Genomic DNA, 49,662 nt, shown 5'->3' with positions numbered 1-49,662 from the left:
ACGTAGAACGTCGTGAAGCCGTGCTCGTCGGCGAGCTTCGCGGCCGCCGCCGGAGCGATACCACGATCAGAGGTGAACAGTACGAGCCCGAAGTCCATGACGAGAATTAGAACGTGTTTCAGTCCGTGACCGCAAGGTAGGCGGTTCCGGTGCCGCCGGAAGCTGACCTTCTCAGCACGCGCGACCTCGGCAGCCAGCCGGTACGCGGGTACCGACAGGCCGGTGCGCTAGCGTGGATCATCGAATCGATCAGGCGGTCCGTCGTCGTCGCAGCCGGGCCACATCGTTGAGGTCGGCATCGTTGAGGTCGGCTACGTCGATGTCACCGGCGATTCGAGCCCGCACAGCACAGGAGAAGTCATGTCGTACCCCCAAGGCGCGCCCGGAGGCCCCGGATACCCGCCCGCGCAGCAGCCGAACGCTCAGTTCTCGGCGCCCACGCAGCAGTTCGCCAAACTCCCTGAGTCGGCCCCGGCCGGCGCAGGAGCCACCAAGCTGCCGGTCTACCTCGCCGCGGCGATCGCCGTCCTCGGCGGCCTGGTGTTCCTGTCGAGCTTCGGTGAGCAGTTCATCGTCGGCACCGAGGTCTTCCTGGCCCCGCTGCGGATCGACCTAGGACTGGTGGCGTCGCTTGTGGCCGCACTCATCGCCGGATTCAGCCTGCTCCCGAAGCAGACGCCCCGACCGGCGCTGGTCGCGATGCTCTCGCTGTTGGGCTTCCTGCTCGTCATCTCGATCGTGCTCACCGCTCCGAGCGCCGTGACCATCGGCTGGGGCTTGTACCTGGTCGTCGCGTTCACCGCGATCCAGGCCATCGTTGCCGTCGGGGCTCTGCTTCTGGACGCGGGGATCATCAGCGCGCCCGTGCCACGGCCCAAGTACGACCAGCACCAGCAGTACGGTCAGTACCCCGGCGGATACTACGGACAGCCCCAGGGGCAGCCGCAGCACGCTGCCCCCAACCATCACCAGGCGTCGCAGCAGCGGCCCGGGTACCCGTCGCCCTACGGCGGCGGTTACCCCAGCGGTCCGTCCACCGGAGGGTTTCCCGCGACTTCCCCTTCGGGACAGCCCGACCAGTCGGGTCCGCCGACCCCGCCCACCGGGTTCCCGACCTACGGCCAGCCGCCGGCGAGCAACACGCCGACGAGCCAGGTGCCCACGCAACACCAGTCGCCATCCTCGCAGTCGGATCAGTCGTCGTCGTAGTCTGAGCCGCGCGTGCGCGTACCGCGCGCGCCGAGCGCGTGCGAGGAGCGGCCCAACCCGTGCATAATCCCCCGCAACCGGGCGGTACCCCCAGGCCAGTCGGGACACGTCAGGCGCGTGACCTGCTCCGGGTGGCGTTCGGACCGTCCCTGGTGGCGGTGGTCGTCATCGCCGCGGTGGTGCTGCTGCAGCTGTTGATCGCGAACAGCGACATGACCGGCGCACCCGGCGCCATCGCGAGCATGTGGCTGGGCGTGCACCTGGTCCCGGTGTCCATCGCCGGCAGCGCGCTCGGGGTGATGCCGCTACTGCCGGTGCTGATCATGATCTACGGCACCGCACGCACCACCGCGTCGGCGACCGTCAGCTCGTCGTGGTTCGTCACCCGCTGGGTCGTGGCCTCCGCGTTGGGTGGTCCGGTTCTGGTCGCCGCGATCTGCCTGGCGGTCATCCACGACGCGGCGTCGGTGCTGACCGACCTGCAGACGCCCGATGCGCTGCTCGCGTTCGGGAGCGTGTTCACCGTGCATCTGATCGGGGCGTTGCTCGGGGTGGGCTCCAGGGTGGGTCGGCGGCTGCTGGTCGCCTCCCCGCTGCCGAAATGGTTGCCGGACGCGTTCCGAGCGGCTGCCGCCGGGGTGATCGCCTTGATGGGGCTTTCCGGAGCGATCGTCGCCGGGTCGCTGGTCGTGCACTGGTCGACGATGCACGAGCTGTATTCGATCACCGATTCGATGTTCGGGCACTTGAGTCTGACGGTGCTCTCTGTGCTCTATCTGCCCAATGTCATGGTCGGTGCGGCCGCTGTCGCGGTGGGATCCAGTGCTCATGTGGGGCTGGCCACGTTCAGTTCGTTCACCGTCTTCGGCGGTGACATCCCGGCGCTGCCGGTGTTGGCCGCGGTGCCGACCCCGCCCCTCGGGCCGGCGTGGGTGGCGCTGATGATCGTGGCGGCGGCGTCCGCCGTCGCGCTCGGCCAGCAGTGTGCGCGGCACCGCCTGCCGCTGTGGTCCGCGCTGGCCAAGGTGGCGGTCGCAGCGTTGATCGCGGCCGCGGTCATGGTTCTGCTGGGCGTCGCCGGTGGGGGAGAGCTGGGCAACTTCGGCGACGTCGGCGTGGACCAGGCGACGTTCGGGCCCGCGGTCTTCCTGTGGTTCGCGGGGATCGGCGCGCTGACGGTGGTGATGTCGGGCGGTGTGCAACCACGGGTGCGCCGGCCCAAGGTCGTCGCCACCGCCGACCTCCCGGGGGAGGAGGACCCTGACACCGACGGCGTGGTCCCGCCTGGCGAGGAACAGGCCGAGTCGTTCGACAGCGTCGAGGTCCCGGCAGACACACCGGCAGACACAGTGGTCGTCGAACCGGAGCCCGAACCCGCACCCGTGGTCGACGAACCCGTGGTCGACGAACCCGTCGCCGACGAACCCGTCGTCGACACCGGCAGCGAGCCTGCGCCACCGGTCGACGATCTCGACCCCGAGGACCACTTCATCGTGGACCCCGATGGGGGCGACCACCGCGGAGGTAGTGCCGGGTAGCCACCCATTAGGCTCTCAGGCGTGCAGCCAGCGGTCCGTGTGCCCCCGAGTGCGCCGGCGCGGGTGGTGGTGCTCGCATCCGGCACCGGTTCTCTTCTGGCATCGCTGCTGGACTCCGCGGTCGGCGACTATCCCGCCAGGGTGGTCGCGGTGGGCACCGACCGGGTCTGTGCCGCGCTCGACATCGCCGCGGCCGAGTCGATACCGGCGTTCACGGTCCCACTCGGCGACTATCCGCGCCGCGACCTCTGGGATGCCGCTGTCACCGAGGCGACCGCGGCTCACGACCCCGACCTGGTCGTATCGGCAGGGTTCATGAAGATCCTTGGCCCGCAGTTTCTTTCGAGGTTCCCCGGGCGGGTGGTCAACACCCACCCCGCGCTGCTCCCCGCGTTTCCCGGCGCCCACGCGGTCGCGGATGCGCTGGCCTACGGGGTCAGGGTGACCGGATGCACCGTGCACCTCGTCGACGCAGGGACCGACACCGGGCCGATACTGGCACAGCGGCCCGTACCCGTGCTCGACGACGACGACGAAGCCGTTCTGCACGAACGCATCAAGGTGATCGAACGACAACTGCTGGTGGAGGTGCTGGAAGCGGTGGCCACCCACGGCGTGACCTGGACAGGACGAAAGGCGACCATAGGATGAGCGAGAACGAGGGCCTGTTCCGGCGGCCGATCCGTCGTGCGTTGATCAGCGTGTACGACAAGACCGGTCTGGTGCCGCTGGCGCAGGGTCTGCACGCCGCCGGTGTCGACATCGTGTCCACCGGATCCACCGCGAAAACCATTGCAGATGCCGGTATTCCGGTCACGCCAGTCGAGGATGTCACGGGGTTCCCCGAGGTGCTCGATGGTCGGGTCAAGACGCTGCACCCGCATGTGCACGCCGGGCTGCTGGCCGATCAGCGCAAACCCGAGCACGTCTCGGCGCTCGCCGAACTCGGGGTCGCGGCATTCGAACTCGTCGTGGTGAACCTGTACCCGTTCACCCAGACGGTCAACTCCGGCGCCCGGGTCGACGAGTGTGTGGAACAGATCGACATCGGTGGTCCGTCCATGGTGCGCGCCGCGGCGAAGAACCACCCGAGTGTCGCGGTGGTCGTCGAGCCGCTGGGCTACGACGGGGTGCTGGCCGCTGTGCGGGCGGGCGGGTTCACCCTTGCCGAGCGAAAGAAGCTGGCATCGCTGGCGTTCCGGCACACCGCCGAGTACGACGTGGCGGTCGCCTCCTGGATGGAGTCGGTACTGGCCCCTGAGGACGGAGAGGCTGCGGCGTCCCTGCCGCCCTGGCTCGGCGCGACGTTCCGCCGTGCCACCGTGCTGCGCTATGGCGAGAACCCCCATCAGCAGGCCGCGTTGTACAGCGACGACGGCGCGTGGCCGGGACTGGCGCAGGCCGAGCAACTGCACGGAAAAGAGATGTCCTACAACAACTACACCGACGCCGATGCCGCGTGGCGTGCGGCGTTCGACCACGAGGACACATGCGTGGCGATCATCAAGCACGCCAACCCGTGCGGCATCGCGGTGTCGTCGGTCTCGGTTGCCGACGCCCACCGCAAGGCCCACGAGTGTGATCCGCTGTCGGCGTTCGGCGGCGTCATCGCGGCGAACACTGAGGTCAGCGTCGAGATGGCCGAGACCGTCGCCGGCATCTTCACCGAGGTGATCATCGCGCCGGCCTACGAAACCGGTGCGGTGGAAGTGCTCAAAGGCAAGAAGAACATCCGCGTGCTGCTCGCCTCCGAGCCTGCGATCGGGGGCACCGAGTTCCGTCAGGTCAGCGGAGGCCTGTTGCTCCAGCAGCGCGATGCACTCGACGCCGCGGGCGATGACCCTGTGAACTGGGCGCTGGCCACCGGATCACCCGCGGACCCGCAGACGCTGGCCGACCTGGTGTTCGCCTGGCGCACCTGTCGCGCGGTCAAGTCCAACGCGATCGTCGTCGCCAAGGACGGGGCCACCGTCGGCGTCGGCATGGGTCAGGTCAACCGGGTGGACGCCGCCCGGCTGGCGGTCGAACGGGCCGGGGACCGCACCCAGGGTGCGGTCGGGGCGTCGGACGCGTTCTTCCCGTTCCCGGACGGCCTGGAGACCCTGGCCCGGGCCGGGGTGAAGGCGATCGTGCACCCCGGCGGTTCGGTGCGCGACGACGAAGTATCTGCAGCGGCCGCTGCCGCAGGCATCACGCTGTACCTGACCGGCGCGCGGCACTTCGCGCACTGAGTTCTTCGGTTCTCGGCGCCGAGCGCGCGCAAAATGCCAGCGTGTACCGGTATGTCGGGGCCAGACACGCGCGCTCGCTCGACAGGAGTCGTAGCGTGGAGTGGTGACTTCACCCAACGACCTTCCCCGCACTGTCGGCGAGCTGCGGGCATCCGGGCATCAGGAACGCAGCGTCAAGGCCGAGATGCGGGAGAATCTGCTGGCCGCGCTGTCCGAAGATCGCGACGTGTGGACCGGCATCCTCGGCTTCGACGACACCGTGATCCCGCAACTGGAGCGCGCCATCATCGCCGGTCACGACCTGGTGCTGCTCGGCGAACGTGGTCAGGGTAAGACGCGGCTGCTGCGCGCGCTGACCGCTCTGCTCGACGAGTGGACCCCGGTCATCGCCGGCGCCGAACTCGGCGAGCATCCGTACAGCCCCATCACGCCCGAGTCGGTGCGGCGGGCCGCCGATTCCGGAGACGACCTGCCGGTGACCTGGCGGCACCGCAGCGAGCGCTACACCGAGAAGCTGGCCACCCCGGACACCAGCGTCGCCGACCTGGTGGGCGACATCGATCCGATCAAGGTCGCCGAGGGGCGCAGCCTGGGTGATCCGGAAACGATCGCCTACGGGCTGATCCCGCGGGCGCACCGCGGCATCGTCGCCGTCAACGAACTGCCCGACCTCGCCGAGCGCATCCAGGTCGCGATGCTCAACGTGATGGAGGAACGCGACATCCAGGTGCGTGGCTACACGCTGCGGCTGCCGCTGGACGTTCTCGTGGTGGCCAGCGCCAACCCCGAGGACTACACGAATCGTGGGCGGATCATCACCCCACTCAAGGACCGGTTCGGCGCCGAGATCCGCACCCACTACCCGCTCGAACTGGACGCCGAGGTCGGCGTCATCACCCAGGAAGCTCACCTGGCCGCCGAAGTCCCCGACCATCTGCTGCAGATCCTCGCCAGGTTCGCGCGCAGCCTGCGGGAATCCAGCTCCATCGACCAGCGGTCCGGGGTGTCCGCGCGGTTCGCGATCGCCGCCGCCGAGACCGTCGCGGCCTCGGCACGGCACCGGGCCGCCGTCCTCGGCGAACAGGATCCGGTGGCGCGCGTGGTCGACCTCGGGTCGGTCATCGACGTGCTGCGCGGCAAACTGGAGTTCGAATCCGGCGAGGAAGGCCGCGAACAGGCCATCCTCGAGCATCTGCTGCGCCGGGCCACCGCCGAGACCGCGCAGCGGCTGCTGGGCGGGATCGACGTGGGTCCGATCGTGACGGCAGTCGAGAACGGCTCGCCGGTCACCACGGGAGACCGGGTGTCGGCACGTGAGGTGCTCGCCGCGGTTCCCGAGGTGTCCGCGGTCGCGGAGATCCAACAGCGGCTGCACGCACAGAGCGACGGCCAGCGGGCCGCCGCGATCGAGTTGGCGCTCGAGGCGCTGTATCTCGCCAAGCGCATCGACAAGGTCTCAGATGAGGGCGAAACCGTCTATGGCTAACCGGTTGTCACGCTATTCGCGCTACACGGGCGGTCCGGATCCGCTCGCCCCGCCGGTGGACCTGCGCGAGGCGCTCGAGGCGATCGGGCAGGACGTCATGGAGGGCACCTCCCCTCGGCGCGCCCTGTCCGAATTGCTCAGGCGCGGGTCGGCGAACATGCGAGGCGCCGACAAGCTGGCGGCCGAAGCCAACCGGCGTCGCCGGGAACTGTTGCAGCGCAATAATCTCGACGGCACACTCGCCGACATCAAGAAGCTGCTCGACGAGGCGGTGTTGGCCGAGCGCAAGGAACTGGCACGCGCGCTCGACGACGACGCCCGGTTCGGGGAATTGCAGCTGGAATCGCTTTCGCCGTCGCCCGCCAAAGCGGTGCAGGAGCTCGCCGAGTACGACTGGCGTTCGGCGGAGGCACGCGAGAAGTACGAGCAGATCAGGGATCTGCTCGGACGCGAGATGCTCGACCAGCGCTTCGCTGGAATGAAGCAGGCGCTGGAGAACGCCACCGACGAGGACCGCCAGCGCGTCAACGACATGCTCGACGACCTCAACGACCTGCTGGACAAGCACGCCAAGGGGGAGGACACCCCAGCCGATTTCCAGGACTTCATGGCCAAGCACGGCGAGTTCTTCCCGGAGAATCCGAAGAACATCGACGAGCTGCTGGACTCGCTGGCCCAGCGGGCCGCGGCCGCGCAGCGGTTCCGCAACAGCCTGTCCGACCAGCAGCGGGCCGAGCTGGATTCGTTGGCGCAGCAGGCGTTCGGGTCGCCTTCGCTGATGAATGCGCTCAACCGCCTCGACGGCCACCTGCAGGCCGCGCGACCGGGGGAGGACTGGACAGGCTCGCAGCGGTTCTCCGGCGGTGACCCTCTGGGCATGGGAGAAGGCGCCCAGGCCCTGGCCGACATCGCCGAGCTCGAACAGCTCGCCGAGCAGCTCTCGCAGAGCTACGCCGGGGCGACGATGGACGACGTCGACCTCGACATGCTCGCCCGCCAGCTCGGGGACGATGCCGCGGTGGATGCTCGTACGCTGGCCGATCTCGAACGCGCGCTGATGAACCAGGGCTTCTTGGACCGCGGATCCGACGGGCAGTGGCGGTTGTCGCCCAAGGCGATGCGCCAATTGGGCCAGGCGGCGTTGAGAGATGTGGCGCAACAACTCTCGGGTCGGCACGGGGAACGTGACACCCGTCGGGCCGGGGCGGCCGGCGAACTGACCGGCGCGACCCGACCGTGGCAGTTCGGCGACACCGAGCCGTGGAACGTCACCCGTACCCTGACCAACGCGGTGCTGCGTGAAGCGGGCACTTCCGCGGACCCGTCGGGCTCGCGTATCCAGATCACCGTCGAGGACGTGGAGATCTCCGAGACCGAGACCCGCACCCAGGCGGCGGTGGCGCTGCTGGTCGACACGTCGTTCTCGATGGTGATGGAGAACCGGTGGCTGCCGATGAAGCGCACGGCGCTGGCGCTCAATCACCTGGTCAGTACCCGGTTCCGCTCGGACGATCTGCAGATCGTCGCGTTCGGCCGGTACGCCCGCACCGTGACCGCGACCGAGCTCACCGGGCTCGAGGGCGTCTACGAGCAGGGCACCAACCTGCACCACGCGCTCGCGCTGGCCGCCCGGCACCTGCGGCGGCACCCCAACGCCCAACCCGTGGTCCTTGTGGTCACCGACGGCGAACCGACCGCGCACCTCGAGAACTTCGACGGATCCTCGGAGGTGTTCTTTGACTACCCGCCGCACCCGCGCACAATCGCGCACACGGTGCGTGGGTTCGACGAGATCTCCCGGTTGGGGGCGCAGGTGACGATCTTCCGGCTCGGCAGCGACCCGGGGCTGGCAAGGTTCATCGACCAGGTGGCTCGCCGGGTCGGCGGTCGGGTGGTGGAACCGGACCTCGACGGGTTGGGCGCTGCGGTGGTCAGCGACTACCTGAGCGCGAAGCGGCGCCGCTGAACGTCAGGCGGCGGCGCTGCGCTTCTTGCGCTTGACCGCGACTTTGCCCCACAACGAGAAGCCGCGGACCCTGACGCATGGCGCGCCAGGGGATCCTTCTCCGCTGACCCGCTGGTCGAAACTTCCCATCACGGCGACGCCGCGCAGGTCGACGTTGACCTCGGGTGGCACCAGGATCGTCTGCCCGCCCATGATCGAGTAGGAGTGGATCTCGACGTCGTGGGAGGTGAAGTCGGCGTAGCGCATGTCCACCACGCCGCCGCCCCAGAAGGCGAAGGTGGTCAGCCGGCTGGGGACGTTCCACCGGCCGCGGCGTTCATAACCGCTGAGGATCGCCAGCAGCAGAGTCGAGGGTGCAGGTCGGCACGGCCCGGAGCGACCCTGCGTCACCGACCCCGGCAGGTCGTCCGACAGGCGGGCGAGTTCGTCGTAGGTCTGGGCGGCGTACGCCTTGTTCAGCCGGTCTTCGTACTCGGTCAGCTCGAGGGTGCCGGATGCCGCGGCATCGGTGAGCAGTTGCGCAACCTGAATCCGGTCGGTGTCTGCAGCGCGCATCGACCCGTGCCGCGACGCGGGGGTGCTCATCGGGTGCTTCTGGTGTTCGTGCGGGCGCACATCGCCCACGAGCCTACGACGAACACCAGCAAAGGCAAGGGCCTTGGCCAAACTGTAAGCGTTTAGCCGGCCCAATCGGGTCGGCGCTTCTGGAGAAAGGCCAACATCCCCTCGCGCGCTTCCTCGGAAACGAACAGCGCCGCCGACCGCTGTGTCAATTCTTCTGCGTGCTGATCGAAGCCGGCGAGGACGGCCGCGGTCGTCAACCGCTTCGATTCGGCCAGGCCCTGGGGCGACCCGAGCGCGATCGCGGAAGCCAACTCGCTGACGGTCGCTGTCACGTCATCGGTGGCGACGGTGATCAGCCCGGCCTCGGCGGCGGCCTGTGCACCGAACTTCTCTCCGGTGACGAAATACCGGCCGGCGGCGCGGGCTGTCATCTTCGGCAGCAGCGTCAGCGAGATGATCGAGGGTGCGACGCCGATGCGTGCCTCGGTGAGCGCGAAGGTGCTGGAGGTTCCCGCGACCGCGATGTCACACGCCCCGACCAGCCCCAGCCCGCCGGCTCTGACGTGCCCGTCGATCGCCGCGATGACCGGTAGCGGCGACTCCAGGATCCTGCGGAGCAGCCGGGTCAGTTCCCGTGCCCGCTCGACTGCCACATCGCCGGGAGCCCGCCCGGAAACCTCGCCCAGATCGGCTCCCGCGCAGAAGGTTCCACCGGTGTGGCCGAGCACCACCACCCGCACCCCCCGTTCGGCCGACGCGCGCGTCAGAGCGTCGTGCAGTTGTTCGACCAGTGCGGTGGACAGAGCGTTGCGGTTGTTCGGGGAATCCAGGGTGAGCCGCGCGACCGGGCCTTCGGCGTGATAGCGAACCAGGGTGTCCATCAGTACGACTCCATCAGTACGAGCGGGGCAGTCCGAGGGAGGTCTGGGCCACGAAGTTGAGGATCATCTCACGGCTGACCGGCGCGATGCGGGCCAGCCTGGATGCGGTCAGCACCGAGGCGATGCCGTACTCCTTGGTCAGGCCGTTGCCGCCGAGGGACTGCACGGCCTGGTCGACGGCGCGCACCGATGCCTCGCCGGCTGCGTACTTGGCCATGTTCGCGGCTTCGGCGGCGCCCACGTCGTCGCCGCTGTCGTAGAGGGCGGCGGCCTTCTGCATCATCAGCTTGGCCAGCTCGATCTCGATGTGATTCTGCGCCAGCGGATGTGAGAGACCCTGGTGCGCACCGATGGGTGTCTTCCACACCTGGCGGGTCTTGACGTAGTCGACGGCCTTGTCGATCGCGAAGCGGCCCATGCCGACCGCGCTGGCGGCGCCCATGATGCGCTCTGGGTTCAACCCGGCGAACAGTTGCGCGATCGCCGCGTCCTCCGATCCGACGAGCGCGTCGGCGGGCAGGCGTACCTCGTCGAGGAAGACCTGGAACTGGAACTCGGGACTGACGATCTCCATCGGGATCTTCGTGTAGGTGAAACCGGGTGTGTCGGTGGGCACCACGAACAGAGCCGGTTTCAAGTTGCCCGTCTTCGCCTCTTCAGTGCGGCCGACGACCAGCACCGCCTGGGCCTGGTCGACGCCGGAGATGTAGACCTTCGCACCCGAAAGGATCCAGTCGCTGCCGTCACGTCGGGCGGTGGTGGTGATCTTGTGCGAGTTCGATCCGGCGTCGGGCTCGGTGATGGCAAACGCCATGGTGAGGGTTCCGTCGGCGATTCCGGGGATCCAGCGCTGCTTCTGCTCGTCGGTGCCGAACTTCGAGATGATGGTGCCGTTGATGGCCGGCGAGACCACCATCATCAGCAGGGCCGCGCCGGCGGCGGCCATCTCCTCCATCACCAGGCTCAACTCGTACATCCCGGCGCCGCCGCCGCCGTACTCCTCGGGCAGGTTCACCCCGATGAAACCGAGTTTGCCTGCTTCGGACCACAATTCATCGGTGTGTTGTCCTGCGCGGGCCTTCTCCAGGTAGTAGTCCTGCCCGTAGTTGGCGGCCATCGCGGCCACCGCCTTGCGCAGCGCCTGCTGTTCCTGGGTTTCAACGAAGCTGGTCATGGGGCCCCTCCTGGGTTGTCCGCCTGACCCGGGTTGTCCACCCGGGCGAGGATGGCGCCGACCTCGACCTGCCGGCCGGGTTCGACGTTCAGTTCGACGAGCACGCCGTCCGCGGGCGCGGTGATGGTGTGTTCCATCTTCATCGCCTCCAGCCAGATCAGCGGCTGGCCGGCCACCACGGTGTCGCCGACCGCGGCGCCGACCCGCAGCACCGACCCCGGCATCGGGGCCAGCAGTGAACCGTGGGCGAGCGCATCGTCGGGGTCCGGGAAGCGGGGCTTCGCGACCAGCGCCACCGAACCGAGCGGCGAGTCCACGAAGACGTCATCGCCGTAGCGGGTGACATCGAATGGGTGGTCCACGCGGAGTCCCTGTGTGCCGGCCGTCAGCACCACCCGGTGCGGTGCGGCCGACACCAGCGCAATGTCCTTAACGTCAGCGTGTTCCGCGATCTGCAGACCCGCTCGCGTGAAGCGGTAGCGAATGTCGTGCGGGTGTCCTTCGAGGTCCTCGTAGCTCTTGGTCTGATATCCCGACGCCAGGTTGCGCCAGCCGCTGGGCGCGGCGCCCAAGACCGTTGCGGTGCTGCGGTTGTGCGCGGCGTCGGCCAGCGCCGCGGCGACCGCGGACATCGCGGTGGCGCGACTGTCCGCGATCGGGGCGGCCAGTGTCGCCAGGTCGTGGGTGTCGAAGAATGCGGTGTCGGTCGCTCCGTCGACGAAAGCCGAATGACGCAGCACGTTGACGAGCAGGTCGCGGTTGGTGCGGACGCCGTGTATCCGGGCGCGGGCCAGCGCGTCGGCGAGCAGCTTCGCGGCCTGGTGGCGGGTAGGCGCGTAGGAGATGACCTTCGCCATCATCGGGTCGTAGAAGACCGAGATCACCGTTCCGTCGGTGAGGCCGGAGTCGAGGCGCACGCCGATCCTGTCGAGAAGGCCGAAGTGGGTCGTGGTGCCGGGCACGGCGAAGTGATGCACCGTGCCGGCCTGCGGCTGCCAGTTCTTCGCCGGATCCTCGGCGTACAGCCTCGCCTCGATGGCCGAACCCCGAGGCGTCGGCGGCGCGGGGTCGAGCGCCGCACCGTCGGCGATGAGCAGTTGCAACTCGACGAGGTCGAGGCCGGTGGTGAGCTCGGTGACCGGATGCTCGACCTGCAACCGGGTGTTCATCTCCAGGAAGAAGAACTCGCCAGCCGAATCGCCACCGTCGGAGGCCATGAACTCGACGGTGCCTGCACCGGTGTAACCGATCGCCGTCGCCGCCAGCCTGGCGGCTTCGAACAGCTTGTCCCGCATGCCCGCCACGCGTTCCACCAGAGGGGAGGGTGCTTCCTCGATGATCTTCTGGTGGCGGCGCTGGATCGAACATTCCCGCTCACCGACCGCCCACACGGTGCCGTGCGCGTCGGCCATCACCTGCACCTCGACGTGATGGCCGGAGTCGAGATAGCGCTCGCAGAACACCGTCGGGTCGCCGAAGGCCGACTGCGCCTCGCGGCGTGCGGCCTGCACCTGCTCGGGCAGCCCGGACAGGTCGCGTACCACCCGCATGCCGCGCCCGCCGCCGCCGGCGGAGGCCTTGATCAGCACCGGCAGCATGTCGGTGGTCACGGTGTCCGGATCGAGTTCGTCGAGCACCGGAACCCCCGCGGCGGCCATCATCTTCTTGGCCTCGATCTTGGATCCCATCGCCGCCACCGCGGCCGCCGGCGGCCCGATCCAGACCAGGCCCGCGTCCTGCACCGCGGCCGCGAACTCCGCGTTCTCGGAGAGAAATCCGTAGCCGGGATGGACCGCGTCGGCGCCGGAGGCGTGGGCGGCGGCGATCAGCTGGGCAGGGTCCAGGTAGCCGCGGGTGCCCTCGAGTCGAACCCGGGCGTCGGCGTCGGCGACGTGGGCGGCGTCGGCGTCGGGGTCGGTGTAGACCGCCACGGTGCCGATACCCAGGCGCCGGCAGGTGGCGAACACCCGGCGGGCGATCTCACCGCGGTTGGCCACCAGGACTCGTGTGATCACGTGCTCCTCCCAGCCATTTCGGCGTGATTTCGGTCGCTCAGCGGTGAAAAGCACGCCGAATTCGCGGACACGACGGCGCTCACATCCGGAAGACGCCGAAGTTCGACGTCCCCTCGATCGGTCCGTTGGCGATGGCGGACAGGCACATCCCCAGCACGGTGCGGGTATCCCGCGGGTCGATCACCCCGTCGTCGTAGAGCATGCCGGACAACACCATCGGAAGTGATTCGGCCTCGATCTGCCCTTCGATCGCGGCCCGCATCGACGCATCCGCCTCTTCGTCGACCTGCTGGCCGCGGGCCTCGGTGGCGGCGCGGTTGACGATCGACAACACCCCGGCCAACTGTGCGCCCCCCATGACCGCAGACTTGGCGCTCGGCCATGCGAACAGGAACCGGGGGTCGTAGGCGCGCCCGCACATGCCGTAGTGACCGGCGCCGTAGGACGCTCCGATCAGCAGTGACAGGTGCGGCACGGTCGAGTTCGACACCGCGTTGATCATCATCGAGCCGTGCTTGATCATCCCGCCCTCCTCGTAGTCCTTGCCCACCATGTATCCGGTGGTGTTGTGCAGGAACAACAATGGCGTGTCAGAACGGTTGGCCAGCTGGATGAACTGGGTGGCCTTCTGGGACTCCTCGCTGAACAGCACCCCGCGGGCGTTGGCCAGGATGCCCAGCGGGTAGCCGTGAAGGGTGGCCCAGCCGGTCACCAGCGACCCTCCGTAGAGCGGTTTGAACTCGTCGAACTCCGAACCGTCGACAACGCGGGCGATCACCTCGCGCGGGTCGAACGGAATGCGCAGATCCGGTGGGACGACGCCGATCAACTCGTTCTCATCGAACAGCGGGGGGCGCACCTGCTGCGGCTGCGGGCCGTGCTTGCGCCAGTTCAACCGGGCCACGATCCTGCGTCCGATGCGGATGGCGTCGAGTTCGTCGACCGCGAAGTAGTCGGCCAGACCCGAGGTGCGGGAGTGCATCTCGGCCCCGCCGAGCGACTCGTCGTCGGATTCCTCGCCGGTGGCCATCTTCACCAGGGGAGGACCGGCCAGGAAGACCTTGGACCGTTCCTTGATCATCACCACGTGGTCCGACATGCCCGGGATGTAGGCCCCGCCCGCTGTCGAGTTGCCGAAGACCAGGGCGATGGTCGGTATCCCCGCTGCCGACAACCGGGTCAGATCTCGGAACATCTGCCCGCCGGGAATGAAGATCTCCTTCTGGGTGGGCAGATCAGCACCGCCGGACTCCACCAGGGAGATCACCGGCAGCCGGTTCTGGCGTGCGATCTGGTTGGCCCGCAGAATCTTTCGTAGGGTCCACGGATTGCTGGTGCCGCCCTTGACCGTGGGATCGTTGGCGACCACCAGGCACTCCACACCGCTGACCACCCCGATGCCGACGACGACGCTCGCGCCCACGGTGAAGGCGGTGCCCCAGGCGGCCAGTGGGCTCAACTCCAGAAAGGGCGAATCGGGGTCGAGCAGCGCCTCGACACGTTCGCGGGCGGTCATCTTGCCGCGACTGTGGTGACGGTCCACGTACTTCTCACCACCACCGGCGAGTGCCTTGGTGTGTTCGGCCTCCAGTTCGGCAAGCTTCGCCGCCATCGCTTCCGCGGCCTCGGTGTAGCCGGGTGAGCGGGTGTCGAGAACGGACTTGAGGCTCATGGCTGGAAGCCCAGCGTCTTGGCGGCAAGCGAGGTGAGGATTTCGGTGGTGCCGCCGCCGATGCCGAGGATCCGCATGTCGCGGTACTGGCGCTCGATCTCCGACTCGGCCATGTAGCCCATCCCGCCGAACAATTGCACCCCCTGGTTGGCCACCCATTCGCCGGCCTCGACGGCGGTGTTCTTGGCGAAACACACCTCGGTGATGAGGTTGCTCTCGCCCTCGAGTTGGCGTTGCACCACATACCGGGTGTAGATCCGGGCGACGTCGATGCGGCGGGCCATCTCCGCCAGCGTGTTCTGTACCGACTGGCGGGCGATCAGTGGTTTGCCGAAGGTCTCCCGGTTCCGGCACCAGTCGACGGTGAGGTCCAGGCAGCGCTGCGCACTCGAATACGCCTGTGCTGCAAGGCCGACACGTTCGGAGACGAAGGCGGCGGCGATCTGCATGAAGCCCGAGTTCTCGGGGCCGATCAGGTTCGCTGCGGGCACCCGCACATCGGTGTAGGACAGTTCCGCGGTGTCCGAGGAACGCCACCCCATCTTGTCCAGCTTGCGGCTCACCTCAAAACCCGGGGTGCCCTTGTCGACGACGATGAGTGAGACGCCGGCGGCGCCGCTCCCGCCGGNGCGCGCCGCGGTGACGACGTAGTCGGCGCGCACCCCCGACGTGATGTAGGTCTTGGCACCGTTGAGGATGTATTCGTCGCCCTCCCGGCGCGCCGTCGTCGTGAGGTGTCCGACGTCGGAACCGCCACCGGGCTCGGTGATCGCCAGCGCGCCGATCTTCTCGCCGCGCAGGGTCGGCCGCACATAGGCGTCGATGAGCCGCCGGTCTCCCGACGCGATCATGTGGGGGACCGCGATGCCGCAGGTGAACAGCGAGGCGAACACCCCGCCGGGGGACCCCGACTGGTGCATCTCCTCGCAGATGACGACGGCGTCCGCGCCGTCTCCGCCTTCACCGCCGGCCGCCTCGGGGAAGCCGGCGCCGAGAAGTCCTGCGGCGGCAGCCTTGCGGTGCAGGTCGCGGGGCAGCTCACCCACCCGCTCCCACTCGTCGACGTGGGGGAGTACTTCACGTTCGGTGAACGCGCGCACGGTCTTTCGCAGATCCTCGCGTTCAGGGGTGCTCCAGATGTTCACGACAGGTGTTCCTCCGTTGTGTCGGAAAGTAGCTCGAGGGGTATGTCGACGTAGCGGCTGCGCAGCCACTCGCCCAGGCCCTTCGCCTGCGGATCGAACCTCGCTTGAGACGCCACGCCCTCGCCGAGGATTCCGTCGATCACGAAGTTCACGGCGCGCAGGTTCGCGAACACATGTCGTGCGACCGGCAGATCGGCTGTCTCAGGCAATAATTCGCGCAACTTCTCCACCGTCAGAGTGTGGGCCAACCAACGCCACTGGTCGTCACCCTGCTTGCCCGTCACCCAGACCCCGATGTTCGCGCTGCCCCCCTTGTCGCCGCTGCGCGCCCCCGCGACGGCGCCCAGTGGTATCCGTCGTGTCGGACCGCTGGGCAGCGGTGAAGGCAGCGCGCCCGGTGCAGCGGGCTGCAGTTCCAGTGTCTGAGTGGCCGGCGGGATGACAGTGCGGGAGCCGTCGGGATGCACGGCGACGTGCTCGACCTCGTCGGCGGGCAGATAGGCCGCGGTGAACACGCCGTACACCTGACCGTCGCCCGGCGGGGCGGTGGTGGTGAAACCCGGATAGCTGGCCAGTGCCAGCTCGACTGCCGCCGAGGAGAACTGGCGTCCGACGGCGGCCGGATCGGGGTCGCGCGCCACGCACCGCAACAGTGCGCTCGCCGCCTGTTGAGTGTCGGCGTCGGGATGGTCGGTGCGCGCCATTGTCCATTCCAGCTCCGCGGGGATCACCGACAAACTGCTCTCCAGCTGCCGGCGCACCAGTTCGGCCTTGGCCTCGATATCGAGCCCGGTGAGGATGAACGTCATCTCGTTGCGGAAGCCGCCGATGCTGTTGAGGGAGACCTTCAGCGTGGGAGGCGGCGGCTCGCCGACCACCCCGCTGACCCGGACGCGATCGGTGCCCCCGTCGGACAACTTGATGGAATCCACGCGCAGGGTCGCGTCGGGGTTCGCGTAGCGCGCCCCCGAGATCTCGTAGAGCAGCTGCGCGGTGACCGTGTCCACGGTCACCGCCCCGCCGGTCCCCGGATGCTTGGTGATGACCGAGGATCCGTCGGCGTCGATCTCGGCGATCGGGAAGCCGGGGCGTGTCAACGCCGTCAGATCGGGAAAATCCCGGGTGAAGAAGGAGTAGTTGCCGCCGGTGGCCTGGGTGCCGCATTCGATGATGTGGCCCGCTGCGATCGCACCGGCGATGGCGGCATGATCGTCGCGGCTCCATCCGAAGTGCGCCGCGGCGGGTCCGACGATGACGGACGCGTCCGTCACCCGTCCCGTGACGACGACGTCGGCTCCGGCCTCGAGGCAGTCGACGATGCCCCACGCACCGAGGTATGCGTTGGCGGTCAGGGGGTTGCCCAGTCCCAGCTCGGCGGCCCGCGGCAGCAGGTCGTCGCCTTCGACATGACCCACCGAAACCGCGATGCCCAGCTCGTCGGCCAGCGTGCGGACCGCCGTTGCCAGACCGGCGGGATTGAGACCTCCGGCGTTGGTGACGATGCGGACGCCGCGGTCGTGGGCCAGGCCCAGGCATTGCTCGAGTTGGCGCAGGAACGTCTTGGCGTAGCCCTTGTCCGGGCTTTTCATCCGATCGCGACCCAGGATCAGCATCGTCAGTTCAGCCAGGTAGTCCCCGGTCAGGTAGTCGAGCTCACCATCGGTGAGCATCTCCTGCATGGCCGAGATCCGGTCGCCGTAGAAACCCGAGCAGTTGCCGATCCGAACCGGGGTGCGGACCCGATCACCACCCGTTGATGTCACCCGCGCTCCCGTCGTCGATGACCAACCAACCGGTAGGTTACTGCGTACCGCCGGTACCGAGTCAAGCCCCGGTCGGCTGTGCCGGCTGTTGCCGACGGTCAGTGCCCTCCGTGCCCGGCGGGCGGAGTTTGGAGCCCGTCCAGCTCACCGGCTATCCTTGTCGGCAATTGCCGGTGCCCGGTAGTGCCTGTCATGGGCAGAGCCGCGCCGGATGCCACCCCGATAGATGGAGAGCTCGATCATGGCTGTGCCCAAGCGCAGGATGTCGCGCGCGAACACCCGTAGCCGGCGCGCGCAGTGGAAGGCCACCCGTACCGAACTCGTCGGCGTGACCGTGGCCGGGCAGCAGCACAAGGTCCCCCGCCGCCTGCTCAAGGCCGCGCGTCTGGGACTGATCGACCTCGACCGCCGCTAGGCGATTCGATTCACCGCCTGAGCGGCGCGCCTCTCAGGCGACTCTCAGCCGCGGGGTCGACACTGTTCGAGTGCGCATACTTGTCGTTGACGACGATCGCGCGGTGCGCGAATCCCTGCGACGATCTCTTTCCTTCAACGGGTATTCGGTCGAGCTGGCGCAAGACGGTCGGGAAGCGCTGGAACTGATCTCCAGCCATCGGCCCGACGCAGTGGTGCTCGACGTGATGATGCCACGACTGGACGGGCTGGAGGTGTGTCGGCAGCTCCGCAGCACCGGCGACGACCTCCCGATCCTGGTGCTCACCGCCCGCGACTCCGTGTCCGAACGGGTGGCCGGTCTGGACGCCGGAGCCGACGACTACCTCCCCAAGCCGTTCGCGCTGGAGGAGTTGCTGGCCCGGATGCGTGCGCTGCTGCGCCGCACCAACCCCGAAGAGGGCAGTGAATCTGCGGCGATGACCTTTTCGGACCTGTCGCTTGATCCGGTGACGCGGGAGGTCACCCGGGGAGATCGGCAGATCAGCCTCACCCGCACCGAGTTCTCCCTGCTCGAGATGCTGATCGCCAACCCGCGCCGCGTCCTGACCCGCAGCCGGATACTCGAGGAGGTGTGGGGCTTCGACTTCCCGACCTCGGGCAACGCACTCGAGGTCTACGTCGGCTACCTGCGTCGCAAGACCGAGGCCGAAGGCGAACCGCGGCTGATCCACACCGTCCGCGGCGTCGGATACGTGCTGCGCGAGACACCTCCCTGATGACCGACCGCACGTTCAGCCCCTGGTCCGGGACACCCGCGCCGGTGCCGCCGCCCACCAGCTCGGTGTCCCTGCGGTGGCGGGTGATGCTGCTGGCCATGTCGATGGTGGCCATGGTGGTGGTGCTGATGGCGGTCGCCGTCTACGCGGTCGTGTCCCACGCGCTCTACGACGACATCGACACCCAACTGCGCAGCCGCGCCGACCTGCTGATCGAGAGCGGAACGCTGACCGCCGATCCCGCCAGCGCCATCCAAGGCACCGCGTACTCGGAGATGAACGCGATGCTGTTCACCGCCCGGGCCATCTATACCGCCAACCAGCAGGGCCAGACGCTGCCGTTGGGCGGGCCCGAGAAGGACGTGATCCAGGGCAAGCTGCTGATGTCGTTGCGCACGGTCAACCATCAGCGGGTGCTTGCGAGGCACCTTCCCGATAGTGGTGATTCGCTGCTGATCTCGATGAGCCTGGAGCCGACCGGCAAGGTGCTCCGGCGTCTGGGCACCGTGCTGCTGATCGTCGGCGGGATCGGCGTGGCCGTCGCGGCCATCGTGGGCGGCATGGTGGCACGCACCGGCCTGCGCCCGGTGGCCCGGCTCACGCAGGCGGCCGAACGGGTGGCCCGCACCGATGATCTGCGGCCGATACCGGTCTACGGCACCGACGAGCTCGCCCGGCTCACCGAGGCCTTCAACATGATGCTGCGGGCGCTCGCCGAATCCCGGGAGCGACAGGCGCGGTTGGTCACCGATGCCGGTCACGAGCTGCGCACTCCCTTGACCTCGTTGCGCACCAACGTCGAGCTGCTGATGGCATCGATGGCGCCGGGTGCACCGCGGCTGCCGGAAGAGGAAATGGTCGGGCTGCGCACCGACGTCCTCGCCCAGATCGAGGAACTGTCGACGTTGGTCGGCGATCTCGTCGATCTGACCCGGGAGGACGCCGGCGGCGTCATCCACGAGACGGTGGAGCTTGCCGAGGTGATCGACCGGTCGCTCGAGCGGGTTCGCAGGCGCCGCAACGACATCGAGTTCGACATCTCCGTCATTCCGTGGCAGGTGTACGGCGATGGGGCCGGCCTGGCACGTGCGGTGCTCAACCTGTTGGACAACGCCGCCAAGTGGAGTCCGCCCGATGGCCGGGTGTCCGTCAGGCTCGCCCAGGTCGATCCCCAGCACGCAGAGCTGGTGGTCTCCGATCACGGCCCCGGAATCCCCCCGCAGGAACGCAGTCTCGTCTTCGAGCGGTTCTTCAGGTCGACCGCGGCCCGGGCGATGCCGGGGTCCGGTCTCGGCTTGGCGATCGTCAAACAGGTGGTGCTCAAACACGGCGGCACCTTGCTCGTCCGGGAGACTGCCCCGGGCAGGCAGCCGCCGGGTACCTCGATGCACGTGGTGCTGCCCGGCAGACCGTCTGTCGTGCAGGAGGACCAGCAGGCCTCGGCTTCGACACGCGGGAACTGATCACCCCGGTGAGCACCATCACGCGGGGAGATGTTGGGCAGGAGCTCGACGGGGTAGACCGAATCGTTATCGCTGTGGCAATTGATCTCTAAGGGGATTCTCAGCACGTTTGGGCACCCTTAGGGGGCATCGTTCGTTGTCCCAGTCGAGAAGCAACTACTTCAGGAAGAGCATCGCAGCGACATGACAAACCATCCGAGGTACTCGCCGACCCCGCCGCCGGTTCGTCAACCCGGTGTTCACGGGCAGGTGCCCCCCGGCTCCGTCGGCGCGCCGCCCTCCTATGGAGAGCAGCACTATGACTGGCGTTATGCGACTGAGCAACAGCGACAGGCGTTTCGGACGCATTACGACCCGTACCGCGGGGCCCCGATGCCGGGCGGCCCGGGCCAGCGTCAGCGGCCCGCGATGCCGACGGCGCCCCATTCTCAACCCCGAAAGCGTTCCCGCGCAGCGGCTTTGACAGCAGGCGCGGCCGCCCTCGCGATCGTATCCGCGGGCATCGGGGGCGGTGTCGCGGTGCTGGCCCACCCTGATCACAACTCCGCGGGCACAAGCGCGTCCGGTGCTGCGCCCAGCATGCCGGCCGCCAGCGTCCCGGACGGGACGGTCGAGCAGGTGGCCGCCAAGGTTGTTCCCAGTGTGGTGAAGCTCGAAGTGAACGTCGGCCGGCAGTCCGAGGAGGGCTCCGGGGTGATCTTGTCGAGCGACGGGCTGATCCTCACCAACAACCATGTGGTCGCCGGGGCCGAGAATTCCTCGGCCGGCGCGGAGACCAAGGTGGTGTTCTCCAACGGCCGCACGACCACGTTCAGCGTGATCGGTACCGACCCCGGCAGCGACATCGCCGTGGTGCGGGCCGAGAAGGTTTCCGGCCTGACGCCCATCGAGGTCGGTTCGTCGGCGGACCTGCGCGTCGGTCAGGACGTCGTGGCCATCGGATCCCCGCTGGGACTGGACGGCACCGTCACCACAGGCATCATCAGCGCGCTGAACCGTCCGGTGGCCGCCGGTGGTGACGCGCAGAACCAGAACACCGTTCTCGACGCCATCCAGACCGATGCGGCGATCAACCCGGGCAACTCGGGAGGCGCCCTGGTGAACATGAGCGGTGAACTCGTCGGCATCAACTCGGCGATCGCCACGATGGGTGCCGACGCCGGCGGTCCGCGGGGCGGGTCCATCGGACTGGGCTTCGCGATCCCGGTGGACCAGGCCAAGCGGATCGCCGACGAGCTGATCCAGACTGGAAGCGCGTCCCGGGCGTCACTGGGCGTCCAGGTCGGCAACGATGCCACCGCCGAGGGCGCGAAGATCGTCGAGGTCACCTCGGGGGGCGCCGCCGCGGCAGCAGGCCTGCCGTCCGGCGTGCTGATCACCAAGCTCAACGACCGGGTGATCGGTAGCGCTGACGCGCTGGTGGCAGCCGTGCGTTCCAAGGCTCCCGGTGACAAGGTCACGCTGACGTTCGTGGATCCGGCCGGTCAGACGCAGACGGTCGACGTCACCCTCGGCAAGGCCGACCAGTGAGGGTCGTCGACGGTCGCTCGCGTCCGGACCTCAGTGTCGCTGCAGCGATGTCCGTGCCGAGATATACGGTTGAGCTCATGGAACAGCCTCATGCGTTGGTCGGCCGCGCGCTCGTTGTCGTCGTCGACGACCGCACCGCCCACGGCGACGAACAGGATCACAGCGGCCCGTTGGTGACCGAACTGCTCGGCGAAGCGGGATTCGTCGTCGACGGTGTGGTGGTGGTGTCCTCTGACGAGGTCGAGATCCGCAACGCGCTGAACACCGCGGTCATCGGAGGCGTCGATCTCGTGGTCTCGGTCGGAGGAACCGGGGTGACACCGCGCGACGTCACACCGGAGTCCACCCTCGAGTTGCTCGACCGGGAGTTGCTGGGCATCGCTGAGGCGCTGCGGGCGTCGGGACTGTCGGCGGGCATCGCCGATGCGGGGTTGTCACGTGGGCTGGCCGGCATCTCCGGCAGCACCCTCGTCGTGAATCTGGCCGGATCCCGCGCTGCGGTGCGGGACGGGATGGCCACGCTGGGGCCGCTGGCGACACAGATCATCGCGCAGCTATCCAGCTTGGAGATCTAACGAGTTGCTCTTGCAGGATTTTCCTCGTCGCGGCGCCGATCCGGTGCGCGGCCGCTGGTTGTTGCACGCACCGGCCCGCGACACCGGCCGCCTGTGTTAAGCGCAGGTGAACGCTCGCCCACCGTTCAGTGTGAGCTTTCTCACACTAGGTTTCGGCTGTGACTCACCGTTCACGGCGCTCCGCGGACGCAGTTAACAAGATTTTCGGGGATGCCTTGCCGGAGATACCTTTTGACGAACGCGATAATTTGTCGCCGGACGACGAGGCCGAGCACGACCGCTGGCTGCGGGACAATGTGCCACCGCATCACGACTAAAAGCCCATTTTCTCAATAACCGCAGAGAGCGCACCCGTAACAGTGTGAGCCCGCAGAGCGAACACCTTGATGCGGGGCTAGAAACTGCGACGTCGCCCACAATGGAACGCCCCGCCGTCGCGGACAGGGGGTCGGAGGCTGACGGGGAATCCTCAGCAAACTGCGGCCCGCTGCGCGTCCGGAGCGACTGCGTCGAGCGTCCGCGTTGCCGGTCTGATTCCTCCCCGTTATGTTCCTCGTGTCAACGATGAGCGAATCGTAAGAACGACATGTGGGGTTTTTAATTCCACTCACATGAAGCTCTTGCGAGGTGTGTGGTGTAGCGGTAGGCCAGGCACGAACAACTCGGTGCCCCCGCCCGGGGTTCCGTCTACATATCAAGGGAGAACATGAAGGCAATCAGTCGGGTGCTGATCGCGATGGTCGCGTCCATCGCGGCGTTGTTCGTGAGCACTGGCACCTCTCACGCAGGGCTGGACAATGAGCTGAGCTTGGTCGACGGCCAGGGGCGGACTCTGACGATCCAGCAGTGGGACACATTCCTCAACGGTGTGTTTCCGCTCGACCGGAACCGGCTGACCCGCGAGTGGTTCCACTCGGGCAAGGCTTCCTACATCGTGGCCGGCGAGGATGCCGACGACTTCGAGGGCACGCTGGAGCTCGGTTATCAGGTGGGCTTCCCGTGGTCGCTGGGTGTGGGTATCAACTTCAGCTACACCACCCCGAACATCGCGTTCGACGGCTTCGAGGGTGACTTCGGTCCGATCCCGCTCGACGGTGGGTTCTCCGGCATCGTGACTCCGCCGCTGTTCCCCGGGGTGTCGATCTCGGCTGACCTCGGTAACGGCCCGGGTATCCAGGAAGTCGCGACCTTCAGTGTCGACGTGGAGGGTCCCGGCGGTTCGGTGGCCGTGTCCAACGCGCACGGCACGGTGACCGGTGCGGCCGGCGGTGTGCTGCTGCGTCCGTTCGCTCGGTTGGTCTCGTCGACCGGTGACAGTGTCACCACCTACGGCGAACCGTGGAACATGAACTGACATTGCATTGACGACAATCGGCCCCCGGCACTGCCGGGGGCCGATTTCGTATGTCGCTGGCGCTTTTTCGGGTGGGTTCGAGGTGGGTCGCCCGGGGGCACGGATGGTGAACAGTGGGTTAATTTCGTCGCGATCTCCTGGTCGGGGCGGCCGTTCGTGTTGCCGGTCTGATTCCTCCCCGTTATGTTCCTCGTGTTCAACATGAGCGAATCGTGAGAACGGAACGTGGGATTTTTAATTCCACTCACATGAAGCTCTTGCGGTAGGCCAGGCACGAACAACTCGGTGCCCCCGCCCGGGGTTCCGTCTACATATCAAGGGAGAACATGAAGGCAATCAGTCGGGTGCTGATCGCGATGGTCGCGTCCATCGCGGCGTTGTTCGTGAGCACTGGCACCTCTCACGCAGGGCTGGACAATGAGCTGAGCTTGGTCGACGGCCAGGGGCGGACTCTGACGATCCAGCAGTGGGACACATTCCTCAACGGTGTGTTTCCGCTCGACCGGAACCGGCTGACCCGCGAGTGGTTCCACTCGGGCAAGGCTTCCTACATCGTGGCCGGCGAGGATGCCGACGACTTCGAGGGCACGCTGGAGCTCGGTTATCAGGTGGGCTTCCCGTGGTCGCTGGGTGTGGGTATCAACTTCAGCTACACCACCCCGAACATCGCGTTCGACGGCTTCGAGGGTGACTTCGGTCCGATCCCGCTCGACGGTGGGTTCTCCGGCATCGTGACTCCGCCGCTGTTCCCCGGGGTGTCGATCTCGGCTGACCTCGGTAACGGCCCGGGTATCCAGGAAGTCGCGACCTTCAGTGTCGACGTGGAGGGTCCCGGCGGTTCGGTGGCCGTGTCCAACGCGCACGGCACGGTGACCGGTGCGGCCGGCGGTGTGCTGCTGCGTCCGTTCGCTCGGTTGGTCTCGTCGACCGGTGACAGTGTCACCACCTACGGCGAACCGTGGAACATGAACTGACATTGCATTGACGACAATCGGCCCCCGGCACTGCCGGGGGCCGATTTCGTATGTCGGGCTCGATTCGTCGCGACGGTCATTCCGAATGGTCGGCCGGCGCGGTCGCGTCGCCGCGCTTATCTGCCGGTCCAGCGGTTTCGTTCGCGCGCAGCAGGTCTCGGATCTCCGTGAGCAGGGTCAGCTCTGTCTCGGTCGAGTCGACCTTCTTGTCGCGCTCCTTGAGCTTCTTGAACGGGACGACGATCACGAAGTAGATCACCGCAGCCACGATGAGGAAGTTGATGCCGGCCGACAGAACGGCGTTGAGGTCGACGAACTGGTCGCCTCCGAGTGGGATGCGCAGGATGCCGTACTCCGCATCGGGTCCTGCGCCGATGCGGTCGATGAGAGGCTGGATGACGTTCTGTGTGAACGCGGTGACCAGGCCGGTGAACGCGGCCCCGATCACGACCGCGACAGCGAGGTCGATCACATTGCCCCGAGATATGAAGTCCTTGAACCCTTTCAGCATCGGCTGTCCTTTCGTGTCCGACTGATTCCGAGATCAGACGAACCGTAGCGCTGCGGCTGCATTCTCGGGGTTCGTTGGCAGACCCGACCGGCTGACGCTCGCAGACATCCGCTCGCCCGGGCACGCGACCCGGCGGAAACGGGTCGCCTACACCTTTGCCGCAGCGAGTTGCGTCGACTTCTGCGGGCGGGTGGCCACAGCCTGGTTCGGTAGCCGGCGATTTTCAGCAGATTCCCAGGTGCAACAGGACAAATCAGGGACGGCGTCCTGCGGCGACCTACGCTGCCGAAGCTAAAATGATCCTAAGGATCTCGCTTTGCTCTACGACGCCATGCACGGTCGGGTCCGGCCTGCTAATGTTCTGGTTGGACTTGAGTGTTTTTCGACTCGCAACGTACGCGTTCCCGTCACAGAAAGGGGCAGGCCGATGGCCGCTCTCACCCACAATTCCAAGAAGCTGGGCGTTCTCGGCTTTGGTGCGCTCGCCTTCGGCGCAGCGGCCCTGACGTTCGGTGTAGGAACGGCGGGCGCGGACCCCAACGATCCTTCTCACCCCACCATCGGTGGCGACGGCGTGGTGAGTTCGCGCCAGGCGGCCTCGACTTCTGGCGCGGACTACTGCGCCGCAAACCCCGGCACGCTCAGCACGGCATCGGTCATCGCCAGCGACATTGGGGTGCCGACGCAGAAGGCGCAAGAGGCCGGGCCGGAATGGGTCGGATCAGACGGCTGGCAGGCCTCAGGGCTCAGCCGGTCGAACCCGTGGGGTGGCGCGTTCGATCCCAGCTCCACGAGCACCGGGCCTCAGTGCGGGCCGGGCAGCGCCAACGCGTTCTGATCTCACTTTTCACAATTCGCCCCCGGTGGATCACACCGGGGGCGAATTGTCTTTCGGTGCGGTCAATGCAGCGTCAGGGTGATCGCCTCCACCAGGGCGGCGCCGGCGACGGTCTTGGCAGCGGCTGCGGGTAGGGCTACGAGCACCACCCGCCCGCCACTGCCGGCGGTGGGACCGTTCTGTTTGGCCGAGACCAGCACCACCACCGCGTCGGTGGCGACCAGCCGGGCCTCGGTGGCGGGAGCGGCTGATGCCGGCGCGGCCACGATATCGACGACGTCGCCGGGACGGACGAGGTCGACGAGTGCCGCATCGGCCAATGGCAGCGGCACGATACGCGCGCCCGGACCCGCAGCCGCCTCGGCCAACCGCGGACCCAGCACCCGCACGTCGGTGACCACTTCGCCACGTCGCACCGGCCCCGCGAGCGTGCTACCCACCACGGCGTCGAGATCGGTGCGCGCGCCGTCGGGAATGCTTGCCGCCGTACGGGATTCGAGTCGCACATGCTCGGCGGTGAGCTCCGAACCCGGCGACAGATCGCCGGTGGTGACCACCACCTCCGCGTGGTCGGCGCGGGGATCGTCACGCCACGCGGCGACAGCAGCCAGCACGACCAGGGCGCCGGCGAGAACTCGCCGGGCGGCCACCGTGCGCGACCAGTCCGGTCGCAGAACATGCGTCAGCCGACTCAGCGGCGACGGGTCGAGCGAATCCCCCATGCGGCCACGCTAGCCAGCGCGGCTTCGCCCGGTAAGCCGCTGATCACGCGGCTGTGGATAACCGTCTAACTGGAGGCTGCAGCGGCCGGTGCCGAGGACTTGCTCGACGAATCGCTCGACGAGCTGGATTTGTCCGAGGACCCGGAGGTTGTCTTCTCCGATGTCGACGAAGACGTGGACGACGACGAAGAGGACTCAGAACTGCTGTCAGAGCCGCCCGAGCTCTTGGCCGAACTCTTGGCGGCTTCGCGGCTGTCGGTGCGATAGAAACCGCTGCCCTTGAAGACCACGCCGACCTTGCCGAACAGCTTGCGCAGCCGTCCGTCGCACTTCGGGCACTCCGTCATCGAGTCATCGGTGAACGACTGCACCACGTCGAACTTGTTGTCGCATTCGGTGCATGCATAGGAATAGGTAGGCACGAAAACCCTCCGAGGTGGTCAAACTTGTTTAGCACTCTACCGGCTCAAGTGCTAGAACCGCCAGCCGGGCCGGGCCATTCCCGGAGTCGGACGCGTCAACGGCCGAGCGTGACCAGGCCTTGACGCGGCGTCAGCGCATGGGTCACCCGGACGTCGTGCGGTTCCGAGGGCAGGTGGTCGACGAGTTCGTCGTCGCGCACCACGGCCACCAGCGCCGCACCGTCATCGGCCAGGGGCAGCGTCCGGTCGTAGAAGCCGGCACCGCGACCCAGGCGGGTGCCCCGCCGGTCGACGGCCAGGGCGGGTATCAGCACCACCGCCGCCTCGGCCACCGCACCGGCAGGCAACCACGGCTGCGGGGGCTCCCGAAGCCCGAACGGGGCATCGACCAGCTCGCCCGGTCGGTAGCGCCCCCACCGCAGTGGCAACGCCGCGCCGCCGGAAGCGCGGCGTGCGACGGGAAGTAGCACCGTGACCTGGTGGCGCGCCAGCCCGTCGATCAGCTCCGCCGAGCCCGGTTCGGAGCCCACCGGTACGTAGCCGCACACCGTCTGACCAGCTTCGACGAACTCCAGCACGTGCGAAGCCAGGGCCGCCGCCTCGGCGGCGTGTGTCGGCGGGGGCACCGACCGGCGGGCGGCCAGGATCTCGCCTCTAACCTGTGCCTTTGTCGACTGCACCGCTGAGTCCTCCGGAGCCGGGTAGGAAGGGAACATCCAACGCAGAGAGGTTAATGTGTGAACGATGAATCGGCCTGAAGTTCCGATCCCGTACACCGCGGTGGTGCCCGCGGCGGGATTGGGAACACGTTTTCTCCCCGCCACCAAGACGGTGCCCAAGGAGTTGCTGCCTGTCGTCGACACCCCGGGCATCGAGTTGGTCGCCGCGGAGGCCGCCGAAGCCGGTGCCGAGCGGCTGATCATCATCACCTCCGAGGGCAAGGACAGTGTGGTCGCGCACTTCGTCGAGGATCTGGTCCTCGAGGGGACGCTGGAGGCGCGTGGCAAGAAGTCGATGCTCGAGAAGGTCCGGCGGGCGTCCGCGTTGATCAAGGTGGAGTCCGTGGTCCAGGCCGAACCCCTCGGCCTGGGACATGCCGTGGGTTGTGTCGAAGCCAGCCTGGGCCCCGACGAGGACGCGATCGCGGTGTTGCTGCCCGACGATCTGGTACTGCCGACCGGCGTACTGGAGACGATGTCGAAGGTTCGGGCCAAGCGCGGCGGCTCGGTGCTGTGCGCCATCGAGGTGGACAAGGAACACATCAGTGCCTACGGCGTATTCGATGTCGAGACCGTTCCCGATGCCACCAACCCCAACGTGCTCAAGGTCAAGGGCATGGTCGAGAAGCCCAAGGCCGAGGACGCGCCGTCGCCGTATGCCGCGGCCGGCCGTTACGTGCTGGACCGGGCGATTTTCGACGCACTCCGGCGGATTCCGAGAGGTGCCGGAGGTGAACTGCAGCTCACCGACGCGATCGCCCTGCTGATCGAGGAAGGACATCCCGTCCACGTGGTGGTGCACCGGGGATCTCGACACGACCTGGGAAATCCCGGCGGCTACCTCAAGGCTGCGGTTGACTTTGCGTTGGAGCGAGACGACTACGGACCCGAACTGCGGCAGTGGTTGGTCGAGCGGTTGGGGCTCGCTCACGCGACGACCGAGCACTGACGGCTACACCGCCGAGCGCATCAACTGCGCGAATCGACGTCGGCCGGAGGTTCTTCAACGGGAGAAAGGCGTGATTTGCGTTCGGTGGAGGAGCAGCAGGCTCGAGTAGCTTCCGCCGCGGTGGCCCCACGGCCGGTGCGGGTGGCGATTGCGGAAGCCCAGGGTTTGATGTGCGCCGAAGAGGTGGTGACCGAGCGTCCGCTGCCCGGGTTCGACCAGGCGGCGATCGACGGATATGCCGTCCGCAGCGTCGACGTCCTCGGGATCAACGAAGCCGACGGTGGCGGCGACGATGGCGATGTCGATGACCACACGAATGCCGACCGTGAGATCAGCCTGCCGGTGATGGGGTCCATCGAGGCAGGTGCGCGTACCCCGAGCAGATTGCAGCCACGCCAGGCGGCACGCGTGCAGACGGGCGCTCCGATGCCCACCCTCGCCGACGCGGTGTTGCCGTTGCGCTGGACCGATGGCGGCGACTCCCGGGTCAGGGTGCTGCGGGGGGTCAGATCCGGCGCCTACGTCCGGCGCACCGGTGACGATGTCCAGCCGGGCGACGTCGCCGTTCGTGCCGGCACCATCATCGGGGCCGCCCAAGTCGGGCTCCTCGCCGCAGTCGGGCGTGAGCGGGTGCTGGTGCACCCGCGGCCACGACTTTCGGTGATGTGTGTGGGCGGTGAGCTCGTCGACATCTCCCGCACCCCCGGCAACGGTCAGGTCTACGACGTCAACTCCTATGCGCTGGCGGCCGCCGGCCGGGATGCGGGCGCCGAGGTGAACCGGGTCGGCATCGTGCCTACCGACGCCAAGCAGTTGCGCGAAGTCGTCGAAGGTCAACTCAACCGTGCCGAAGTCGTGGTGATCGCGGGCGCCGTGGGCGGCGCGGCCGCCGAAGGGGTGCGGTCGGTGCTGTCGCAGCTCGGCGACATGGAGGTCACGCGCATTGCGATGCATCCCGGGTCGGTGCAGGGCTTCGGCCAGCTGGGGCCCGAGCGGGTGCCGGTGTTCCTGTTGCCCGCCAACCCGGTCAGCGCGCTGGTGGTCTTCGAGGTGATGGTGCGCCCGCTCATCCGACTCTCGCTCGGCAAACGTCAGCCGATGCGGCGTGTCGTGCAGGCCCGGGCACTGTCGCCGATCAGCTCGGTGGCGGGACGCACGGGCTTTCTTCGTGGGCAGTTGATGAGAGACCAGGACACGGGCGAGTATCTGGTGCAGGCTCTCGGCGGAGCTCCCGGCGCGTCGTCGCACCTGCTGGCGACCCTAGCCGAAGCAAACTGTCTGGTTGTCGTGCCCACCGAGGCCGAACAGATTCGCACCGGTGAGGTCGTCGACGTCGCCTTCCTGGCCCAGCGCGGCTGAACGCTGGATGGCGGCGGTCATGAATTTCCTGAGTTCCCGCTCGCAGCATCCTGGCTGGCCACTGCCGGTGGGTCCGTTGCGGGTCTCCACCGGGGTGGTGCAACTTCGTCCTGTCCGGATCCGGGATGCCGCGCAATGGAGCCGGGCCCGGCTGGCGGACCGCAGGCACCTCGAACCCTGGGAGCCGTCGACTGAGCTCAGTTGGGAAGTGCGACATGCTGTTTCAACCTGGCCTTCGGTGTGCTCGGGCCTTCGGGCTGAAGCCCGTCGGGGCCGGATGTTGCCGTATGTGATCGAGGTCGACGGGCATTTCGCCGGTCAACTCACGATCGGCAACGTGACTCACGGCGCGTTGCGCTCTGCCTGGATCGGGTACTGGGTCGCCAGTGGATTCACCGGTGGCGGAGTGGCGACTGCTGCCCTGGCGATGGGCCTGGACCACTGCTTCGGTCCGGTCATGCTGCATCGGGTGGAAGCGACGGTGAGGCCGGAGAACGCCCCGAGTCGGGCGGTGCTGGCAAAGGCCGGCTTCCGGGAAGAGGGCATGCTGAAACGTTATCTCGACGTCGATGGCGGCTGGCGCGATCACCTGCTGGTGGCGATCACGATCGAGGAATTGAACGGTTCGGTGAGCTCTGCGCTGGTCCGCGCGGGCCGCGCCTCCTGGGCCTGAATGTTCTTGCGCAAAACGGCCCGGTGTTACTGATGTGACACAAGTGACGTTTGGTGCTTGCTACCAGCGAATTACAGGTGTGTAATTGACCTCGGCGCGCCGCCCTTGGATGCGCTGGTCACAGACCTAGCCTGATGGGGAAAGGAGCAGGCGCCATGCCAAGCATCCCCCAATCTCTCCTCTGGATCTCCCTCGTCGTCCTCTGGCTGTTCGTGCTGGTTCCGATGTTGATCAACAAGCGCGACGCGGTTCGTCGCACCAGCGACGTCGCGTTGGCGACCCGGGTGCTCAACAGCAGCCGCACCGCCCGGTTGCGCCGACGGGGTGGACCGGCATCGGGGCATCGCAGCGATCCGGACTGGCAGCACTCCGACGTCGACGATGAGCCGGACGACGTCGAAGAGGACGCGCCGGGCCGGTCGGTGGTCATGGTCGCCACCCAAGCCCGAGACGTCGAAGCCGAATCCGACTACCTCGATGTCGACGTCGTGGAGGACTCCGGCGCGCTGCCGGTCGGTGCCGTGACGGCCGAGCGCGAGCCCGTGGTGGCAGCCGAAATCGACGAGCTCACTTTGGAATACGACGACGACGTGGATGACGCGGGGGATGTGGATGATGGCGCGCCCGAGCCCCAGTACGACGCCGACGATGCCGATGATGCCGATGCCGATGCCGATGCCGATGCCGACGATGATGAGTATGAGTACGTCGCCGATTCGTCGGGGCTGGAAGCGCCCTCGGACACCGATCTGAGGATCGCCGACTCGATGAGTGCTGCGCGACGGCGTCGTCACGAGTCCAGCACCGCCGAGGCGGTCACGGCCCGCAAATACCGGTTCCGCGCGCGCACCCTGACGGTGATGGCCGTGTTGCTGCTCGCCAGCGGCGTGGCGGCCTTCACGTGGTCGTCGACCATGTGGTGGGCGTGCGCGTCAGTGGGCACGGTCGCGGTTCTCTACCTGGCGTACCTGCGTCGGCAGACCCGGATCGAGGAACGGGTCCGTCGTCGTCGTGCCCAGCGGGTGGCCAGGGCGCGACTGGGCGTCGAGAACACCGCTGACCAGGAGTTCGACGTCGTGCCGGCGCGGTTGCGCAGGCCCGGTGCGGCGGTGCTGGAGATCGATGACGAGGACCCCGAGTTCGAGCACCTCGACTATGTCCCGTTCGCCCGCCATTACGACCTGCCGCGCGCGGCCGGGCAGTAGCGCTTCGATTTCAACCGGTGTCCGGCGACTGGTAGCCTGCTACCGGTATCAGGGGCTATGGCGCAGTTGGTAGCGCGTCTCGTTCGCATCGAGAAGGTCAGGGGTTCGAATCCCCTTAGCTCCACAACTCTGAGCTCTCCGTGCCACTCTGCAATCCAAGATCGAACACCCCGGACGCTGTGGGCGGTCAGGATGTCGGCCTACCTATACTCCGTCGGTGAGTTCGGACGCCGTAGAGCGCGACACCGCCGCTTCACGGCGGTTGCGCAAGCTCGCCCTCGACGACGAGATCAACAGTTGTAGGCGCTGCGACGGGTTGAACATCGACGGCGTGACCGCGTCCGCTCCCGGCTATGGCTGCTTGACGTCACCGGTGGTGCTGGTGGGGCAGAGCTTGTGCGAGAAGTGCATGGAGACCCAGATTCCGTTCACCGAGGGCAGCGGCGACCTGATCGATGATGGCATCAAGCGCGCGGGCCGGCAGAAGGAGAATCTGTTCATCAGCAACGCGGTGCACTGCCACCCGCTGAAGAACCGCGCGTCTCACCAGCACGAGATCGTCAACTGCTCGCCATTCCTGCACCGTGAACTCGAGATCGTCCGGCCGCGGCTGGTGATCACGCTGGGTCGCGACGCCGAACGTGTGCTGAGGTTCTTCTACCCGCGGGCCCGCATCTCGGCGCTGCCCTTCGAGGCTCCTCGCGGACGGCTTCCCAAGGGTGTGCCGTACATCGTCAATGCGAAGCACCCGTCGTGGATCCAGCGCCAGCACGACGACGCGCTCGAGGACGAGTACGCGTCGAGTCTGGCCGCGGCCATCCGATGGAGCTTCGGTGACGCTCCCGAGGAAGCCGAATAGGCGCCGTGGAATTCCCCGCTGACGATGAAGTTCTCGCTCACGGCTGCCGTTTCCGGCCGAGATGGTGGGTACCGAGAGTCACGGAGGGGTGGGGCTCCTCGAACAACTGCCCGCCTGCCCCCCGCCGGAACGGTATTCCAGCAGCCCCTCATTCGAAGAAAATCTGCTGGAATACCGTTCCGGCGGGGGGTGCCGTCAGCGTGATTGTCGGCGGGCGCGGGCGCGTCGCTTTCCCTCGTGCATCGCCGCCACCCGGGCCACCGGGATGGTGTGCCCGAACTCGATCAACTCGGCCGGCAGGGGCTGGGGCGGCGGCATCGATTCCTCCCACGACGGCCTGCCGTCGAGAGCGGCCAGCGCGCTGTGGACGGTGAAGTCGGACGGCGTGATCCGTTCGAGCTCAGACCATTCCAGCGGGAACGACACCGGGGTTCCCGGCCGCAGGCGTGGGCTGTAGGCGGCGGCCACGGTGGCTCCACCGGCTCTGGTGGAGTCGACGAACACCTTGCCTTCGCGGTCCTCCACGATGAACGCCGTCGTCGCGATCGACGGGTCGATCGCCGCCGCCCGCGCGGCAAGGGCGCGTGTTGCGGCGGCCACGTCCTCGACGGGCAGGCCGCTCTCGATCGGCACGAATACGTGAACCCCCTTGGCCCCACTGGTTTTCACCGCGCCGGACAACCCGTTGTCGTGCAGCGCGCGGCGCACCAGGTGGGCGACGGCCACCACCTTCGGGAAGTCGTCGTCGGGCGGATCCAGATCCAGCACCAGATGTGTGGGCCGGTAGACATCGTCGGCCAGGCCGAGGGTCGGGTGGTACTCGACGGCACGCTGATTCGCCAGCCACAGCAGCGTGCGCCGGTCGTCGCACAGCGCGTAACGCACATCGCGCTGGGATGCCTCCGCCCACATCGACACGGTGCGCACCCAGTCCGGTGTGTACTTCGGGACGTTCTTCTGCATGAACGGTTTCTGACCGCGCAACACCCGCAGCACCGTCAGCGGTCGCCCCGCGAGTCCGGGCAGCATCCGCTCGGCCACCCCGTCGAGATAGTCGACGAGGTCACGCTTGGTGGCCCCGGCGTCCGGGCTCAACTCCTCGTCGAGGTTGGTCAGGTCGACGCCGGCACGCTGCTCGCTGACGCCCATGGTCAGCCCGCGGTCGTCGAGATGCCGCCGTCGACCGGGATGATGGCTCCCGTCAGGTAGGCGCCTGCCCGGCTGGCCAGAAACACCGCGATGCCCGCCATGTCGTCGTCACGGCCGATTCGACGCAGTGGCGCCGACGCCGCGATCTCGTCGCCGAAGGATTCCAGCGTGGCCGCCATCATCTTCGACGGAAACGGTCCCGGGGCAACGGCGTTCACGGTGATGTGTTGCGGACCGAGTTCGCGGGCGAGTGCTCGGGTCAGCTGATGCAGCGCCGCTTTGCTGCTGGCGTAGGAGTAGACGGGCAGCGGACTGACGCGCAGGCCGTCGATGCTGCCCACGTTGATGATCCGGGCCGGATCGGAAGCGCTGCCAGCGGCCCGCAACGCCGGCAACAGCGATTGCACCATCCAGAACGGCGATTTGACGTTGAGATCGAGCACCTTGTCCCACGCCGCGTCGGGGAAACTCTCGAGGGGTTCACCCCACGTCGCACCGGCGTTGTTGACCAGGACGTCCAGCCCGCCCTCGGAGGTGACGAGTTCGGCGAGCCGGGAGCACTCGTCGTGCCGCGACAGGTCGGCCGCCACCGCCCGGACGTCGCCGAACGCGGACAACTCGACGCGGGCGGCCTCGCAGGCGTCGGCCTTGCGCGAGCTGATCACGACCTGTGCGCCGGCCTGCAGCAACCCCCGCGCCATCATCAGCCCGATCCCGCGGGTACCGCCGGTGACCAGCGCGCGCTTCCCAGCGAGGGTGAAAAGCTCTGCGTGCGAACTGAATCCGGAGACGCTCATCGTGGCGCTGCTTCGGTCTCGGGTGGGGGAGTGCCGATCAGAACCGCGCTGAGGCGGCACCCGTCGGGACCGCCCCGCCAGGCGTGGTCGACACCGGTCAACACCACCAGGTCTCCCTGGGTGAGCCGGTGGGCACCGTCGTCGAGCATTAGATCGACGCTCCCTGAGAGCACAGTCTGCAGGTCGAGCGTGTCGGTGTGGTGCATCGGTGTCTCGGAGTCGGGCCCGAGTTCGACGACCATCCACCTCGCCAGACCCGGGTCGATCCCCTGGTCGATCAGCGGCGCCGCGCCGAGGGGACGCTGCGGCGGTGGGCTGGTCGACGTGGCGAACGGAATGCCCATCGCGAAGCCGGGCGCCAACCGGTCCAGCGTCAGCTTGTCCTGGCTGAGGACACATGACTTGCCATCAGCATCTACTCCGGTGATCAACGTCCTCACTACCGTCGCTCCTGTTCAGGTCACTTCTACGTCACTGGCTTCTGTCCACTTCGCATCATGCGCCAACACCGCCTCCAATCGTGACGTCTGGCCGTGATGTCTTCTGACCGATGCGGGGGGCGGGCTTTGATGCGTACGATCTCCAGCGGGCGCTCCAGGAGGCGGGTGCTCAGCCGTCCGGCGTCGGCCTCCGTGTGCGGAAGGACGACATGACCGCAGCGCAGCACCCAGACTCCATCCGTCGCGACATCCTGCCGATCCCGGATGTGGCCCACGTGGGCTTGACGACATACGACGCGAAGGATCCAGAGACCAGCTACCCGCCGATCAGGGACGTGCGGCCGCCGGCCACCGCGCCGAACGTCGTCGTCATCCTGATCGACGATGTGGGTTTCGGCGCCAGCAGCGCCTTCGGCGGGCCGTGCCAGACACCGAACTTCGAGAAACTCGCGTCAGGCGGGTTGAGGTACAACCGGTTCCACACGACGGCGCTGTGCTCGCCGACCCGGCAGGCGCTGCTGACCGGCCGTAACCACCACTCGGTGGGTATGGGCAACATCACCGAGGCCGCCACCGCTGCGCCGGGCTACACGTCGGTGTTACCCAACACCAAGGCGCCATTGGCGTTGGCGTTGAAGCTCAACGGCTACTCGACCGCGCAGTTCGGCAAGTGCCATGAGGTGCCGGCCTGGCAGACCAGCCCGGCCGGGCCGTTCACCGCATGGCCGACCGGCGGGGGCGGATTCGAGTACTTCTACGGCTTCATTGGGGGCGAGAACAACCAGTGGGATCCCGCGCTCTACGAAGGGACCACCCCGATCGAGCCACCGAAGACGCCGGCCGAGGGGTACCACCTGACCGAGGATCTTGCCGACAAGGCGATCAACTGGGTGCGCCAGCAGAAGGCGCTTCTGCCGGACAAACCGTTCTTCATGTACTTCGCCCCGGGTGCCACCCACGCACCGCACCAGGTGCCCCAGGAATGGATCGACAAGTACAAGGGCAAGTTCGCCCACGGCTGGGACAGCCAGCGCGAGATCACCTTCGAGCGGCAGAAAAAACTGGGAGTCATCCCGCCGGACGCCGTGCTGACCCCGCGGGACCCTGAGATCCCGGCCTGGGACGACATGGATCCGGCTCTCAAGCCCGCCCTGGAACGCGAGATGGAGGTGTACGCCGCCTTCATGGAGCACACCGACCATCACGTAGGCCGGCTGCTAGACGCGATCGAACCGGTTCTCGACGACACGCTGGTCTATCTGATCGTCGGCGACAACGGTGCGTCGGCAGAGGGCACCCTGCAGGGTGCGTACAACGAGATGGCCAATTTCAACGGCATGGCCGACATCGAGACCCCAGAGTTCCTGATGTCCAAGCTCGACGAGTTCGGCGGCGAAGGTTCATACGGGCACTACGCAGTTGGGTGGGCCTGGGCGATGGACGCCCCGTACCAATGGACCAAACAGGTGGCGTCGCACTGGGGCGGCACCCGCAACGGCACCATCGTGCACTGGCCCAACGGGATCGCGGACAAGGGTGGCCACCGCAATCAGTTCAGCCACGTGATCGACTTCGCGCCGACCGTGCTTGAGGCCGCGGGCATCCCGGCGCCCACGTTCGTCAACGGTGTGATGCAGAGTCCCATCGAGGGCACCAGCATGTTGTACAGCTTCAATGACGCCGACGCGCCGGAGCGGCACGAGACCCAGTACTTCGAAATGTTCTGCAATCGCGGGATCTACCACAAGGGCTGGAGCGCGGTCACCAAGCACCGCACACCGTGGGCGATGGGCGGCCAGGAGATGCCTGCCTTCGACGACGACGTGTGGGAACTCTACGACGGAAACACCGACTGGACGCAGGCCGTGGACCTTTCCAAGAAGTATCCCGACAAACTGCATGAGCTGCAACGGCTCTGGCTGATCGAAGCCGTCAAGCACAACGTGCTTCCGCTCGACGACCGACAGATCGAACGCTTCAACCCCACCCTCGCCGGGCGGCCGTCGTTGATCAAAGGCAACAGCCAGTTGCTGTTCGGAGGGATGGGCCGGCTGTCGGAGAACAGTGTGCTCGACATCAAGAACAAGTCGTTTGCGGTCACCGCCCAGGTGGAGGTTCCGAGCAGCGGCGCCGAAGGCGTGATCATCGCCCAGGGTGGCAGGTTCGGTGGTTGGAGCCTGTACACCAAGGACGGCTGTGCCAAGTTCCATTACAACGTGCTGGGCATCAAGTCCTTTGATATCGAAGCGAGCGAACCCATCCCAGCGGGTGCGGCTCAGGTGCGGATGGAGTTCGATTACGACGGCGGGGGAATGGGCCGGGGCGGCACCCTCACGCTCTATTACGACGGCACAGAGGTGGGCAGCGGTCGCGTCGACCAGACGCAGGGTGTCGTCTTCTCTGCCGACGAGACGACCGACGTCGGCTACGAGTCCGGTACCACCGTCAGCCCCGACTACACCGCCCACACCAGCCGGTTCACCGGCAAGATCGACTGGGTCCGTATCGACCTCGGCGAAGACGCCGAGGACGCCGATCACTACATCGAGCCAGATGAGAGATTCCGGATCGCGATGGCGCGGCAGTAGCCGATCGCTCTGCCTATTGGCGTATCCCTCAACATTGGGGATAGGCCCGTCGAATTTACTGGTAGTGTTACTGGCCAGTAATTAAGTTCAATGAGGAGCTGTCATGGCCGAGGTAATTGTCCGCCAACTGATCGACGATATTGACGGGTCTGAAATAGGCGATGGTGATGGTGAACGAGTTGAATTCTCGTTTCGCGGTGCCGACTATCAAATTGACCTTTCGGCGACCAATATCGCCAAATTCGAGAAGGCGCTGAAGCCTTACGTCGAGGCGGCGGAAAGAGTTCGCGGTGGCGGTCGCTCGCGCCGGGTCAAGACCAACGGCAACGGCAAGTCTTCGCCGGAGCAGCTGGCGGCGATTCGCGAGTGGGCCCGCAAGAATGGTCACGAGGTGGCCGATCGCGGTCGGATCAAAGCCGAGATTGTCGAAGCTTTCGACGCTGCACACTAGCCGATCCGAAAGTCTGTTTCGCGGGGGTTGAGATTGTGATCACGGCGGTCGCCACTTCGCCAGACGACACAGCGCGCGGGTGGCTTAGCTCTTTTATGGTTCTTGCCCCGTCTTCCCCACCCGCCGTAACCTCGTGAGGTGCCCGGCCTGACGGTTGTCCGAGCCGATGATCTGGTCGGCTTGGCAGTATTCGCGGGAACTCCCGTCGAGGCGCTCATCCCATTGGCTGCACAACTGCGACCGTTGACGGCCGCCGCCGGCCAGGTGCTGATGCAACAGGGTGAACTCGCGGTGTCGTTCCTGCTGATCGGTTCCGGTCGCGCCGAAGTCACCCACAGCGGCGCCGACGGCCACGACACCGTCGTCGAGGTGACCCCCGGCCTGATCATCGGCGAGATCGCGCTGTTGCGGGACGCGCCGCGGACCGCCACCGTGGTGGCGACCGACCCGTTGACCGGCTGGGTCGGTGGTCGCGAAGCCTTCGCCACCATGCTCGAGGTGCCGGGGCTGATGGACAAGCTGGTGCGGACCGCCCGCCAGCGGCTCGCCGCGTTCGTCACCCCCATCCCGGTCGAGGTCCGGGACGGCTCGACGCTGTACCTGCGCCCGGTGTTGCCCGGCGACATCGAACGCACCACCAATGGGCCGGTCGAGTTCTCCGGAGAGACGCTCTACCGTCGCTTCCAATCGATCAGGGTTCCGTCGAAGGCGCTGATGGCCTACCTGTTCGAGGTGGACTACCTGGAACACTTCGTGTTCGTGCTGACCGACGGGCCCGACGGCCCGGTGGTCGCCGACGTGCGCTTCGTCCGCGACGCGGCCAACCCGGCGGCGGCCGAGATCGCGTTCATCGTCGGCGACGCGTACCAGGGCCGGGGTATCGGCACCCTGCTGATGGGTGCCATCTCGGTCGCGGCCTGGTGTGACGGCGTGCAGCGATTCACCGCGCGGGTGCTCAGCGACAACCAGCCCATGCGCGCGATACTCGACCGCTTCGGTGCGACATGGCACCGCGACGATCTCGGCGTGGTCACCACCGAGATCGCGGTTCCCCATCCGAAGGATCTGCCCTTCTCGCCCGAGCTGACCCGGCAGATCCGGGACGTGGCCCGCCAGGTCATCCGGGCGGTCGGATGAGGTGGCCGAGGTGACCGCGGGCAGCCGGCGGCCGCCGCTGAGCAAGGACACCCGGCTGTGCATCTCCCTGGCGGGACGGCCCAGCAACATCGGCACCCGCTTCCATAACCACCTCTACGACGTGCTGGGGCTGGATTTCATCTACAAAGCCTTCACCACCGACGACATCAGCGCGGCGATCGCCGGGGTTCGGGCGTTGGGGATTCGCGGGTGTTCGGTGTCGATGCCGTTCAAGGAGACCGTCCTGAGCCTCGTCGACGATGTGGAGCCCTCGGCGAAGTCGATTCGGTCGGTCAACACGATCGTCAACGATGATGGCCGGCTCACCGCGTCCAACACCGATTACCTTGCCGTGCAACAGCTCATCGACGAACACGGCCTGGCTCCGCAGCAGTCGGTGTTGATCCGCGGGAGCGGTGGAATGGCCGGCGCTGTCGGGGCGGCGTTCGCCGACGGCGGATTCGGGGTCGGCGTCGTCGTCGCCCGCAATCCGGTCGCCGGACCCGCGCTGGCCGACCGGCTCGGCTGGGAGTACACCGCCGAGGTCGGCGCACGCACGGCCGACATCGTCGTCAATGTCACACCGATCGGGATGGCCGGCGGGCCGGAGGAGAACGACGCGGCGTTCCAAGACGCGACGATTCGCGCCGCGCACACGGTCTTCGACGTGGTGGCGTTGCCGTCCGAGACGCCGCTGATCGCCGCGGCGCGCGCAGCGGGGGTCGACGTCATCACCGGTGCGCAGGTGATCGCCCTCCAGGCGGCCGAGCAGTTCGCGCGCTACACCGGGGTGCGCCCGAACCCGGAGCAGATCGCCGAGGCCTCCGCTGTATCGAGGGCCTGACGCCTGCCTCAGGGCGTGATCGCCTCAGGGAGTGATCGTGGTCTCTTCGTCGATGGCCGCTGTGGCGTCCATCAGCGGCATGGCCTGATCCTCGGTGCCGTCGGCGTTGAGCTGCAGCACGTAGAGGCCGTCCTGGCCGGGGATCACGACGGTCTTCTGGGCGATCATCCGGGTCACACCGTCTCTGACGTACATGCCGCCGATCTGCGTAGCGTCGAACCCGCCAAGGGTGCCGGGCTTGCCGGTGTCAGGCCCATCGAACTCCGGCAGGTTCTGGATCTCGCCCGGTGCGTACTCGAGGATCTTCGCCGGGTCGACGTTGCCGGTCAGCTTGGACAGAATCGCGATGATCGTCGGCGGATCCTGGGCCATTGCCGGGTCGCCGGTGAACACGATTGCGCCGTACGCCCATTCCGGGGTGTTGGGTCCGGCGTCCTCCCATCCCGGGGGGAAGGGCAGGTCGATGGCCGGGGCGCCGGGGTCGCCTCGCTTCACCGGGGCCTCGGTGATGTTGTTCTCCTGGATGTAGTCGACGATGGTCTTGGCGGGTCCTGCGGCCTCGGCCGTCGTGGTGGGGGCCTCACTGGTGGTGGTCTCCGCCTCGGCCGACGTGGTGGTTGTCTCCTCGGGCTGGGTATCCGAGCCGCAGCCCGAGAGGCCGATTCCGAGTGCGACGGCGGCGATGGTGATGACGCCGGCCCGCATATGGATGGTCATGTCGTCTCCTGGTTCATCGGCCCCGTGGCGTGGACGCGGTCTGCGCTCGACGAAAGCCGGATCGCAGCGCAGCATAGCCGTCCTCGGCCGACTTCTCAGGGATAAAGGAGGCAATTATGGCCGGAGAGGAGCCGGTTATCCGTCGTTCTGCTCCGCGGATGCCGCGCCGGCGCGCATGATCACTTTGCTGCTTCTGCGAAAGTTGGTCGGGAATGCAATCGATGGTTCGTGCGTGCATGGTGTTTTTCTTGGCGCTGGGCACTGTCGTGACGGTGTCGGCGGCGTGGGTGACGGCCACCGCCGTGCCGTTGCTGGTCGCTCAGACAACCGCCTTGATCATGGGTGGCACCTTCCACCCGTTGCTAGGGCCGAAGGACAAGCCCGACTTCGTGACGGCCTACCTCGACAACGCGGTGATCGATCAGCTCGATCTAGCCTTCGAGGGGCCGGTGACCAACGCCGTCGCGGTGTTCACGCCCGAAGAGTTCTTCCCTATCGGGCGCCTCACCCTCGACAAGTCGGTGGCCGAGGGGCGGGCGAACCTTCACCGGTGCCTGGCGGCCGGTGTGGACTGCGTGTACAACGACGACGCGGCGGTGACTCCCGGAGTCGGGTCGGAGGCGCCCCAGATCGGCGACGATTTCCAGATTTTCGGATACTCGCAGAGCGCAATGATCGCCTCGCTGATCAAGCGGGACCTGATCGCCGACTATGTCCCCGGCGATGCGTCCGTGCCAATCATGCTCCTGGCCAACCCGATGCGGCCCAACGGTGGGGTACTGATGCGCGGCGCCGGCCTGCCGACCATTCCGATCCTGGGCATCTCGTTTGCCGGTGCGTCGCCCACGGACAGCCCGGCACTACCCGACGGTACGTTCGCCTATCCGACGGTGGATGTCGCCCGGCAGTACGACGGGCTCGGTGGCGACTTTCCGGTCCGCCCGCTCAACCTTCTCGCAACGGTGAACGCCTTGATGGGCTACGGGCTTTTGCACGGCGAAACCGTCGACGTGCCGTTCGGCGACGCGCGCTATCAGGGGAGTGAGGGTGATACGACCTACTACCTCATCGAGACCGACATCATCCCGATACTGCAGCCGCTCGCATTTTTTGTGCCCAAACCCATCCTTCGGGCGCTCGATGTGCCACTGCGGGTGATCATCGAGGACGCCTACGACCGCGAGATCAGCCCCGGCATACCGACTCCTGCCGGCTGGTGGCCGACCAAGGATCTGTTCGGGGTGGCGCTGAACCTCCTGAAGTCCCTGCCGGTGGCTGTCGACAACCTGGTCGAGGGTTTCGGCTTGCCGCGGGTGCTCGGCACCGACGCGCCGGGGGCATATGGCGTCGGAGGCCCGGCGCTGCCGGTCAACCCTGCGACGGAGTCCCTGGGGTTGTCCTCGGACCGATCGGGCTCCGAGGACGTTGAACCACAGGAGCCCACCGACGTCGGACGTCCCGACGGGTCGGCGCCGGACCCCGCGCCCGAGATCGAGCCCGGCGAACCCAACCTCGACGAGCAGGCGCCCGCGCCCCGGAAGTCGGTCTCACCTGTCCCCGAGCCCGAGCCCGAGCCCGAGCCCGAGTCCGAGCCCGAGTCCGAGTCCGAGTCCGAGCCCGAACCCGAACCCGAACCGGAACCGGAACCGGAACCGGAACCCGAACCCGAACCCCGGCGTCAGCTCGATGACGGAGACGACGCCGTGCTCGATCATCGCGTGGTGTCTCCGGTGGACGCCGACGAGGAGACCCCCAGGTCGGCACCGGATCCGGTTGCCGCCAAAAGTGAACCGGCTGATAGCCCGGCGGCCTGAGCGTCGCGAGCTGCACACCCGGCCGAGCGTGGTATCAACGGGCCGTGAGGCTGTTCGCGGTGTGCGCGCCGGTGCTGGTTGCGGTGGCGTGCGGTCCGCCGACGCCACCGACGCCGTTGCCGTCGTCGCCGGCCTCGACAGACATGGAGATCACTCCGGCGAGAATCGACCGGACCCGCGCTGAGTTGCCGGACGGATACGAGGTCGCCGGGTTCACAGCCGCGCCGGCGCCGATCGCCTTGTGGGGCTTCGGGCAGGCGCCGGTCTCCGAGCCGCCGCAGTGCGCGGGGTTGGCGGCACCGGCCGTCGACCCCACGACGACGCGAGGCTGGTCGGCGTCGGGGCCGGGCGGGATCGTGCACACCGTGGTGGCCCGAGCCGCGGGCCCGCAGATTCCCGATTCCGGCCTGCTCGCCGACTGCGTCCGGTGGACGGTGGCATCCGGGCACGCCACCGGAACCGTCACCACGCAGCCAGGGCCGGGCATCGACGCGGCGACGACCGTGGTGATGAGTACCGCTGTCACCACCGTGGTCGAGGGCGGGACGCAAACACGCTCACGCGCAGACACATTGGTCGCGTACCTCGACGGTCACGTCTGCTTCGTCACGCTGATCACCGACCCTGGGTCACCCCATCCGGCGCTCGCCCCCGGCTTCGCGGGCGACGTGCTGACCGCCGCGGTGTCCGCGCTGCGCGGCTGACTCGGACCACCCGGGTACATTGGCGGCGATGTCGAACCTGAAGGTGGCGCTGGCCGTCGCTTGTGCCGGGCTGCTGGCGGCTTGCAGTTCGGGACAGCCCGAGGATCTCTCACAAGCCGATATCGCCAATGTCGCCGACCTCGAGTCCGAATTCGGTCCGTCATTCACGGTCAGCACCGTCGGCCCGGCCGCCATCGAGCCGGGAGTGCTCGGCCCGCAGAAGTTGCCCGAGGGGCTGGTCTTCGACCCGCCCGACTGTGCCGAGGGGGCCGGCAAGCTGGCCGTCCCATCGGGGGTCCAGGGCAACATGGCGGCGACCACGGCAGAGGGTGATGGTGTCCGCTACATCGTGATCGCGGTCGAGACCTCCGAACCGGTGCCGGTGAACACGCCCACCGAGCAGTGCCGCGAAGTGGCCTTCGGCGGACGTGGGGTTCGCGGCCTGATCAAGGTGGTCGAGGCCCCGCAGATCGACAACACCCACGTCGTCGGCACCCAGCGCGTGCTGCAGACCACCGCGGGTGGGTCGCCGCGCACCGGTGCGATCTTCAACTACGTCGCGTACTTCGGCAATTTCATCGTGATCGTCACCGCGAACTCGCTGGTGATCCCCGGCCAACCGCTCGTCCCGGTCGACACGGCGCGCGCCCGCGAGCTGGTCACTCAAGCGGTCAGCCTGGTGCGCGGCTGAGCTCAGCGCACGTCGTGCGGCCGGAACTGGATGCTGATGCGCGGCCCGACGGGGCGGGCGGTCTTCGGAACGCAGTGTTCCCAGGTGCGTTGGCACGATCCGCCCATCACCAGTAGGTCGCCGTGGCCGTGACGCAACCGCAGCGACGGGCCGCCACCGCGGGGTCGCAGCGCGAAAACCCTTGCCGCACCGAGACCCACGATGGCGACCATGGTGTCCTCGGTGCTGCTGCGGCCGATGTTGTCGGCATGCCAGGCGACGCTGTCGTTGCCGTCCCGGTACAGACACAACCCGGCGGTCACGAACGGTTCGCCGAGCTCGCCGGCGTAGGCGTCGTTGAGGCGTCTCCTGAGCTGCTTCAGCCGCGGATGGGGCGGTTCGTCGTCGACGAGATGGTGGAAGCTGACCAGGCGGGGAACGTCGAGAACGCGGTCGTACATCTGGCGGCGTTCGGCCCGCCAGGGGATCGTGTCGCGCAGTTGCGCGAACAGCGAATCGTCTCGATCGTCGTCCTGGGACAACCATCCGGATCGGAGCTCGAGCCACGCGCCGTGACCGAGGTCGCGGCGCTCGGCGTGGTCGAACAGAGAGCTTTGCAGAGCAGGCTGCATGCCGCGCAGTCTATCGCACAGGCGTTCGAATTTGCCGCGGACGCGAGGAGCAGAAATGGTCGCCACGGACGCGAGGAGCAGAAATGGTCAGAGCCGGACGGCGCCGGGGCCGTGCTCGGCGAGTGAGTCGCCGGGATTGGCGAGTGCGCAGACCTTCAGGCTCAGGCACCCGCAACCGATGCAGCCGGTGAGGTTGTCGCGCAGTCGCTGCAGGTGCACGATGCGTTGGTCGAGGTCCTCCCGCCAGCCGGCCGACAACCGGGCCCAGTCCTTGCTGCTGGGAACGCGGTCGGTGGGCAGCGTCGACAGTGCGTCGCGGATGCGTGCCAGCGGGATCCCGAGCCGCTGCGACATCCGGATGAAGGCCACGCGGCGGAGGGTGTCGCGGCTGTAGCGGCGCTGGTTCCCGGTGGTGCGCCGGCTGGTGATCAGGCCCTCCCGCTCGTAGAAATGCAGGGCGGAGACCGCCACGCCGCTGCGGACCGCCATGTCCCCGGGAGTGAGCTCCTGTGCCATCTCCATGACCCTCAACCATAGTTGAGGTGGGGGGTTTCGGGTTACGGTGCTCGATGTGACGGACGTGGTGTTGGGGTGCAATTCCGAGGTCGGCACGCTGCGGGCGGTGATCCTGCACCGGCCGGGTCCCGAGCTGCAGCGGCTGACGCCCCGCAACAACGACACGCTCCTGTTCGACGGGTTGCCCTGGGTGGCCAAAGCCCAGGAGGAGCACGACGCGTTCGCGGCACTGCTGCGCTCGCGCGGGGTCGAAGTGTTCTTGCTCGGTGATCTGCTCACCGAGGCGTTGGCCAACAGCGGCGCCGCCAGGATGCACGGCATCGCGGCCGCGGTTGATGCCCGAAGGCTCGGTCTGCCGCTGGCCCAGGAGCTTTCGACGTACCTGCGCACCCTGGATGCCGCAGCGCTGGCCCACGTGCTGATGGCCGGCATGACCTTCGACGAGTTGTCGTTCGGGGAGAACGAACTGTCGCTGGTGCGGCGGATGCACCACGGCGGGGACTTCGTGATCAACCCGCTGCCCAACCTGCTCTTCGCCAGGGACTCGTCGTTCTGGATCGGCCCGCGGGTGGCCATCACGTCGCTGGCCCTGCCCGCCCGGTCGCGCGAGACGTCGCTGACCGATGTGATCTATGCGCACCATCCGCGTTTCCTGGGTGTCCGGCGCGCCTACGAGTCGCGATCGGCGCCGGTCGAGGGCGGCGACGTGCTGCTGCTGGCGCCCGGTGTCGTTGCTGTCGGGGTGGGGGAGCGCACCACCCCCGCGGGGGCGGAGGCATTGGCGCGCAGTCTCTTCGACGACGACCTCGCCCACACGGTGCTGGCGGTGCCGATCGCCCAGGAGCGGGCGCAGATGCACCTGGACACCGTGTGCACGATGGTCGACGTCGACGCGGTGGTGATGTATCCGAACATCGTCGACTCGCTGACGGCGTTCACGATCCGCCGCGCGTCCGACGGGGTGAAGATCGACGGGGCCGCACCGTTCGTCAGCGCCGCGGCCGAGGCGATGGGCATCGGGAAGCTGCGGGTGATCGACACCGGGCTCGATCCCGTCACCGCAGAACGCGAGCAGTGGGACGACGGAAACAACACGCTGGCGCTGGCCCCCGGGGTCGTGGTGGCCTACGAGCGCAACACCGAAACCAATGCCCGCCTTGCTGATTCGGGTATCGAGGTGCTGTCGATCGCCGCGTCCGAGCTGGGCACCGGTCGCGGCGGCCCCCGGTGCATGTCGTGCCCGGCGGCTCGCGACCCGCTCTAGGTGCGCCGAAATGGGATTCCCGGTCGTTGATGGCACCTCTCACACGACCTCCACGCCCGGTTCGCGCTGTGCCCACGCACGTCGCACCCTCTGGATGACGTCGTATGGCCGGTCCTCGGCGATCACTTTGACGTGCAACCAGTCCAGTTCCCTGAGGCGGCGCAGCCGTCGTTCGTCCCAGACGTAGCGGCCTCGATCGGTCCGGTGTTGGTCGCCGTCGTACTCCACGGCTATCAACACGTCCTCCCAACCCATGTCCAGGAACGCGAACGGTTCATGGTGGCCGTCGTAAACGGGGATCTGAGTCGTGGGGCGGGGGAATCCCGCGTCGATCAGGGTGAGCCGCAGGAGCGTCTCCTTCGGTGACTGTGAACCGCTGTCCATGAGTTCCAGCGCAGTGCGGAGTCGACGAACCCCCCGCGCGCCCTTGTACCTGTCGATCAACGGGGCGACGTGTTCGGCGGCCAGTCCGGTTGCGCGGGCGAGCGCATCGAGATGGATCACCGCCGCGTTGCGTGGGAGGTGTCGACCCAGGTCGTACGCGCTGCGCTGAATCGTCGCGACCGCCATGTCATCCATTTCGACGACGTCGTCGTATCCGAAATGGTGGTCACGGGCGATGATGCCGCCGGGGGTGTCGTAGCTTTTCCACAACAGTTCGACGGGTGTGTCATCGCGCACCCATTCCGCTCCGTGCAGCGCCGCCGCGGCCCGCCCGGTGATGACGCCGCGTTCCCGAGACCAGAGCCAGGCCCCGACCGTTCTGATGTACAGCGACGGGTGCGTACCACGAGGAATGTAGACGTCAGGGAAGAGCGGCTCGTAGCGCCATCTCAGTTGGCCGCGGGTCAGTTCGCCGCGCGCGATCGCCTGACTGCCCACGAAAACTCGGGTCATAGCCTGATCTTCGGCCAGACCGGCGTCCGCTCACCGAACCACGTTGCATGGCTGTGGATAACCATGAAATGACGACCTGGAACCCCATTTCGGCGGGCGAAGGAGCTACCGCCAGGACGGGAGCCAGATCTGCAGGTTCCAGGTGCTCTGCGAGATCGGCAGGCCCGTCAGAATCGGGTACAGCCAGGCGAAGTTCGTGATGACGAGTGCGACATAGCAACACACCACCAGCAACCCCAGCGTTCGTCGCTCGGCGTTCTGCCGCGGCTTGTAGAGGATGTCGCCGAGGATCATCGCGATGATCATCACCAGGAACGGCGCCATCGTGGCTGCGTAGAAGAAGTACATCTGCCGGTCGATGTCGGCGAACCACGGCAGGAACCCCGCGCTGTAGCCGACCAGCAACGCCGCATAACGCCAGTCGCCCTTGACGAACGCCCGCCACACCGCCCATGCCAGCACCGGCACCGCGACGAACCACATCGCCGGCGTGCCGACCAGCATCACGGCCTTGACGCACGACTGGGCGCCGCACCCCGGCACGTTCTCGGTCTCGATCGCGTAGAGCACCGGTCGCAGCGACATCGGCCACGTCCACGGCTTGGACTCCCACGGGTGGTGGTTCCCGTCGGCGTTGGTCAGCCCGGAGTGAAAGCGGTACGCCGCGTAGGTGTAGTGCCACAGCGAGCGCACCGCGTCGGGAATCGGCAACACGCTGTCGGGTCCGATCGAGCGACCCACCTGATGGCGATTGATGCCGGTCTCGGAGGCGAACCACGCCGAGTATGACGCCAGGTACACCCCGAAAGGAATCAGCACCAGCGCGTACAGCGACGGTCCGACGTCGCGGCGGAACACCCCCAGCCACGGCCGCGGAACGCGGTATTGCCGGCGCGCGGCGATGTCGAACGCCACGGTCATGACACCGAAGAACATCACGAAGTAGAGCCCTGACCACTTCGTCGCACAGGCCAGCCCGAGCAGTACGCCTGCACCGAAACGCCACCAGCGGACCCCGAGGCGCGGGCCCCACGCCGTCTCGGCGATCCGGCCTTCCAAGAGGGCGACGTGCAGGCGCTCGCGTACCTGGTCGCGGTCGACGATCAGGCAGCCGAACGCCGCAACGACGAACATGGCGAGGAACCCGTCGAGCAGTGCGGTGCGCGCGGTGACGAAGCTGACGCCATCGGCGATCACCAGCAACCCGGCGATCCCGCCGACGAGCGTGGACCTGCTGATTCGCCGGGCGATCCGTGCCACGAGCAGCACCAGGATGACGCCGCACACCGCACCGGAGAACCGCCAGCCCAGCCCGTTGTAGCCGAACATCGCCTCGCCGATGGCGATCAGCTGTTTGCCGACCGGCGGGTGCACCACCAGCCCATAGCCTGGGTTGTCCTCGACGCCGTTGTTGTGCAGCATCTGCCAGGCCTGCGGCGCGTAGTGCTTCTCGTCGAAGATCGGCGTGCCCGCGTCGGTCGGCGACTGCAGGTTGAGGAACCGGGTGACCGCGGCCAGCGCCGTGATGACCGCGGTCATCATCCATCCCTGGAAACGGTCGAGCGGGCCGAAATCCGCGACGGGTACCAGCGGCCCCGGGCTGATCACCGGAACCGTGCGCTCGCGAGCAACGAGTTCGTCCGCGGCGGCACCTTTGCTCCTCACGTCCGCGGCGGCACCTTTGCTCCTCACGTCCGCGGCGGCACCCTCGCTCCTCACGTCCGCGGCGCTCACGACAGCGATCGTAGGCTGTGTTGATGACCGCCGGCCGACTGCTCATCGCCGCCACGCCCCTCGGACAGCCGTCGGACGCGTCCGCCCGGCTGGTGCGGGCGCTGGGCAGTGCCGACGTGATCGCCGCCGAGGACACCCGGCGGGTCCGCACGCTGGCCCAGGCGCTGGAGGTCCGGCTCGCCGGCCGGATCGTCAGCCTGTTCGACCAGAACGAGGCCTCGCGGGTGCCGGCGCTGGTCGACGACATCCGCGGCGGGGCGACGGTGCTGTTGGTCAGCGACGCCGGGATGCCGCTGATCAGCGATCCCGGCTACCGACTGGTGGCGGCGTGTGTCGACA

Annotated in this window: 47 protein-coding genes, 1 tRNA gene and 1 pseudogene (1 of these 49 cut by a window edge); 29 read left to right on the top strand and 20 right to left on the bottom strand. The window is 67.5% G+C overall.

What is annotated here, in order from left to right:
* Positions 1-98, bottom strand: a pseudogene (locus BEMPMBAN_RS26350) (LLM class F420-dependent oxidoreductase); the annotation flags it as partial.
* Between the two features lie 262 nt (positions 99-360).
* Between BEMPMBAN_RS26350 and BEMPMBAN_RS26345 the strand changes: the two are divergent.
* From BEMPMBAN_RS26345 to BEMPMBAN_RS26320, 6 genes are all read left to right on the top strand, one after another.
* Complete coding sequence (locus tag BEMPMBAN_RS26345) at positions 361-1,209, top strand: DUF5336 domain-containing protein (protein WP_159234472.1); 849 nt, start codon at positions 361-363, stop codon at positions 1,207-1,209.
* Between the two features lie 131 nt (positions 1,210-1,340).
* Positions 1,341-2,747, top strand: a complete 1,407-nt coding sequence (locus BEMPMBAN_RS26340) for a cell division protein PerM (protein ID WP_234897706.1) — start codon at positions 1,341-1,343, stop codon at positions 2,745-2,747.
* Positions 2,748-2,768: 21 nt separating this feature from the next.
* On the top strand, positions 2,769-3,398 hold the full coding sequence (gene purN, locus BEMPMBAN_RS26335) for a phosphoribosylglycinamide formyltransferase (RefSeq protein ID WP_159234470.1): 630 nt from the start codon (positions 2,769-2,771) through the stop codon (positions 3,396-3,398).
* Complete coding sequence (purH, locus tag BEMPMBAN_RS26330; RefSeq protein ID WP_159234469.1) at positions 3,395-4,978, top strand: bifunctional phosphoribosylaminoimidazolecarboxamide formyltransferase/IMP cyclohydrolase; 1,584 nt, start codon at positions 3,395-3,397, stop codon at positions 4,976-4,978. Before purN ends, purH begins: the two co-directional genes overlap by 4 nt.
* A 103-nt stretch (positions 4,979-5,081) precedes the next feature.
* On the top strand, positions 5,082-6,464 hold the full coding sequence (locus BEMPMBAN_RS26325; RefSeq protein WP_200846127.1) for a sigma 54-interacting transcriptional regulator: 1,383 nt from the start codon (positions 5,082-5,084) through the stop codon (positions 6,462-6,464).
* Positions 6,457-8,430, top strand: coding sequence for a vWA domain-containing protein (locus BEMPMBAN_RS26320; RefSeq protein WP_200846126.1), 1,974 nt, complete (start codon positions 6,457-6,459; stop codon positions 8,428-8,430). The genes BEMPMBAN_RS26325 and BEMPMBAN_RS26320 overlap by 8 nt, the downstream gene beginning before the upstream one ends.
* A gap of 3 nt (positions 8,431-8,433) precedes the next feature.
* On the opposite strand, the gene BEMPMBAN_RS26315 is transcribed toward BEMPMBAN_RS26320, so the two are convergent.
* From BEMPMBAN_RS26315 to BEMPMBAN_RS26285, 7 genes are all read right to left on the bottom strand, one after another.
* Positions 8,434-9,015, bottom strand: coding sequence for a DUF1707 SHOCT-like domain-containing protein (locus BEMPMBAN_RS26315; protein WP_159234466.1), 582 nt, complete (start codon positions 9,013-9,015; stop codon positions 8,434-8,436).
* A 92-nt stretch (positions 9,016-9,107) separates the two neighbouring features.
* Complete coding sequence (locus BEMPMBAN_RS26310) at positions 9,108-9,875, bottom strand: enoyl-CoA hydratase family protein (RefSeq protein WP_159234465.1); 768 nt, start codon at positions 9,873-9,875, stop codon at positions 9,108-9,110.
* A gap of 13 nt (positions 9,876-9,888) precedes the next feature.
* Positions 9,889-11,049: an acyl-CoA dehydrogenase family protein gene (locus tag BEMPMBAN_RS26305; protein WP_159234464.1), complete on the bottom strand. Its 1,161-nt coding sequence runs from the start codon at positions 11,047-11,049 to the stop codon at positions 9,889-9,891.
* Positions 11,046-13,064: an acetyl/propionyl/methylcrotonyl-CoA carboxylase subunit alpha gene (locus BEMPMBAN_RS26300; RefSeq protein ID WP_159234463.1), complete on the bottom strand. Its 2,019-nt coding sequence runs from the start codon at positions 13,062-13,064 to the stop codon at positions 11,046-11,048. The genes BEMPMBAN_RS26305 and BEMPMBAN_RS26300 overlap by 4 nt, the downstream gene beginning before the upstream one ends.
* 79 nt (positions 13,065-13,143) lie before the next feature.
* Entirely contained in the window at positions 13,144-14,736 is a 1,593-nt protein-coding gene (locus BEMPMBAN_RS26295; RefSeq protein WP_159234462.1) for an acyl-CoA carboxylase subunit beta, read from the bottom strand.
* Positions 14,733-15,881, bottom strand: coding sequence for an acyl-CoA dehydrogenase family protein (locus BEMPMBAN_RS26290; protein WP_159234461.1), 1,149 nt, complete (start codon positions 15,879-15,881; stop codon positions 14,733-14,735). Before BEMPMBAN_RS26290 ends, BEMPMBAN_RS26295 begins: the two co-directional genes overlap by 4 nt.
* Positions 15,878-17,644: an acyclic terpene utilization AtuA family protein gene (locus BEMPMBAN_RS26285; RefSeq protein WP_272952253.1), complete on the bottom strand. Its 1,767-nt coding sequence runs from the start codon at positions 17,642-17,644 to the stop codon at positions 15,878-15,880. The genes BEMPMBAN_RS26290 and BEMPMBAN_RS26285 overlap by 4 nt, the downstream gene beginning before the upstream one ends.
* Before the next feature lie 241 nt (positions 17,645-17,885).
* On the opposite strand from BEMPMBAN_RS26285, the gene rpmF reads away from it, so the two are divergent.
* From rpmF to mspA (BEMPMBAN_RS26250), 7 genes are all read left to right on the top strand, one after another.
* Positions 17,886-18,059 carry a 50S ribosomal protein L32 gene (rpmF, locus tag BEMPMBAN_RS26280; protein ID WP_048420022.1) on the top strand — a complete coding sequence of 58 codons (174 nt, stop codon included), beginning with the start codon at positions 17,886-17,888 and terminating at the stop codon, positions 18,057-18,059.
* 70 nt (positions 18,060-18,129) lie between these two features.
* Complete coding sequence (locus tag BEMPMBAN_RS26275; RefSeq protein WP_159234460.1) at positions 18,130-18,816, top strand: response regulator transcription factor; 687 nt, start codon at positions 18,130-18,132, stop codon at positions 18,814-18,816.
* A complete protein-coding gene (locus BEMPMBAN_RS26270; RefSeq protein WP_159234459.1) occupies positions 18,816-20,279 on the top strand; it encodes a HAMP domain-containing sensor histidine kinase in 1,464 nt (487 codons plus the stop codon). Before BEMPMBAN_RS26275 ends, BEMPMBAN_RS26270 begins: the two co-directional genes overlap by 1 nt.
* A gap of 183 nt (positions 20,280-20,462) precedes the next feature.
* Positions 20,463-21,809: a S1C family serine protease gene (locus BEMPMBAN_RS26265; RefSeq protein WP_159234458.1), complete on the top strand. Its 1,347-nt coding sequence runs from the start codon at positions 20,463-20,465 to the stop codon at positions 21,807-21,809.
* Between the two features lie 47 nt (positions 21,810-21,856).
* Entirely contained in the window at positions 21,857-22,384 is a 528-nt protein-coding gene (locus tag BEMPMBAN_RS26260; RefSeq protein ID WP_234897705.1) for a MogA/MoaB family molybdenum cofactor biosynthesis protein, read from the top strand.
* A gap of 706 nt (positions 22,385-23,090) precedes the next feature.
* Positions 23,091-23,738 (top strand): porin MspA, encoded by a 648-nt coding sequence (mspA, locus tag BEMPMBAN_RS26255; protein WP_159234456.1) that lies wholly within the window; start codon positions 23,091-23,093, stop codon positions 23,736-23,738.
* A gap of 326 nt (positions 23,739-24,064) precedes the next feature.
* The gene (mspA, locus tag BEMPMBAN_RS26250; RefSeq protein ID WP_159234456.1) at positions 24,065-24,712 is read left to right on the top strand and encodes a porin MspA; all 648 of its coding nucleotides are present in this window, start codon (positions 24,065-24,067) and stop codon (positions 24,710-24,712) included.
* A gap of 76 nt (positions 24,713-24,788) precedes the next feature.
* On the opposite strand, the gene mscL is transcribed toward mspA (BEMPMBAN_RS26250), so the two are convergent.
* Positions 24,789-25,223, bottom strand: a complete 435-nt coding sequence (gene mscL / locus BEMPMBAN_RS26245) for a large-conductance mechanosensitive channel protein MscL (protein ID WP_234897704.1) — start codon at positions 25,221-25,223, stop codon at positions 24,789-24,791.
* A 427-nt stretch (positions 25,224-25,650) separates the two neighbouring features.
* On the opposite strand from mscL, the gene BEMPMBAN_RS26240 reads away from it, so the two are divergent.
* Positions 25,651-26,061 carry a hypothetical protein gene (locus tag BEMPMBAN_RS26240; RefSeq protein ID WP_159234455.1) on the top strand — a complete coding sequence of 137 codons (411 nt, stop codon included), beginning with the start codon at positions 25,651-25,653 and terminating at the stop codon, positions 26,059-26,061.
* Positions 26,062-26,123: 62 nt separating this feature from the next.
* Here BEMPMBAN_RS26240 and BEMPMBAN_RS26235 read toward each other — a convergent pair whose 3' ends face one another.
* From BEMPMBAN_RS26235 to BEMPMBAN_RS26225, 3 genes are all read right to left on the bottom strand, one after another.
* Positions 26,124-26,783 carry an SAF domain-containing protein gene (locus BEMPMBAN_RS26235; protein ID WP_159234454.1) on the bottom strand — a complete coding sequence of 220 codons (660 nt, stop codon included), beginning with the start codon at positions 26,781-26,783 and terminating at the stop codon, positions 26,124-26,126.
* A gap of 65 nt (positions 26,784-26,848) precedes the next feature.
* Entirely contained in the window at positions 26,849-27,205 is a 357-nt protein-coding gene (locus tag BEMPMBAN_RS26230) for an FmdB family zinc ribbon protein (protein WP_159234453.1), read from the bottom strand.
* 95 nt (positions 27,206-27,300) lie between these two features.
* The gene (locus BEMPMBAN_RS26225; protein ID WP_200846125.1) at positions 27,301-27,885 is read right to left on the bottom strand and encodes a 5-formyltetrahydrofolate cyclo-ligase; all 585 of its coding nucleotides are present in this window, start codon (positions 27,883-27,885) and stop codon (positions 27,301-27,303) included.
* Between the two features lie 64 nt (positions 27,886-27,949).
* Here BEMPMBAN_RS26225 and BEMPMBAN_RS26220 point away from each other — a divergent pair, with 64 nt between their 5' ends.
* The 6 genes from BEMPMBAN_RS26220 (at position 27,950) to BEMPMBAN_RS26195 (ending at position 32,969) form a co-directional block, all read left to right on the top strand.
* Positions 27,950-28,873, top strand: a complete 924-nt coding sequence (locus BEMPMBAN_RS26220) for a UTP--glucose-1-phosphate uridylyltransferase (protein ID WP_159234451.1) — start codon at positions 27,950-27,952, stop codon at positions 28,871-28,873.
* Positions 28,874-28,948: 75 nt separating this feature from the next.
* Entirely contained in the window at positions 28,949-30,232 is a 1,284-nt protein-coding gene (gene glp / locus BEMPMBAN_RS26215; RefSeq protein ID WP_159234450.1) for a molybdotransferase-like divisome protein Glp, read from the top strand.
* A 19-nt stretch (positions 30,233-30,251) separates the two neighbouring features.
* Positions 30,252-30,905: a GNAT family N-acetyltransferase gene (locus BEMPMBAN_RS26210; RefSeq protein WP_159234449.1), complete on the top strand. Its 654-nt coding sequence runs from the start codon at positions 30,252-30,254 to the stop codon at positions 30,903-30,905.
* A gap of 155 nt (positions 30,906-31,060) precedes the next feature.
* Positions 31,061-32,110 (top strand): divisome protein SepX/GlpR, encoded by a 1,050-nt coding sequence (gene sepX / locus BEMPMBAN_RS26205; RefSeq protein WP_159234448.1) that lies wholly within the window; start codon positions 31,061-31,063, stop codon positions 32,108-32,110.
* 51 nt (positions 32,111-32,161) lie between these two features.
* Positions 32,162-32,234, top strand: a tRNA-Ala gene (locus BEMPMBAN_RS26200).
* A 93-nt stretch (positions 32,235-32,327) separates the two neighbouring features.
* The gene (locus tag BEMPMBAN_RS26195) at positions 32,328-32,969 is read left to right on the top strand and encodes a uracil-DNA glycosylase family protein (RefSeq protein ID WP_159234447.1); all 642 of its coding nucleotides are present in this window, start codon (positions 32,328-32,330) and stop codon (positions 32,967-32,969) included.
* Between the two features lie 195 nt (positions 32,970-33,164).
* On the opposite strand, the gene BEMPMBAN_RS26190 is transcribed toward BEMPMBAN_RS26195, so the two are convergent.
* From BEMPMBAN_RS26190 to BEMPMBAN_RS26180, 3 genes are read right to left on the bottom strand one after another with little or no spacing between them, the layout of a single operon-like run.
* On the bottom strand, positions 33,165-34,118 hold the full coding sequence (locus BEMPMBAN_RS26190) for a DNA polymerase domain-containing protein (protein ID WP_159234446.1): 954 nt from the start codon (positions 34,116-34,118) through the stop codon (positions 33,165-33,167).
* Positions 34,119-34,120: 2 nt separating this feature from the next.
* Positions 34,121-34,915, bottom strand: a complete 795-nt coding sequence (locus tag BEMPMBAN_RS26185; RefSeq protein ID WP_159234445.1) for an SDR family oxidoreductase — start codon at positions 34,913-34,915, stop codon at positions 34,121-34,123.
* Positions 34,912-35,355 (bottom strand): AraC family ligand binding domain-containing protein, encoded by a 444-nt coding sequence (locus tag BEMPMBAN_RS26180; RefSeq protein WP_159234444.1) that lies wholly within the window; start codon positions 35,353-35,355, stop codon positions 34,912-34,914. The genes BEMPMBAN_RS26185 and BEMPMBAN_RS26180 overlap by 4 nt, the downstream gene beginning before the upstream one ends.
* 209 nt (positions 35,356-35,564) lie before the next feature.
* Between BEMPMBAN_RS26180 and BEMPMBAN_RS26175 the strand changes: the two genes are divergently transcribed.
* From BEMPMBAN_RS26175 to BEMPMBAN_RS26160, 4 genes are all read left to right on the top strand, one after another.
* Positions 35,565-37,943 carry an arylsulfatase gene (locus tag BEMPMBAN_RS26175; RefSeq protein WP_159234443.1) on the top strand — a complete coding sequence of 793 codons (2,379 nt, stop codon included), beginning with the start codon at positions 35,565-35,567 and terminating at the stop codon, positions 37,941-37,943.
* 103 nt (positions 37,944-38,046) lie between these two features.
* The gene (locus BEMPMBAN_RS26170) at positions 38,047-38,394 is read left to right on the top strand and encodes a histone-like nucleoid-structuring protein Lsr2 (protein ID WP_159234442.1); all 348 of its coding nucleotides are present in this window, start codon (positions 38,047-38,049) and stop codon (positions 38,392-38,394) included.
* Between the two features lie 138 nt (positions 38,395-38,532).
* The gene (locus BEMPMBAN_RS26165; protein ID WP_159234441.1) at positions 38,533-39,531 is read left to right on the top strand and encodes an acetyltransferase Pat; all 999 of its coding nucleotides are present in this window, start codon (positions 38,533-38,535) and stop codon (positions 39,529-39,531) included.
* A gap of 10 nt (positions 39,532-39,541) precedes the next feature.
* On the top strand, positions 39,542-40,375 hold the full coding sequence (locus BEMPMBAN_RS26160; RefSeq protein WP_159234440.1) for a shikimate 5-dehydrogenase: 834 nt from the start codon (positions 39,542-39,544) through the stop codon (positions 40,373-40,375).
* Between the two features lie 24 nt (positions 40,376-40,399).
* Here the strand turns inward: BEMPMBAN_RS26160 and lpqN are convergent, their stop codons facing one another.
* Positions 40,400-41,092, bottom strand: a complete 693-nt coding sequence (lpqN, locus tag BEMPMBAN_RS26155; RefSeq protein WP_159234439.1) for an envelope biogenesis lipoprotein LpqN — start codon at positions 41,090-41,092, stop codon at positions 40,400-40,402.
* Between the two features lie 236 nt (positions 41,093-41,328).
* Between lpqN and BEMPMBAN_RS26150 the strand changes: the two genes are divergently transcribed.
* Genes BEMPMBAN_RS26150 through BEMPMBAN_RS26140 form a run of 3 tightly spaced genes read left to right on the top strand, consistent with a single transcriptional unit; the run spans position 41,329 to position 44,301 of the window.
* On the top strand, positions 41,329-42,906 hold the full coding sequence (locus BEMPMBAN_RS26150) for a PE-PPE domain-containing protein (protein WP_234897703.1): 1,578 nt from the start codon (positions 41,329-41,331) through the stop codon (positions 42,904-42,906).
* 44 nt (positions 42,907-42,950) lie between these two features.
* A complete protein-coding gene (locus BEMPMBAN_RS26145; protein WP_159234438.1) occupies positions 42,951-43,610 on the top strand; it encodes a DUF5642 family protein in 660 nt (219 codons plus the stop codon).
* 28 nt (positions 43,611-43,638) lie between these two features.
* The gene (locus BEMPMBAN_RS26140) at positions 43,639-44,301 is read left to right on the top strand and encodes a DUF5642 family protein (RefSeq protein WP_159234437.1); all 663 of its coding nucleotides are present in this window, start codon (positions 43,639-43,641) and stop codon (positions 44,299-44,301) included.
* A 2-nt stretch (positions 44,302-44,303) separates the two neighbouring features.
* Here BEMPMBAN_RS26140 and BEMPMBAN_RS26135 read toward each other — a convergent pair whose 3' ends face one another.
* Positions 44,304-44,912 (bottom strand): alpha-ketoglutarate-dependent dioxygenase AlkB, encoded by a 609-nt coding sequence (locus BEMPMBAN_RS26135; protein ID WP_159234436.1) that lies wholly within the window; start codon positions 44,910-44,912, stop codon positions 44,304-44,306.
* Between the two features lie 87 nt (positions 44,913-44,999).
* Positions 45,000-45,434 (bottom strand): redox-sensitive transcriptional activator SoxR, encoded by a 435-nt coding sequence (soxR, locus tag BEMPMBAN_RS26130; RefSeq protein ID WP_159234435.1) that lies wholly within the window; start codon positions 45,432-45,434, stop codon positions 45,000-45,002.
* A 49-nt stretch (positions 45,435-45,483) separates the two neighbouring features.
* On the opposite strand from soxR, the gene arcA reads away from it, so the two are divergent.
* Positions 45,484-46,692, top strand: a complete 1,209-nt coding sequence (gene arcA, locus BEMPMBAN_RS26125; RefSeq protein ID WP_159234434.1) for an arginine deiminase — start codon at positions 45,484-45,486, stop codon at positions 46,690-46,692.
* Between the two features lie 39 nt (positions 46,693-46,731).
* Here the strand turns inward: arcA and BEMPMBAN_RS26120 are convergent, their stop codons facing one another.
* Entirely contained in the window at positions 46,732-47,589 is an 858-nt protein-coding gene (locus BEMPMBAN_RS26120; protein ID WP_159234433.1) for a hypothetical protein, read from the bottom strand.
* 105 nt (positions 47,590-47,694) lie between these two features.
* Entirely contained in the window at positions 47,695-49,254 is a 1,560-nt protein-coding gene (locus BEMPMBAN_RS26115) for a dolichyl-phosphate-mannose--protein mannosyltransferase (RefSeq protein WP_159234432.1), read from the bottom strand.
* A gap of 92 nt (positions 49,255-49,346) precedes the next feature.
* Between BEMPMBAN_RS26115 and rsmI the strand changes: the two genes are divergently transcribed.
* Positions 49,347-49,662 carry the 5' portion of a 16S rRNA (cytidine(1402)-2'-O)-methyltransferase gene (rsmI, locus tag BEMPMBAN_RS26110; RefSeq protein ID WP_159234431.1) on the top strand. It continues 521 nt past the right edge of the window, so only the first 316 of its 837 coding nucleotides appear in the window; it begins with the start codon at positions 49,347-49,349; the stop codon falls past the right edge of the window.

It is taken from the genome of Mycolicibacterium austroafricanum, from assembly GCF_902705885.1.
Taxonomy (GTDB): Bacteria; Actinomycetota; Actinomycetes; order Mycobacteriales; family Mycobacteriaceae; genus Mycobacterium; species Mycobacterium vanbaalenii_A.
The sequence above is the reverse complement of the archived record's forward strand: the minus strand, read 5'-3'. Positions and strand labels throughout refer to the sequence as shown.

What these genes read in the sequence shown, in the direction of transcription:
- BEMPMBAN_RS26135 (WP_159234436.1), bottom strand. Translation starts at nt 44,912, where the DNA reads ATGCAGCCTGCTCTGCAAAGCTCTCTGTTCGACCACGCCGAGCGCCGC.
- rpmF (WP_048420022.1), top strand. Translation starts at nt 17,886, where the DNA reads ATGGCTGTGCCCAAGCGCAGGATGTCGCGCGCGAACACCCGTAGCCGG.
- BEMPMBAN_RS26345 (WP_159234472.1), top strand. Translation starts at nt 361, where the DNA reads ATGTCGTACCCCCAAGGCGCGCCCGGAGGCCCCGGATACCCGCCCGCG.
- lpqN (WP_159234439.1), bottom strand. Translation starts at nt 41,092, where the DNA reads ATGACCATCCATATGCGGGCCGGCGTCATCACCATCGCCGCCGTCGCA.
- BEMPMBAN_RS26260 (WP_234897705.1), top strand. Translation starts at nt 21,857, where the DNA reads ATGTCCGTGCCGAGATATACGGTTGAGCTCATGGAACAGCCTCATGCG.
- BEMPMBAN_RS26220 (WP_159234451.1), top strand. Translation starts at nt 27,950, where the DNA reads ATGAATCGGCCTGAAGTTCCGATCCCGTACACCGCGGTGGTGCCCGCG.
- BEMPMBAN_RS26240 (WP_159234455.1), top strand. Translation starts at nt 25,651, where the DNA reads ATGGCCGCTCTCACCCACAATTCCAAGAAGCTGGGCGTTCTCGGCTTT.
- BEMPMBAN_RS26150 (WP_234897703.1), top strand. Translation starts at nt 41,329, where the DNA reads ATGGTGTTTTTCTTGGCGCTGGGCACTGTCGTGACGGTGTCGGCGGCG.
- BEMPMBAN_RS26190 (WP_159234446.1), bottom strand. Translation starts at nt 34,118, where the DNA reads ATGGGCGTCAGCGAGCAGCGTGCCGGCGTCGACCTGACCAACCTCGAC.
- BEMPMBAN_RS26140 (WP_159234437.1), top strand. Translation starts at nt 43,639, where the DNA reads ATGTCGAACCTGAAGGTGGCGCTGGCCGTCGCTTGTGCCGGGCTGCTG.
- mscL (WP_234897704.1), bottom strand. Translation starts at nt 25,223, where the DNA reads ATGCTGAAAGGGTTCAAGGACTTCATATCTCGGGGCAATGTGATCGAC.
- BEMPMBAN_RS26305 (WP_159234464.1), bottom strand. Translation starts at nt 11,049, where the DNA reads ATGACCAGCTTCGTTGAAACCCAGGAACAGCAGGCGCTGCGCAAGGCG.
- BEMPMBAN_RS26235 (WP_159234454.1), bottom strand. Translation starts at nt 26,783, where the DNA reads ATGGGGGATTCGCTCGACCCGTCGCCGCTGAGTCGGCTGACGCATGTT.
- BEMPMBAN_RS26210 (WP_159234449.1), top strand. Translation starts at nt 30,252, where the DNA reads ATGAATTTCCTGAGTTCCCGCTCGCAGCATCCTGGCTGGCCACTGCCG.
- mspA (WP_159234456.1), top strand. Translation starts at nt 24,065, where the DNA reads ATGAAGGCAATCAGTCGGGTGCTGATCGCGATGGTCGCGTCCATCGCG.
- BEMPMBAN_RS26120 (WP_159234433.1), bottom strand. Translation starts at nt 47,589, where the DNA reads ATGACCCGAGTTTTCGTGGGCAGTCAGGCGATCGCGCGCGGCGAACTG.
- BEMPMBAN_RS26185 (WP_159234445.1), bottom strand. Translation starts at nt 34,915, where the DNA reads ATGAGCGTCTCCGGATTCAGTTCGCACGCAGAGCTTTTCACCCTCGCT.
- BEMPMBAN_RS26315 (WP_159234466.1), bottom strand. Translation starts at nt 9,015, where the DNA reads ATGAGCACCCCCGCGTCGCGGCACGGGTCGATGCGCGCTGCAGACACC.
- mspA (WP_159234456.1), top strand. Translation starts at nt 23,091, where the DNA reads ATGAAGGCAATCAGTCGGGTGCTGATCGCGATGGTCGCGTCCATCGCG.
- BEMPMBAN_RS26265 (WP_159234458.1), top strand. Translation starts at nt 20,463, where the DNA reads ATGACAAACCATCCGAGGTACTCGCCGACCCCGCCGCCGGTTCGTCAA.
- soxR (WP_159234435.1), bottom strand. Translation starts at nt 45,434, where the DNA reads ATGGAGATGGCACAGGAGCTCACTCCCGGGGACATGGCGGTCCGCAGC.
- BEMPMBAN_RS26175 (WP_159234443.1), top strand. Translation starts at nt 35,565, where the DNA reads ATGACCGCAGCGCAGCACCCAGACTCCATCCGTCGCGACATCCTGCCG.
- BEMPMBAN_RS26310 (WP_159234465.1), bottom strand. Translation starts at nt 9,875, where the DNA reads ATGGACACCCTGGTTCGCTATCACGCCGAAGGCCCGGTCGCGCGGCTC.
- BEMPMBAN_RS26295 (WP_159234462.1), bottom strand. Translation starts at nt 14,736, where the DNA reads ATGAGCCTCAAGTCCGTTCTCGACACCCGCTCACCCGGCTACACCGAG.
- BEMPMBAN_RS26320 (WP_200846126.1), top strand. Translation starts at nt 6,457, where the DNA reads ATGGCTAACCGGTTGTCACGCTATTCGCGCTACACGGGCGGTCCGGAT.
- sepX (WP_159234448.1), top strand. Translation starts at nt 31,061, where the DNA reads ATGCCAAGCATCCCCCAATCTCTCCTCTGGATCTCCCTCGTCGTCCTC.
- BEMPMBAN_RS26170 (WP_159234442.1), top strand. Translation starts at nt 38,047, where the DNA reads ATGGCCGAGGTAATTGTCCGCCAACTGATCGACGATATTGACGGGTCT.
- purH (WP_159234469.1), top strand. Translation starts at nt 3,395, where the DNA reads ATGAGCGAGAACGAGGGCCTGTTCCGGCGGCCGATCCGTCGTGCGTTG.
- BEMPMBAN_RS26270 (WP_159234459.1), top strand. Translation starts at nt 18,816, where the DNA reads ATGACCGACCGCACGTTCAGCCCCTGGTCCGGGACACCCGCGCCGGTG.